The organism is Pacificibacter marinus (assembly GCF_018860665.1).
Classification (GTDB): domain Bacteria; phylum Pseudomonadota; class Alphaproteobacteria; order Rhodobacterales; family Rhodobacteraceae; genus Celeribacter; species Celeribacter marinus_A.
Genome location: NZ_JAHKPK010000039.1, coordinates 1 through 56,112 on the forward strand (window position 1 = coordinate 1; position 56,112 = coordinate 56,112).

Genomic DNA, 56,112 nt, shown 5'->3' on the forward strand with positions numbered 1-56,112 from the left:
AATGGCCGGCATCATATTCTTTGAAAATACGCTCAACGACAGCGGCCTGATCGGGATCAATGTCACGTTCACCCGTGACGGGGGTGCCTACCGAAACCCGGCAGCGATGGCAGAAGCGCAATGCAACGTACATCAAAACCCGGGACTTGAGTGTGTGAGGAGATCGAAGGACAGTAAGGGAAAATGATCGGAAAGATCCGGACCAGACAAAACAGTTTTACTGCAGGAGCCAATGAGCTCGATTTGTTGATCTGTCTTTGGTGCGCGCATCGCCATACCGGCCCGTGGCTGTATCAACCGCCGCAACGAGATGCCTGATACATGACCGCATCCGATCACACACTCAAACCGTTCAGAAATCTCTTGCGCCAATGGGGGCATCCATACATGCAGCAAATGCTATCAAAGGGGCGGCACAAAAGCGGGACAGGTCCAAATTCAAAGAAATGCCTCTGCTTCAGGTCGCCGTGTCGAGGCGCTTTTTGTCGGCTCTAGCGATATCGCGGTCTGTCCCACGATCAAATTCCACATAGAAGGTTGAGCCGACGCCGAGTTCGCTGACGTAATCGATGATGGCATTGTGGCGCTCGGCGATCTGTTTGCTAATATAGAGGCCAAGTCCGGTACCGCCGACCCTGCGCACGTCAGAGGAATCCACTTGGCTGAACTTGCCGAACACGCGATCCTTTGCGCCAGCCGGAATGCCCAACCCTTCATCCTGAATAGAAATGCGAACGCGAGTGCCAAGATTCTCTACGCGTGCTTTAACTGTGCTGCCGTGAGGGGAAAACTTCAAGGCATTAGACAATAGGTTACTTAAAACTTGGACCAGACGGTCACGGTCTCCTATGATCATACACGCCTCTGCGCAGGGCTCTAAGGTGACATGGATTCCGAGCTTACTTGCAATTCCTGAGGTTGAGTCCACTGTTTCGCTTAAGAGATCATTCGCATCGATGGGCATAAAATCGAACACAATTTCCTCGGATTCGATTTTTTGCATGCTAAGAAGGTCATCGATAAGGGCGGCGAGGCGTTGCCCGTTTCGGTTCGCGAGATTTATGATGGGTTTAAGAGGTTCGGGAAGCACTGCAAGTGCGTCGTTATTCACGAGTTCGAGCGCCCCGATGATCGATGTCAGTGGCGTGCGCAATTCATGACTGACGGTGGCCAAGAACTGTGCTTTGGCTTCTAAAGCAGCTTTCGCGCGCTCGCTTTCTTCTTTGATCAGCTTCATCTGCTCAAGCCGCTCTTTGTGGCTGAGGTAGAATTTCATCGAAATATCGATAATGAAGTAAAGCACGAAGATGATCGTGAAAAACTCCATCCAGATTTGAGATTTGAGCGAAGGAGCATAACGCACCAAGTCGAAAACCGCGATGAACAGAAACGCAAATCCATATATTGTTAGCCGCAACAATAGGATACCTAACAGTTGGCTATTGTACATCGCTGCGAAAACGGATGCAGAAAAGAGGAAAAAGAGCGGTGTGAAATGACCCGTTGATGACTGTTGTAGTGCCATGTTTACAATGAAAGCGCAGATCGCCAGCGCGCTTATGATTGTATTGAAGACGATACGTTTGAGAATCTGTCGGCCAATAATCGGGTCCTGACCATCCCAAGATTTTGATTTTCGCCCAAGGTGCACATCAAGAAATTCGGTGAGGGCTACAAACAAATAGGTCACGAAGACTGAGACAACATCGAAGTAAAACGCGGCCAATACAGCCGCCGCGAGAAAACTCGTCTGCCGTTTCCACACAAGTTCGCTGAGAAGGGATGCGTAATCCTTGATGTTTTGTTCACGACCTACGGAACTAAACCAGTTAGTCTGGGTCGATTTAAATGTCCTTAGTCCCTGCATTTTCACCCCCAGCGCTTTACGCCGTTTCACGCTATAGCTGAATGTGTTGATAGTTGAAGCGTGTTGGTTTCACGCTACCGCTGACATGTGTTGGATTCATTTTAAAGTTGAAATGTGTTTAAAATTGGTCATTTGCAAGGTCAGGCGTGACGTTTTTGGCTCCAATTGAAGGCAAGGGTGGGGGCACAGATACATATCACTTGAGAGAGCCCATGCCGCAAAACGTGTTGGACATGGACTGCATGGGCATGATGTGTCGAATGCAAGCGCTGGCGCTGTCAGGCGACTTTGGTGCGACCATTCTTTAGCGCAACATAATTTCCCGGGAGGTCTGGAAACGCAATGTTAGAATGTGGGATATCGTTGATCGGACCGAAAATGGGAGTACGAGCGAGAACCGCGTCACGCTGTTCCCAAACATTAGAGGTCAAAAGCTGGAGTGGCTTTGTGAGCCACGGATAGCTACGTGGGCCAATCGCCAAATCATAGCCAAGATAGCGGCGATAGAACGGGGTGTGCTCAACGCGTACCGCGGCAAGGGCTAAATCGACATTATAGGACATCGTGGCCAGAAATGGGATTCGCATAACTAAAAAATGCAATGGCACCCGCTGTTTGCGTGCTGCGGGATTGATCACAAATCGGGTCGGGTCAAGGGCCGTTTCGCCCGGTTTTAGATAATCCAAAATTTCCGGAAACGCTTCCATCGAGGGCGACGTGGGGGATGTCTGGGATATCACGTGCAGCCGCATCGCCGCCATAATTTCCCCATCCATTTCAACCGCGACGTGAACGCAGTTCTCGGTCTCGTCATAAGAGTCGGTCATGATGCCGCGCTCGTTTTCGTCTATCGCTTGCTCTGCGAGATAGCCTTTATAGCGCAGGCGATACACTTTTTCGAGGTCCTGACTTTTGGTCAAGATTTTGTAGCGAGAGCGTTTTAGCGCTTCTATTGCTTGATGTTTCATAGTCGGTCCTGACGCCTTTTCGTGACTACGATATTGCACGACACACAAGAAGGTCGCTGTGATCGCGGTAAACGGATTGTTGCCTAACGATTTCGAACCCATTTTGGGCGACAAGCGATGCGAACTCTGTTTCGGTATGGGTCCAATAGACGCCTTTTTTTTGAGCCTCTAGGATGCTTTTGTTTTGTTTGGCAATTTCGCGACCTTGCCAAAAGACGCGGAGTGCGCCGATCAGACCGAGCTCTTTTTTTACGCTTGCGAATAGATAGCTGCGCCAATCAGGCACGTTCATGTAGCGGCCGATATCGATGAGGTAGAGACATCCACCAGGGCGCAGCAACCTGCGGAGGTCGGCAAGCCGCTGTTCTGGCGCAGGCATGGCATATAATGCGTGAATGCAGATAACGAGATCTGCTGTGCCCGTGGCGTCAATGTCTTGAAGGGTGCGGTTGTCGTAGGTGATATTTTTGTAGGCGGCCAGTTTGGACTGCGCCGATCTGTTCATGTTGGTGTCGGGCTCTACAAAGTGTATCTCGCTATCGGGACAGGCGCGGGCCGCGATTTCGGTGTAGTTTCCTGTGCCGCCGCCGATGTCATAGATAATCTGAGGTGTCTCTATCGAGTCTAGAAAGGCTTCGAAACCTTGCAACAGTGCCTGATATTCGGGGTTGTGCTTGGACAGTAGGTCATAGGACGCGGAATAGGCGCTCCAATCGGCAGACACCGATCGATTGGCAGCTTTAGAGCGATATTTGGTTCGGGGAGATGACATCTCAGCTCCAGCTTGTGACGGCATGGGGGACTCCAGAATTTGGTCGGGAATGACCTGCTACATGACATGTTTGTTAAGTCGAACGTTACGCCGCAAATCTCGCATTACTAGTTATTTTGGAACAATGGAGATATTTTCTTATGATTGTTTCCAACCTTATACGCGGCGGGTCATCGATGTCAAAGCGCAATCTAAAGTTGTAATGCAAGTCGTAGGTTGAAAGGTTTCAGCTCGTATGAACCAAGCAGAGCAGCTTATTCGCCTCGCGAATGCTAGCGTTCGGTGTTGAAAAAATGTGTCGTGAAAAAGGCAAAAGCATCGAATTTCAATAAAAGATTTCACTGACTTGCCCAATTCTTGCCTCAATTTTAGGCAAAAAATAGCGAGAAATAGGGTGTGGTAGAGCTGAAAACTTGGGGTTGTGATGAGCTTATTGGTAACTTTTAATGATTCAACTGTGCGGTTTGCAGAGAATGATGATTCGGTGGTCTTAGATCTCGTTGCGCATTTCCTCGGGATCGCAGCGTATCACAATGATAACAATGCGCCGACTGCAATACCCGCGCTTGAGGTCATCTCTAAAACAGTGGACATTTAAAACTGTTTCAAGCGGCCATAGCTGCGGATGGGTTGGTATTGTCACGGCTGACAACATTTACTGAAATGAGTAGGGGGTCCTATTTCTCAGGCTTTAACCGAGAACAGGGAATGAGAGCAGTCACGGCGGTGTCAGTCTGGGATGCTTTCGGTTGCTGTGGCATCGTTGCCGACAGGGACGAATAATATGGAGCCCATACACCTCTCGATTTCGTAATTTTCGCTTTTTACGCCTTGGGAAAGAGTCGGGTAGTTTGCCCGTTGGCTCCGTTGGCGTGAGCGCAATCCGATCCACCAGACCACGCAGGGCGTCCTTCGTTTCCAGTATGTGATCGGTCTGTTGAAGTTGCGAGTTAAGACCGATGACCTTGTCGCGGTGGGGCTTCGCCAATTATGCAGCAGGTGCACATGCGCTTGGCGAACGTCTTGGCTTGCCGGTGAGTGTGCTGAGCAGCGAAGGCAACAGCCAGAAACAGTTCGCTGATCTGCGCGCGCAAATTGCACGGACCGGCGGGAATATGGTTGTGAACATTGATCCCAATGAGGGCCCCGTCATTGCCGTGCAAGGTATGCTGGCGAACAATGCCGCCATCGGCCGTTTTAAAGGTCTGCAAAAAGCTTTGGCTGAGAACCCCGGTGTGGAATTGCTGCAATGGGAGGCTGCGGATTGGGACACAAACCGCGCCTATGAGGTGACCAAGCAGTTGCTGGCGGCGCATCCTGATGTGGACGGTATTTGGTCTGCCAACGACAATATGGCAATTGGTGCTATCGCTGCGCTCAAAGAAACTGGAAATGCGGGTGCAGTGAAAGTATCGGGCACCGACGGTATTCCTGATGCGTTTGATGCGATCATTGATGGAACGCTGTCCTCGACAGAATTCATGGACTCTTGGTATCAATCCCAGCTTGGCCTGACCATGGCACTGGCTGAAAAAAATGGCGATCTGGATCCGTCGACCACGCCAGCTGAGCACTGTGCTTTCATGATTTCGGGCACTCAGGTGAACGCACGCCGATAATGTGGAAACCTTTGTCGAAGAAGTGTTCAACACGATGCCAGAATACGATCTAACAGACTATTATGCACAATGGGTTTTTGTTGCTGAATAACGCAGAGAGACAGTCACCTTTGAGCGGGCGTCGGTGACGGCGCCTGCTTGTATCGTCTTTCAGAATCCATCCGTATTTTAGGGTGCCTCAAACCCGTCACAACGCGGCAGGGCAAGCGTCATCGATGGGCTGCGCGCATAAATCGCAGTGCAAAACCAATACGTGCATTCATTTCAAAGACGAAGAAGCCATACAGGCCCTACACTCAAGTCTTCGTTGGATACGCCGCTCAGGCGTTGCCACCCAACTCGTTTCGCTCGCCTTGATTGCGACGATCTTTTTTATCGGCACGGCTGGAAAAAGCCTGACGATGTCCAATATCCACGCCGCCCCTTTTGGCATCGCGAATGTCGTGTTGTTCGCGGTTTTCGTGACGACCTTTGTGCAGTTTTTACAAGATCGCCCTCTCTTTGGGCGACATCTTTATGCCATTGGCGGAGACGAGGCCTTGGCCAAACAGTTGGGCGTAAATGTTGATCGGGTGAAGACCCTCGCGTTCACCCTTGCGGGCTGTTTGTATGGCATTGGTGCGTTGCTGTTGGTGACACGGATGGGGTCGGCCACGTCACCGGCAGAGCTCAATCTGTTGTTTCCAACCATCACCGCAGTTGTTGTCGGTGGGGTCGCCCTGACGGGTGGTGTTGGCGGCGCGAAAAATGCCTTTCTTGGCGCGCTTATTCTAGCGGTTTTGAACAACGGAATGGTTTTGATGGCGGTGAGCGGCAACAATTGTTACGTGCCTTCAATCGGCTGCCACTGACCGCCTGTATCAGGGGCGAATTGTGGGATATGGGCCACGGATACCAAGTTGTTCACGTCCTCGCCCAGTGTTTCGCGCCAGTCTTGCGCTTCGGTAAGGATCACGCCCGCACCGACCACTTCTCCGCCAGCTTGCCTTACCAATTCCAGCGCGGCCTTTAGGCTCGAACCTGATGCCACAACATCGTCGACGACAACAACGCGTTTTCCTTTGATCAAATGGATCGCAGCGCGGTCCAATAACAAACGTTGTTCACCTTTTGACGTGATCGAGGTGAGCTTGTATTCCAGCGCGTCCGAGAGATGCCGCTTTGGGGATTTTTGCAGCACGACATATTTATCTAGCCCCAATGCACGCGTGACCTCTATTGCGACTGGAATGCCAAGTGTCGCTGGTCCGACGATGATGTCAGGCTGCATTGGTTCTATTTGCTTGGCAAGGCAGCGGCCGATGTGTTCACCAAACTTTACCCCCAGATCAATAACCATCATCAAAGAGATCGCAAATTCAGGGTTGATCGGCACGATAGGGAGTTCAAGCGGATAGCCTTGAACGTCTACTTTCCATGTCTGAGGGGAATTTTTTTCAGTCATTGGGTCTTATCCTTCCAAGACATACGTGGCTCAACCAGTAATCCCACATCGCGCCAAGTTGTGCGCTTGCGTGACAAATCAAAGCCATAAAGGGTGAGTGAAAATGAAATTGCATGGGCGGTGCGAATGGCTTGCACCAACAGTGGTACTCCTCGTGCAAGCGCAAAGCGCAGTTTTTTCACGATGCTGACGTTATCAATTTCCATACCACGGGCACGTTGTGCATCGGCAATACGTTCAAATTCGTCGCGCAGCATCGGGATGATCCCGAAGGTGAGTGACAATACAAGCGTCACAATTGCGGGCAACCGCGCGGCCGAGCAGGCTGCCAAAATGGCGCCAGGACTGGATGTTTCCATCACAAAATAAAATAGCGCTGTGGTGGCAACCAAGCGCGATGCCATCTTGGCCGAAATCGTAAGGGCCTCTATTACTGACGTGCCCTGCAACAACAGATTTACCATCCAACTTGCAATGACCATCAATGTCAGCAGTCCGGCACCTTTCATGTAACTTTTCAGTTTAGGGACCTTGGTAACCCACAAACCGAGCAGGCATAGGATCGCAAAAGACACCCCTAGTTGCCAGTTTGGTGCAAACCAAGCGACTGTCATAAGGCCGAACGCAAAGGCCAGTTTTATAAAGAAATTCAGGTCATGTAGTCGGGTCATGATGTGGCTTCCTCTACGGCTTTATACGGCGCGGGCCAGTTCAGGGCACCAAATGCAGCGCTTTTCCAGCCTTCTCGACAGGTTCCGTCAAACGGGATGTGTCCATCGTCGACTATTGCAAGGCGTGTGGAGACGTCGTCAACCAGTTCCAGATCATGTGACACCAGCATCACAGCTCGGCCTGTTTGGGTCATTCGGTTCAGGAAGGTTTCAAGCAATGCGCGGCCTTCAAGATCGCGCGCCAGAAGCGGTTCATCAATGATGGCGATGATTGCGCCACTGGCGTCTGCGCAGGCTAACCCAAGCTGGCCTTGCTGACGGGCCGATAGTGCAAAGGGGTTAAGCGAACCCATGTGATCCAGCTGATAGCGTGCCAGAATGGTGTCACGGCTTTCGGTGTTATTTCCCATGGCGAGTGCGAAATCGACTTCTTCTTCAAGGGTCATGTGGAACAGGATTTGCCGCATGTTTTGAGGCACATAAGCGATTGATCGGGCGCGGCGGGCTGTGGTCCATTTTTCGGCGGCTTCGCCTTCTAGTGCGATGTTCCCTGATGAAATCGCCGACAAGCCAAGGATCGAGCGCATCAGCGTTGTCTTGCCTGCTCCATTGCGCCCGATAACGCCCAAAACCTCACCGCCGCACAGGGTGAGATCAAGCTCATCCAACACAGGGCAGCCAGATGCGCGTGTGAGTTTGGTGCGTAGCTTAGATATCGTGAGTAATTCCTGACCCGTTGCCTGAAGGGCAGAGTGGCGGGCAGGGCGGTGCGGTGCCAATAGACCCGCATCATTCCATAATGCAGTGTCATTTAGTGCAGTATGTAAGGGCTGAAGCTGCGATAAGGTTCCGTTTGAGATGATTGCCAGATGTTCGGTTATCGAGGCAAGGTGGATTGGGTCTTGTTCGGCGACAATGACAACATCAACCGTGTTGGCAGCATGTGCCAAAGCAGTACACAGCCGCTGACGCGCCGCAGGGTCAAGCCCTGTTGTCGGCTCATCCAGTACCAAGATCTTGGGCTCGGGTGCCAATGCCGCCGCTAAAACCACCATTCGTCGTTCTCCGCCAGAAAGTGTCAGAACACGACGTCCAGCCAATTCTGTTAGCTTCAGCCGCTCCATAAGGTCGCGCACACGAACACGGATTTCAGACCGTTCAACGCCGCGATTTTCAAGAGGAAAAGCGATGATATCTTCAACCGATAGATCCCAAAGTTGATCTTCTACCGTTTGGGCGACAAATCCGATTTGCGAAAATAAAGCGTCGCTTGATAGGGAAGACAACGGCGTGCCTGCCAGTGCTATCTGGCCTGCGTAATTTTTGTTGGGCATGATCTTGGGGATAATCCCAGCCAGCGCCATCATTAACGTGGTCTTACCTGATCCTGTAGCACCACAAATAAGCAAGTGGTGCGAGGATTTCAGTTCGAAGGTGACATCGGACAAAAGGGGCTCGGACGCACCGAACCCCAATGTCAGTTTTTGTGTGGAATAAAATGACATCTCTTCAGAAACGCTTGAAGCCGGACGGATGCGCAGCTGTCAGGATTTTCTGTGCAGAGACGATCAAAAGCGGCGTGCCGATGAGCATTGGAACAATGTCCGACAGGCCAAGATAACCAACGGCCCACCAGAAAGGGAAGATGCCCAGATACGCGAGGCTGGCAGAGACGGCAACGACCATGGCCAGACCGACAGCCAAGCAAACGACAGCGACGCGGATCAATGCGGCTTTGTCAAAGGTGGTCTTTTCGGGGTTGAACAAAAGACCCGGAACCATGCCCGTTAGGCCGACGGCAATACCATCGATGATCAAAGAGTGTGCGGGGATAAATGTACCGGCAAGAAGCGACCAGATGATCGTGCCAAGATAACCGCAGATGAAACCGCTTTTCCATCCTAATAGAATGCCGATCAGAGGGGGCAAAAAGGCAAAGATGCGCCATTGAATGACACCGGGCACAAGTTGAATCGGATTGGCATATGTCCACAGCACGCCTGTGGCGGCGGCGGCAACGATGGAAAGCACGAGAGGAAACAGGCTAGAGCCGTTTTCGTCGGGGAGTGTTGTATTTTGCATGTGTTTTGTCCTGTTGGTTGGGAGAGGCTATCGCCGTTAGGTAGATGAACTGAAAGTATGCCTGACCTCCTCCCCGTCGGTCGGGCGAGGTGGTTTAAATCGGGTCGGAGGGCGTTAGGGGATCAAGGCTGGTTGGTTCAACACGGGCTTCGCCGTCAACGATACTAAATTGTGGGATATGGCCCAAGCGCTTGACCAGATTTACGTCCTGGGCGAGCGCTTCGCGCCATTTATTGCCTTCGGTCAGGATGGTGCCCACGGCCAAAACCTTAGCGCCCGCACGGCGAACCAACCGCATAGCGCCCGCCATGCTTGCACCTGTGGCGATAACGTCATCCACAATGACCACACGACGCCCTTGCAGAGTCGATATTTGCCTGCGGTCCAGTAGAAGTCTTTGCGGCTCGTCTGTTGTGATTGATCGAACGGGTTCTTCTAGTGCATCGTCGAGGTGGAATTTCGGTGATTTTTGCAAAATGACGTATTTGTCCAGGCCAAGGTGGCGAGAGACATCCATCGCTACTGGGATGCCCAAAGTCGCACTGCCGACAACGACTTCTGGTTTGAGAGCCTCAAATCTGGCGGCTAGAGCTTTTCCCACACGGTCGCCAAAGGCCAGACCCATCTCAATGTCCATCAGCAGGGCGATGGCGCGCTGGTCATTCAGTTGAAGCATCGGCAGAGACGTTGTTTCGCCTGCGATATCAACTTCATAATATTCTGGCGAGATCAGTCGCAAGGGGACACCTGTAGAGCTTGCAAATATGGCTCCAGTTTCTGGCGTTAACACAACTGTTACAAACATGAAGAATCTTACAGAGCGTTGAATTTTTCTCTACACTCTGAGATGTAGGGACATCTCGCCCTCTTTCCTAAAAGGCCAATCCATGGATCGCGTATTTTTTACCAGATTTTTCAGATATATGGATGAAATTGCCCGCTTGGGATCCATCAGGCAAGCAAGCGAGGTATTGAACGTATCCGCCTCTGCAGTCGACAAGCAACTTCTCAAGGCGGAGCTGGATCTGGGCCTGAAACTGTTCGAGCGTCACCCTAGGGGTGTTCGCTTGACCTCGGCGGGCGAGTTGATTTTGTACCGCATGCGAGGCTGGCAAAAGGACCTTCAAACGGTTTCAGCGGAAATTGAGGAATTGAAAGGACTGCGCCGCGGAGAAGTTCGTATTGCAGTGCCGCAAGAAACAGTGACCAGCTTTCTACCGCAAGTGTTAAGTTCGTTTTTGCGTGAACACCCTAAAATCAATACCACGGTAAAAGTCGTAGACTCTGAACAGGTGCGTCAGATGGTGATCGACGGAGATATGGACCTTGGCCTGACGTTCAGTCCAAGGCCCTTGCCCGGTGTTTTGATACTACGCGAGCTGTCTTTTAAGATCTTCGCCTTGATGCCTGATACAAATGTTCAACGGAAAAGCGTTACGCTGGACCAGTTCTTTTCTCGGCCGATCCTGATGCCAGATGGGACAAGTCACCTTCGTGACATATTAGACATAGCAGCGGCACGCGCTGGCGTTGATTTTCAGCAGGCTCTGACCGCCAATAATTTGGAACTTCTTAGGCAACTTGTGCGCGAAGGCGTTGGACACAGTGCGGTCCTTACATGTGCCAATGCATTTTCAGGAGCGGGAGAGGGATTAACAACTTTGCCGATACGCGGTGCGGGCATATCTGATCTCGAGCTTTCACTGATCGCGCCTCGAGATAGGGCTACTGGACTTGCTGGGCTGCTGGCTACGCGCCATTTCGAGAGCTTTATAGATACGCTTTCGGTATGATTGCGGCGTTAAATGCGCCGATGACAACTCGCAGGGCTGACGTTGATCTGTGTAGCGAGCACTGGATTTGAGAAACGGCCGTTATTTTGTAGCAACCGAAGTATACGCTTATTGATTCGGCTCAAAATTTTTATGAGAGATTCTTCCTATTTTTTAGCATTTTGTGATATTTTAAGTAATATATTCGTCTGCTTTTGTACTTTTTTGCGAACAATAGTATTAAAGTTTGAAAGCACCCATCAAAATAAATTTGTTACCCTGTTGGAAATCAACCTTCAGGAGTATTCCATGCTAGAAAAATTTGAACGCTACCCTTTGACATTCGGCAAGACACCGATTGAACATTTGCCCCGCTTGACAGAAGCTCTGGGTGGTAAAGTTGAAATCTATGCCAAGCGCGAAGATTGTAACTCAGGTTTGGCTCAAGGTGGCAATAAGCTGCGTAAGCTTGAGTATATCGTACCAGATGCGATTGCGTCGGGCGCAGATACGCTCGTGTCCATTGGTGGCGTTCAATCAAATCACACGCGCATGGTCGCGGCGACGGCTGCAAAGCTCGGCATGAAATGTCGTTTGGTGCAAGAAGCTTGGGTGCCACATGAAGATGCGGTGTATGACCGTGTTGGCAATATTATGATGACCCGTTTGATGGGGGCAGATAGCCGTCTTGTTGATGACGGTTTTGATATTGGAATTCGCTCGAGTTATGAAAATGCGATTGAGGACGTCAAGAAAGAAGGCGGCAAACCTTATGGCATTCCTGCCGGCGCCTCTGTTCATCCACATGGCTGCCTTGGCTATGTTGGCTTTGCTGAGGAAGTGCGCGAGCAGGAGGCCGAGTTGGGTTTCAAATTTGACTACATCGTTGTCTGTGTCGTGACCGGATCGACGCAAGGTGGTATGATCGTGGGTTTCAAAAAGGACGGACGTGCGAACCGAGTGATCGGAATTGATGCCTCTGGCACAGTTGAACAAACACGGGCGCAAGTGAAAGAAATTGCTAATAAAACCTGCGCGTTGATTGACTGTGGTTATTCAATCGATGATGATGATATTCATATCAATCCTGATTACGCCTATCCAGCATATGGCGTCCCTAGCGCCGAGACCAATGACGCTATTCGTTTGGCGGCTCAAACAGAAGCGATGATCACAGATCCTGTCTATGAAGGTAAATCCATGCAAGGTATGATCGATTTGGTTAGAAAAGATTTCTTTCCTGAGGGATCAAAAGTGCTCTATGCGCATCTTGGTGGGCAACCTGCTCTCAACGGCTACAGCTACACATATCGAAATGGGTGACTCAATGGCCGTCATTATTATTGCGACGGTCATACATAAAGAGGTAGGCGCGTTTGGCGCGCTTACCAGTCAGCTGTGTCAATGGGTTATAAAAGGCAAAGCTCAGCTTATCTTTCATGCGAAGGAAGCTGAGGTGCAAAGCAAGCCAAAATCAAAACTGTGTCTTGAGTTTAAAAGTCTCAAAGACGCAGTTGCCTTTGGATCGAAGTTTGATGCGCAATACCCAACGTTTTCCCAACAGGTCTCTTTTGAGTTCTTTGATAAACGCAGCACATCTGAAATCGATCACCTTAGACTTTTGTTCTAAAGCCACTTGGCTTTTAGCCGTCCAATGGATGAAGCCTCAATGACACTTAGTTTGCGGCAACTTGCGCGCTTAAGAAGCTCGTTTAGCTCAAGGATAGACTCATGTCTCAATTAACCACTCATCTCAAAACCGTAGAACAACGCCTTTTGTGGCTGTCTCATTGGATGATCCACAATGCCAATCATATTCGTCCCAAGACGGAAGGGATTAAAGTAGGTGGGCATCAGGCCTCTTCGGCCTCGATGGTGTCGATTATGACGGCGCTCTACTTTTCTGTGCTGCGTCCTGAAGATCGGGTGGCTGTAAAACCTCATGCGTCGCCTATTTTCCATGCAATGCAATACCTTATGGGTAACATGACGCGCGAAAAAATGGAAAACTTTCGAGGTTTTGGTGGTGTCCAAAGTTATCCATCACGTACCAAAGATATTGACGACGTGGATTTCTCGACAGGCTCGGTTGGGCTGGGCGTTGCCATTACGTCTTTTGCCTCAATGATCCAAGACTATGTGCAGGCAAAGCAATGGGGTAAAGACATCCCGCTTGGCCGCATGATTGCGCTAATGGGCGATGCGGAACTGGACGAAGGCAATATCTACGAATGCCTGCAAGAGGGTTGGAAAAATGATCTGCGGAACACGTGGTGGGTGATCGATTATAACCGCCAATCCTTGGATGGCATCGTTCGTGAAGGCTTGTTTGAGCGCGCTGAAAAAGTGTTCGATGCTTTTGGTTGGGATGTCGTGCGGGTGAAATACGGGGCCTTGCAGCGGGCTGCTTTTGAAGAAGCAGGTGGTGACAAGCTACGCGATTGGATTGATGCCTGCCCAAATCAACTTTATTCTGCTTTGACTTTCATGGGAGGTGAGGTGTGGCGCAAGCACCTTATGGATGATCTGGGCGATCAAGGCGATGTATCTGCGCTGCTCGAGGCGCGCAGTGATGCAGAGCTCGCCGCGCTGATGGAAAACCTTGGTGGGAACTGCGTCGACACGATGGCTGAGACATTTGCTTCGATCGATCATGACCGCCCTGTGTGTTTTCTAGCCTATACGATCAAAGGTTGGGGCACGCCGATAGCAGGCCACAAAGACAATCATGGCGGTTTGATGAACAAAGCGCAGATGGATGAATGGCAGGTCCATATGGGGGTTGCAGCTGGTGAGGAATGGGATCCGCTGGCGACAGTCCCTAACAAAAAAGCGTTTCAAAATTATCTGCAAAACGTGCCGTTCTTTTCTGCTGGCCCACGCCGCTATTCCGAAGCGCCTTTGCCTGTGCCAAAGATTGAAATCGCCAGTGATCGCGAGATTTCAACGCAAATGGGGTTTGGTAAAATCCTTGATGCCCTGTCCAAAGGGGATAGCCCGTTGGCAGAGCGCATCGTGACCACATCTCCTGACGTGACAGGGACAACCAATCTTGGGCCTTGGGTGAACCGTCGCAAACTGTTTGCCCGCAAAGAACAGTCTGACACCTTTAAGGACCACAAAATTCCATCAACGGCAAAATGGGAGTTTACCCCAGAGGGGCAGCATATTGAACTTGGTATAGCTGAAATGAACCTGATGTTGTTGCTCGGGGCTGCAGGTCTGTCGCAATCGTTGTTCGGCAAGCGATTGATACCCATCGGCACTGTGTATGATCCGTTCGTGTCGCGCGGGTTGGATGCGTTGAACTACGCTTGTTATCAAGATGCTCGCTTTATGCTGGTCGGCACGCCATCTGGTGTCACGCTGGCCCCCGAAGGTGGAGCGCATCAATCCATCGCGTCGCCTTTGATTGGTATGTCCCAAGATGGGCTTGCGGCGTTTGAGCCTGCCTTTGTCGATGAGCTGTCGGTCATCATGGAATGGGCATTCGACTATATGCAACGCGACGGCGAAGGCGACCCTGATGAGCGCACATGGTTGCGTGATGAAACTGGGGGCTCAGTCTATCTGCGATTGACAACCAACCCGATAGAGCAACCCGGCCAGCGCGTGGATGACGATTTTCGCCAAGGGGCCATCGATGGCGCATATTGGCTGCGCAAACCCGGACCAAATTGTTCCATCGTGATTGCTTACCAAGGTGCAGTGGCCCCAGAAGCCATCGCGGCCGCTGGCATGATTGCTGAACATCGCCGTGATGTGGGGGTCTTGGCAGTCACATCTGCTGACCGTCTAAATGCGGGTTGGACGGCAGCACAGCGTGAACGCGCACGTGGAAATGACAAGGCCAACAGTCATATTGAAACGCTTATGAATGGCCTGCCAAACAGCTGCACGCTTGTCACTGTCATTGATGGACATCCTGCAACATTGTCGTGGTTAGGGTCGGTTGCTGGACACAAAACAATCCCGCATGGAGTCGAGCATTTTGGCCAGACAGGGACCATCGCTGACTTGTATCGACACTTCCGCATTGATCGCCACGCACTGGCTGAATCCGTGAATGAGCTAACCGTGGGCCATAAATCGCATTCCGCAGCTTGGAGGCCGCTTATGCCGTCTTAGACCGTTGACTTGCGTTGAGGAATAACTCGGTGCTTCAGTGTTCATCCTGAGGATATGGATATGCTGGGTCAAACGATCCAGAAACGCCTGTCAGCCGTTCGGTGTCAACAACATCGGTCCGTTCATCGAACGGCACGAAGCCCATCTCATCAATGTCCAGCAAGTTTTGGTTGGCGGGTTGCTTTTACAGAGCCTCGTTCATCTCCTTTGTTGATGGCGTGGATGCCCCCGACCAACCGGCATCGTAATGTGCCACTATGGTGTTTCAGAAAGCATCAACAAAGGGAGAGTATCCATGGCAGAAGTCGCCATGATCGGCATAGACCTTGCAAAGCGTGTGTTTCAACTTCACGGGGCTTGCGCCAATGGAACGGTTATTTTTCGCAAAAAACTGACACGCATTCAGCTTCTTGCGTTTATGAGCAAACAGCCGGAATGCACTGTTGCGATGGAGGCTTGTGCGACTGCGCATAGCTGGGGCCGTGAGTTTGAGAAGCTTGGACATACCGTGCGATTGATTGCGCCTAACTACGTGAAGCCTTTCGTCAAACGACAAAAGAACGATGTTGCAGACGCCGAAGCCATTGTTGAAGCGGCATCACGGCCAACCATGCGATTTGTAGAACTAAAGTCCGAAGCCCAGCAGGCGCGGGCCATGCTGTTTCGTACACGACAGATGTTTGTCGGTCAGCGCACCCAAACGATCAACGCGTCGTGCGATTAGCACGCCTCTTGCGTGACGCGCGGCCATCTAGCTGAGCACGGAGTTGTTGCGCCACAAGGTGCCATCCAGGTCAAACGCTTGGCCGACGCAGTTGAAGATGAGACCATTGGCTTGCCAGCGGGCGTTCGAGAACTCGCCAAAGTATACCTCGTCCAGATCGAAGATCTCAGTGCTAAGATTGCAGGTCTGGATCGACAGATGAAGGGCGCCGCCAAAGAAGCTGAAGCGGCACGTCGCGCCCAGACCATGCCGGGCGTGGGGCCAATCACGGCTTTGGCCATAGAAACCTTTGCGCCTGACCTGAACTGCTTTCGCCGAGGTCGGAATTTTGCCGCATGGCTGGGTTTGGTCCCCAAGCAGACCTCGACTGGCGGCAAACCTCGCCTTGGTAAGACCTCAAAGATGGGCCAACGCGATATTCGACGGCTGCTGATATCCGGTGCAATGGCCGTTCTGCAGGCCGTTAAGCGCTTTGGAAAGCCTCATAACGATTGGTTGATCTCCATGTTGGAACGCAAACCCCGTATGCCGGTCGCCGTTGCATTAGCGAATAAAATGGCGCGTGGCCTGTGGGCTATGGTGACAAAGCAAGAAGACTACCGAAACCCGGTAGCGATGTCATAAGCGCAATGCGACGTACATCAAAACCCGGGACTTGAGTGTGTGAGGAGATCGAAGGACAGTAAGGGAAAATGATCGGAAAGATCCGGATCAGACAAAACAGTTTTACTGCAGGAGCCAGTGAGCTCGATTTGTTGATCTGTCTTTGGTTCGCGCATCGCCATACCGGCCCGTGGCTGTATCAACCGCCGCAACGAGAGGCCTGATACATGACCGCATCCGATCACACACTCAAACCGTTCAGAAATCTCGTGCATCAATAGGGGCATCCATACATGCAGCAAATGCTATCAAAGGGGCGGCACAAAAGCGCGACAGGTCCAGTGTCGGTAATGACGATGATTTGCGCTCAGTTTGCGCAGGAAGAGACGGAGCTTTTGCCGGAATGTCAGAGGCCGCGATTTTTGTAGATCATACATACGTCACGGCGAAGGTTACGAAAGAAATGTCCGATTTGGCCGCAGAGTTCGGTATCGGCTTTGTTGACGCTCCGGTGTCTGGCGGGCAAGCAGGAGCTGAAAACGGCGCGCTTTCGATTATGTGTGGTGGAGATGCCGATACATATTCAACCATCGAACCTGTTATGGTGGCATACGCGAGCGTGAGCGCGTTGATCGCACCGTAGGTCATTTCTCAATCTATGCCCACGCTTGGCCTCCCAACTCCCTACAAAAAACAATAAAGTCGAAACCGGCTGCGCATGTCTCAGCTTGCTGTCATTTATCTTGACTTATATAATTTGATATTTGATATTATATCAAATATTGAAGAGGGAAGTGAGAGCCGAATGAGTAAGATCACAAAGATAGAACTGGTTGAATTCTCGTTTACGGTTGCGAATTCTGGGCCGTCCGAAGATGGCTATGATACGATCTACACCCCTGATGCAGACGGAAAGTCATCGTCACTTGCCGTGAGAATTGAAACGTCTGACGGGATTGCAGGGGAATACGTAGGAGGGGTGCCGCTAGCTGTTGGGCAGTCGGCCTATCTTGCCAAAAAGATAATAGGCAGGAACCCGTTTCACCGTTTGGACTTTTACGAAGAATTCAAGCGGGGACTTCGTAAATATGATAAAATGGGCGCAGGAATTATTGACATAGCACTTTGGGATTGGGCCGGTAAGCGGTTAGATACATCTGTTGCGACGCTACTCGGTGCGAGCCGTAGACACCTTCCTGCTTATGCTAGTACCTACCACGGCGATCCGAATGGCGGTTTAACAACGCCACAAGACTACGCCGATTTTGCACAGCATTGTGTGAGGCTCGGTTATGGCGCTTTCAAAATGCATGGCTGGACAGACGGTAATGTGAAACGAGAAGTTGATGCAATTCTTCTTTTGCGTGATCAAGTGGGTCCGGATATCCAGCTCATGCTTGATCCTGCCTGTCAGTTGCGCACACTTAGCGATGCTTTGCGAGTTGGTAAAGCCTGTGATGAGGCTGATTTCCTTTGGTGGGAAGATCCGTTCCGTGACGGTGGCATATCTCAATCTGCACAAAAGATTCTGCGCGAACGAGTGCGCACGCCAATTTTGGTTGGTGAGCATATGCGCGGGCTGGAATCCAAGGCTGATCTGGCGGTGTCCGGGGCGAGCGATTTTGTCCGCGTCAATCCAAACTACGATATGGGCATTACCGGCGCGATGAAAACTGCGCATATGGCCGAGGCTCTTGGGATGGACATCGAAGTCCACGGGGCGGGGCCGGCACAACGTCATTGCATGGCCGCAATTCGCAATACCAATTACTACGAACTGGCGCTTGTTGGTCCAAAATCAGGGTCATCTTTCCCGCCAATATATGCCTGCGACTATTCGGATGCACTTGAATCTGTCGGGGCTGATGGAACTTTTCCTGTTCCATCAGGGGTCGGTATTGGCGTTCAATATGACTGGGATCTTATTCGTGGAAATGCGACCAATACGATTGTGTTTCAATGACAAAATTTGTTTTCTCTTGCGGCGAAATGCCATTCTGTATGGGGTGGAAAACGCCGCACATCTTTATAAGTGCGGCAGAAATTCGGGGACAATAGATGGCTGAAGTTGAACTGCAAAAAGTTACGAAAATGTTTGGCGCGTTACAGGTCATTCATGGCGTAGACCTTACAATTTCTTCGGGTGAATTTGTCGTGTTTGTTGGCCCGTCAGGGTCCGGAAAATCAACATTGCTACGCATGGTTTCAGGGCTGGAAACTGTTTCTGATGGGGATGTTCTGATCGATGGCGAAGACATGACATTTGCTGAACCGTCCGAACGGGGCATCGCGATGGTGTTCCAGTCTTATGCACTTTATCCGCATATGAACGTCTACAATAATATGGCGTTCAACCTGCGCCTGTCTCGATACTCTAAGGCCGAGGCTAAGAAGCTTGTTCATGATGCCGCGCGCATTTTGCGGATCGAAGACTTGCTGGATCGCTCGCCTGCCGAGTTGTCTGGGGGGCAACGACAACGGGTTGCAATTGGCCGAGCGATTGTGCGCAAGCCAAAGGTTTTCCTATTCGATGAGCCACTTTCGAACCTTGATGCGGCGCTTCGCGTTCAAATGCGGCTTGAGATCGAACGCCTCCATCGAGAGTTGGATGCGACGATGATTTATGTCACGCACGATCAAGTGGAAGCTATGACAATGGCTGATCGAATTGTTGTTCTCGACAAGGGCTCCATTCAGCAGGTGGGTACACCGATGGAGTTGTACAAACGACCGAAAAACCTTTTCGTCGCGGGATTTATTGGGTCACCTAAAATGAATTTTTTCGATGCCAAAGTCTCCAGCGACGGGTCCGAAAATGTACATCTTGTTGCTAATTCGAAAACCACATTCAAATTACCTAATTTAAGGCTGAATGCGAATGATGATCTGACGGTTGGTGTGCGCCCCGAAGAGATTTCCGTCTATACTTCGATTGCGGAGGTGCCTGACACCCATATCGCGATGACCGCAAGAGTGGATGCGGTAGAACGACTTGGCAACATAAACTACGGCTATTTCAATGTCGGCGCGGAGGAACTCGTGATTGCACAAATCATGGGGCACACCGATTTGGATCATGGTCAACAGATCGTCTTTGGCGTGCCCAAAGCCGAGCTGCACGTTTTCGATTCTGCGGGACAATCATTGACCGCTGGATAGGGAGGAACGACCGCCAGTTTTTTGACTGGCAGCAACACTAGGGAGGACTAAATGACACGATTACCTGAGACCATATTCGGATGTTTCGGTGCGCTATCTATGTCGCTTTTTGCATCCGCTTCGCAGGCGCAGACACAAATCACTGTTTGGAGCGACACTGCACGAATTTCTACGTTCGAAGCCTATGATGCCGCGCATCCTGACATCGATCTTGAACTGCTAACGGTCGATAAAGATGAACTGGTGACCAAACTGCAGCTGGCTATGCGGGCCAAAGCGGATGTGCCTGACGTCATTTTTATGTCGTCGTCAAATCATCCCGCGCAGCTTTCGACACGGCGTACTGATTATCTCGCTGATATTAGCGATGTTGTGAGCCAAGACATATTCGATGGCTTTTTACCAAACGCCAATTCTGTGTGTTCGCTTAACGGTGGGATATTGTGCTTGCGTAACGATGTGGCTCATTTGGTTATGTGGTACGATAAACCACTGATGGACGAGCTAGGTGTTGAAATGCCTGAGACTTGGGAAGAATTCGAACAGCTTGGTGCGGATTTGACGGCACGAGGCGAAGGATACTTTCTTGGGTCGGGTGTGCAACCTGACATCGTCATCGGTATGCTGGGTGCATCTGGTTGCGAGATCGGTTTTCCGGTAGACGGTGCAGAAAATACGCTCCGAATCGATCTGTCGACAGAACCCTGTTTGCGGATGGCTGGACTGATTGATCGCATGCTTGAAAATGGTAGCCTGTTAAGATTCGGAACATCTGAACCAGGCCTAATTACGCAAGCAAGCGCTGGTAAAATTGTCATGAGCATCGGCCCGACTTGGTTTGGCGAATATGTCATGAAGCCGAACTATAAAATCCCAGAAGGTCACCTGACTGCAGCAATGCCGTTGCGCTGGGCAGACGAAGATAAGCCAGTTGCATGGAGCTGGGGCGGTGGTAATTTTGGGTATTGGAAAGAGACTAAGTATCCGGAAATCGCGTCTGACATCATCACTTGGGCCACGACACAAGAAGATCACCTGATCAATGCCGTGACTATGCCCGCATATGAGCAACCGTCGATTGCATGGGGCGAGCGTGTTAATAACGATCCATATTATGCGACGAATGATGTGTATGACACGATGCTGGCTGCCGCAGCGTATTCCAGCCCGCATTTTGCATCGCTTGGATATGATATGCGGTCTGCATTTGGTAAAACCATCAGTGCATCACTGTCCACGGATGGCAAATTGGTAGATCTCTTGTCGGTTTATGAAAAAGAACTAACCAACGCCGCACGTTTGGCGGGCTATAAGGTAGAGTAATCACTTGGCTCGGGCATGTTCATGGATGTGCCCGAATAACCCATAACCAGACCGAGGGTATACGTGTGAATAAGACTAGCCAAGCGGGAACCATTCAAGTCCCAAAAGATCGAATGAAAAGGCGTCGTCGTCAACAACGTCGTGGCTTGGTTGCGTCATACCTGTTCGTGTTGCCGTACCTCTGCCTGCTTTTAATGTTCGGTGTGATCCCTGTGATTTACGCATTCGGCATGAGCTTTTTTGACACAATTTCTGGCGTATTCTGGGGCATAACGAACTACAAGATGGCATTCCAAGATTACCGACTGGAAGAAGCCATCTACAATATTATCGGTTTTGTTGCGCTTTGGGTGTCCGTCACCATTATCGTTGTGACTGGCCTATCTCTGATGCTGGACATCCTAAGCCGCAGAGTGGCGACCACTATTCGCACCATTTATTTCTTGCCTGGAGCGATCACATCATCGGCTATTGTTGTTCTTTGGTTGTTTCTGGTCGACCCGTTGGTCAGCCCATTTCAAGCTGTTTTTCATATGTTCGGCTGGGAAGCCCGTCAGCATGTTGTCAATGGCCTTGGTATGGTCAGTCTATTTGCAATCATGTCATTTTTTGCCCACTCTGGTGGATGGATCATCGTGATGGGCGGCGCGCTGTCGGGGCTGTCGCGTGAAGTAATGGAAGCATCGCGTGTGGATGGCGCTAACCTTTGGCAGCAAGCAGTCTATGTGAAACTTCCAATGATTTGGAAATCAGTCGCACTGATGGGCATTTTGACCCTCGCGGGCGGCTTGCAGATTTTCGTTGAACCACAATTGATGGGCATGGCTGGCCCGCAATATGCGCGATCGGATTGGTCCGTCAATCAGCTCGCCTTCCAGTATGCGTTTAGTATGGGGGATTTTGGCATCTCGGCGGCTCTTAGTACGATGTTGATCACCGTCTCGGTTACGATTGCGCTAATTCTGATTTTCGCAACCAAATTCTATCAAGTTAAATAAGAGGGGCGATTTGAAATGAGCAAAAAACGCAAGGGATCATTCAGTGTCAGCCGGTTCGCCGTCTACTCTATGCTTGGTTTTGGATTGATCTTTTACGGGGTGCCGTTGCTTTGGCTCTTTGTTGCCGGCACTCGTTCACAAGTCTCCCTGTTTTCAGACCCCGTGTTTACGATTGGGACTTGGGCGCAGGCAAAGGAAACGTGGCACGATCTGACATCATACAATGACTTTCAAATTTTAAATTGGGCCAAAAATTCGGTGATCTATTCGCTGGGCGGTGTAAGCTTGTCGCTTGCGACGGCTATTCCTGCTGGCTACGCCCTTGCTGTGACTGAATTTCCTGGACGTAAATCTATTCTGGTCTTGACGCTTATTGCGATGATCACGCCGAGCCAAGCGATTGTGTTGCCGATCTTTCTTGAGCTTTTGGCGCTGGGCCTCAACAACACTTATCTTGGCCTGATCTTGGCGACAGGCTTTTTCCCGTTCGGGATTTATCTATCCTATGTGTTCTTTTCCAGTTCACTTCCTAAAGGTGTGATGGATTCTGCAAGGGTGGACGGATGCAATAGGTTTCAACTGTTTATCCATATCGCGTTGCCTCTGGCCAAACCGGTTATCGCACTGGTTGCTTTCTTCAGCTTCCTGGCGAACTGGAGTAACTATTTTTTGGCTTTCGTTCTGCTGTCCAGCGAAAAACTTTTCAATCTGCCTCTGGGGTTGACCGCATTGATCAATTCCTCTGGTGCATTGGAAAATCAGGCGGCGAATGATATTCCGATCCGGATGCCAGAAGCCATTCAGGCCGCGATTGTTGTGGTCGCACCGGTTCTGGTCGTGTTCTTGATGGCACAACGTTATGTCAGAACGGGGATGCTTGCAGGGGCCGAAAAAGGCTAGGCTATGTTTCTGCCAAGGAGGGACGTATTATCGTCAAGTGAAAATGCATTGGGATGATGTAATCCCAGTTACGGAGTAAATTTTAATTATGGACAGCGAAACCCATACTGGAGACGCGCTCGGGGAAACCACTTATTCGCGGGTGCGCAAGGCGCTGTTGGCGGATATTGTTAATGGTCACTTCGAACCCGGCGCGCGGTTGAAAATCGCCGAGTTGAGTAAACGATACGGTCTCAGCCAGATGCCTATACGAGAAGCTTTGCAACAGCTACAAGGTGAGGGGCTTGTGGTCATAATGCCTCATAAAGGGGCGAGTGTAAGGGCTTTAGATCATCGGTTTCTGACTGACGTTTATGAAATTCGAATTGCATTAAGCGGTATTTACTACCGCGACGCGGTGGCCTTTGCAGATGCCGAATTTGATGCAAAACTCGAAGAAATTCAAAAAGGTTTTGATGTTGCGATGGAACGTGAAAACGTTAGTGATTGCAACGAATGCAATCGTCAATTCCATTTTGAAATTGAATCACGTTGCTTGAACGAGGAAGCGGTGCGTGCAGGGATGAGGTACAAGCGGCTGACGGGTTCGCTGCGTGATCTTTTCGGTTTCCAGATTGAACGGTTGCGCGACATTTCGGGCGAACATTGGGCGATCATCAATGCGATTAAAGCCCGAGATACCGAAGCGGCGATTGCCGCAGGGCGCAAGCATATCGCACTTGCCCAAGCCAGCATGGAACAGAATTTTGACTAAAAAAATGCATTCACCTCGCCGCATCGGGGAAACAGGCCTAACGGTTTCGCCTTTGGGGTTTGGAACGGCCCCATTGGGAGGGCTGTTTGAAGCAAGCAGCGACGATGCCGCAGGATGTGCAATAGATGCTGCCATTGATGGTGGCATTACACACTTTGATACTGCTCCGAGTTACGGATTTGGACTGGCTGAAGAGCGGTTAGGGACGGCATTGAAGGTGAAACACGCCCTTGAAAAAACTCATGTCGTATCCAGTAAAGTTGGCCGTATTCTTGTGAATGATACTAATGAAACCCCGCGGAAAAACTGGGCTGAAGATAGCGGTCGCCGCGCTCGGTATGACGTCAGCCGCGACGGAATTCTGCGATCAGTTGAAGATAGTCTTGAGCGAACAAAGTTGGAAAGGTTGGATATTTTATTCCTTCATGATCCCGACAAGCAGGCAGAAGACGACACGACATTGACAAAAATTCTAACTGAGGCCTATGGCGCAATGGATGAGCTGCGAGCGCAAGGCATGATTTCGGCCATCGGTATTGGAGTGAACTCTGCTACCCCATGTTTTCGCGCGCTTGAGGTCGGCGCGTGGGATTGTTTTATGTTGGCAGGCTCGCATTCGGTTCTGACGCAAGAAGACGACGGGTTGCTGGATAAGTGCTTGAAACATAAGATTTCAGTTATGATTGCGGCACCGTTTTTGTCTGGTGTTTTGGCGGGAGGGGATCACTGGCGATATAAACCTGTACCCGAAGACATCCATACGCGCGTGTCAGTTTTACGAAAACTGTGTCGACAGTACGGGGTTGCTATTGAGTCCGCGGCGCTTCAGTTTCCGTTGTTTCATCCAGCCGTCTGCAATGTGGTTGTAGGCATGCGTACTGCGAGTGAAGTTGCGCAGAATCTGGCGGCTCTCAACTCAGAAATTCCAGCAGATCTATGGGCATCACTGAATGCGGAAGGATTTATCTCCGACGGCCATTTTGAATATACCCCGTCCTGTGTGGCATGATTATTGATGCGCATCAGCATTTTTGGAAGGTATCGCGTGGGGACTATAGCTTTCCGCGCCAAGATGATCTGCTCTTGTACCGTGATTTTCTGCCGCAGGATCTGGTCGCCCATTTGCACGATGCAGGTGTTGCCGCGACAATAGTCGTTCAGGCAACTGAAACCATTACTGAAACAGAGTTTCTGTTGAGATTGGCTCAAAGGTCGCCGTTTATTGTCGGAGTGATTGGATGGTGCGATCTACGCGATGGCGTTAAAGCGAATGCCCAGTTTCAATCCTTGTTGGCACAGGGCCCTCTTGTTGGCATTCGCCCCATGCTGCAGGCCCATAATGATGCGAGTTGGCTATTAAGCGATGATGCCCGTCCAGGACTTAACGCGATGGTTGCGATGGGGCTCTCCTTTGATGCCCTTGTCGATGTCCGACACCTAGACGTTATTGATCGGCTGGCAACAATAATCCCGAACTTGCGCATCATCGTGAATCATTTGGCAAAGCCTTGGCGGAATGTAGACCAATTCGACGATTGGCAAAATGGGATGCGACGTTTGTCCCGTCATTCCAATTGCTGGGTAAAACTATCTGGAGTTCCGGCGATGGATGTCGATCCTGAAAATGGCATCACTGCGAAATCCTTGATCGATTTTGCGGTAAAAATGTTTGGCACCGAACGGTTGGTATGGGGGAGTGATTGGCCGGTGTCCAATCGACAGGGAGTATATCGCGATAGTTTACAGATCATTCATGACCACGTGGATACCGGTGCGCGGCGCGCGGTTTTCAGCGGCAATGCGAAGAACGCCTACAAGTTGAAGCTGTAGCATCAAAATCAAGCTTTCAGCGGATGACGGAGTAATTTGTAACTGAAAGGATAGTGACAATGTCAAACAACCTGATCCGTATCGGATCCGCCGTCGGAATTCGCCCTGAGCACGTGGAACCCTATCGTAAACTTCACCAGAATGTCTGGCCAGAGGTTAAGCAATCGTTGGCGGAACGAAATATCCAAAATTATTCGATCTTTTATCTCGAACAGTTGAACGTGATGTTTTCCTATTCAGAATATACAGGAACGGATCGTGATGCCGACAATCGCAAACAACAAGAGGACCCGCGTGTTCAAGAGTGGCTGCAAACGTGTCGCCAATATCAAACACCCTTGTTAAATGGGCGCAATATGGGAAAGGTTTGGCAGCCTTTACCTATGTTTTTTCATCAAGATTGACTGCTAATCTCGTTAAGATGGATGGTGATGGATACGAGCGGTCACAGCATCGCAGTATAGAAATTGGATTTAAGAACGGTGGTCATGACTAGAGCGCGGTCTAAGGATGTGCAGAAAAAAAATCAGTGATTTAGCGTTCTTTAGGCCGGCTTCGCCATGTTTTTGAAAGGCATCGTGCCACTGATAGAAGCTAGATTTCCCACCCCTGAAATATCGGCATGCGTTACGGGCATTACGGCTTGATCTCGCCCCGTGAACGTTGCGGTCTCTCAACTGTTCAACGTCGAAAGACCCACGCCAAATCTGATGAAACTTGGGGGCGTGTTTGGCCACTTGTAACCGCCATCAGCACAGCATCACGCCGGAACGTGTCTGTGTATCTTGTTGCCATTCCATATTTCCTTCATAGCAAACATTGCCCGAAAGAGACCGGAACTAAACCACGACAAGACCCGTTTTAGTGTTCTTCACTCGTGGGCGCCAAGTGGATTCTACAATCTTATACGAGTCGATGGCCAAATCACCCACAAACATCGACGCCCCACTAGACACCCAATCCCCCCTCTGATACTCCCCAGCAATCTTGTGGCCATAGATTCGTTCTGTGGCCTCTCGATATTTGAATTTGGGCACCTACGGGGGCCTACACACAGACCGATCAGGGAAACCTGAACATAAGGTCACAAAGCAAACGGAAGACAGAAACTATGGCACTAAAGTCGTACAAACCAACGACGCCTGGCCAGCGCGGGCTGGTTCTGATCGACCGTTCGGAGCTTTGGAAAGGACGTCCAGTTAAATCTCTCACTGAGGGTTTGACGAAAAAGGGCGGCCGGAACAACACCGGACGGATCACGATGCGTCGCATCGGCGGGGGCGCAAAGCGTCTTTACCGCATCGTCGATTTCAAGCGTAATAAATTTGATGTTCCAGCGACTGTAGAACGGATCGAATATGACCCGAACCGCACCGCGTTCATCGCACTGATCAAATACGAAGACGGCGAGCAAGCTTACATCATCGCTCCTCAGCGTCTTGCAGTTGGTGACAAAGTCATCGCATCTGCTAAAGCTGACGTGAAGCCTGGTAACGCTATGCCGTTCTCCGGTCTCCCCATCGGTACCATCGTACACAACGTTGAGATGAAACAGGGCAAAGGCGGCCAGATCGCTCGTGCTGCTGGTACATACGCTCAATTCGTTGGCCGTGACGGTGGCTACGCTCAGATTCGCCTTTCTTCTGGTGAGTTGCGCATGGTTCGTCAAGAATGCATGGCAACGGTTGGCGCAGTTTCCAACCCTGACAATTCGAACCAAAACCTTGGTAAAGCCGGCCGTAACCGCCACAAGGGCATCCGCCCATCCGTACGTGGTGTTGTTATGAACCCGATCGATCACCCTCACGGTGGTGGTGAAGGTCGTACATCTGGTGGTCGTCACCCAGTGACACCATGGGGTAAGCCGACTAAAGGCGCGAAAACGCGTAAAAACAAAGGGACAGATAAACTTATTATCCGCTCCCGTCATGCTCGGAAGAAGGGTCGCTAGAATATGGCACGTTCTGTCTGGAAAGGCCCATTTGTGGACGCGTACGTCCTCAAGAAAGCCGAGAAAGCTCGTGAGTCCGGTCGTAACGAGGTCATCAAGATCTGGTCACGCCGCTCAACAATTTTGCCTCAGTTCGTTGGTCTCACCTTTGGTGTGTACAACGGCCGTAAGCACATTCCTGTAAACGTCACAGAAGACATGATTGGTCAAAAGTTTGGTGAGTATTCACCAACTCGCACCTACTACGGTCACGCTGCAGACAAAAAAGCGAAACGGAAATAAGTCATGGGTAAGGTATCAAATCCCCGCCGCGTGGCCGACAACGAAGCAATGGCGAAAACGCGCATGCTCCGTACGTCTCCGCAAAAGCTCAACCTCGTTGCTCAGATGATCCGCGGTAAGAAAGTCGACAAGGCCCTCACAGACCTGACGTTTTCTAACAAGCGTATTGCAGCAGATGTGAAGAAATGTCTTCAGTCCGCGATTGCCAATGCTGAAAACAACCACAATCTTGACGTCGATGAACTCATCGTTGCTGAAGCTTGGGTTGGCAAAAACTTGACGATGAAACGTGGTCGCCCACGTGCGCGTGGTCGTTTTGGCAAAATCTTGAAGCCATTCGCTGAAATCACCATCAAGGTGCGCCAAGTTGAGGAGCAAAGCTAATGGGTCATAAAGTCAATCCAATCGGCATGCGTTTGCAAATCAACCGCACTTGGGACAGCCGCTGGTACGCAGAATCCAAAGATTTCGGTAATCTTCTTCTTGAAGATATCAAAATCCGCGAATTCGTTAAAGAAGAGTGCAAGCAAGCTGGTATCTCTCGCGTGATCATCGAACGTCCACACAAAAAATGCCGTGTGACAGTTCACACTGCACGTCCTGGTGTGATCATCGGTAAAAAAGGCGCAGACATCGAAACACTTCGCAAGAAGATCGCTTCCATGACTGCTTCTGAATTGCACCTCAACATCGTTGAAGTTCGCAAGCCAGATCTTGACGCCGCTCTTGTTGCTGAGTCTATCGCTCAACAGCTGGAACGTCGTGTGTCTTTCCGCCGCGCTATGAAGCGTTCGGTTCAGAACACAATGCGTCAGGGTGCTCTTGGTATCCGTGTAAACGTTGCTGGCCGTCTTGGCGGCGCGGAAATCGCGCGTACTGAATGGTACCGCGAAGGTCGCGTTCCGTTGCACACTTTGCGTGCGGACATCGATTACGCAGCTTTCGAAGCTATGACTGCTTACGGCATCATCGGCATCAAAGTTTGGATCTTCAAAGGCGAGATCATGGAACACGATCCTCAGGCTCGTGACCGTCGTCTCGAAGAAGCCCAACAAGGTCCGGCGCCCCGTGGCGACCGCGGCCGTCGCTAAGGAGATCTGATAAATGCTTCAGCCAAAGCGTACGAAATTTCGCAAGATGCACAAAGGCAGCATCAAAGGTCTCGCCAAAGGCGGGTCTGATCTGAATTTTGGTACATACGGTCTTAAAGCCGTTGAACCAGAACGTGTTACAGCACGTCAGATCGAAGCTGCTCGTCGTGCAATGACACGCCACATGAAACGCCAAGGCCGCGTTTGGATCCGCATCTTCCCAGATGTACCGGTCACATCCAAACCGACCGAAGTGCGTATGGGTAAAGGTAAAGGCTCTGTTGATTACTGGGCATGCAAGGTCAAACCTGGCCGCGTTATGTTCGAAATCGACGGCGTTGGTGAAGACGTTGCGCGTGAGGCCCTGCGCCTTGCTGCAATGAAATTGCCTGTCAAAACCCGCACCGTGGTGCGCGAAGACTGGTAAAGGTCGACGGGTGCCCTCGGGCACTCTTCGCTACCAAGTCTAACAGTATAAAAAGCCCCGCTTCGTAGCGGGGCTTTTTGCTTTCGGGTCTCTTTGTCAAATCTGATACAACCTGACCGAAAAGTAGAGCCGCGTAGTTTGTTCTGAATTGTATTTGAATGTAGGGAGGTAAACACGCCAAACATCCGCGATGTTTTACGTGTTTTAAACTTTATGCGTTTTCCAGTTTACATGTTTTAAAGGTGTGCCTGACGCTTAACCGCCCACCAAGCAAGCAGTCCATTGACTGCCTGCGCTTTCGCTAAGGGATTTCCCCGCCAAGGCTTGATCCCGCGCGCAACACAGGCCATATCCGCTCTGACACGTAACAGGAGCACACAGATGCGCGCGCAGATTGCAGATATTCTCGATCGGTCTTTGACCCAAAATATCATCATGGGCGTGATCTTATTCAATGCTGTGATTTTGGGGTTGGAAACCTCCGATGCCGCCATGGCACGAGCAGGGGGGCTGATCCATGCACTCGACATCGCTTGCCTGACAATTTTCGTGATCGAGATCGCCGCCAAAATCTATGCCCGCCGTTTGGCTTTTTTCAAATCGGGCTGGGGTCTGTTCGATTTGGCCATCGTTGGCATTTCGCTTTTGCCTTTTGCCCAAGGTCTGGCCGTGCTGCGTGCCCTGCGCATCTTTCGACTGCTGCGGGTCATATCGGTCGTGCCGTCGTTGCGCCGCGTGGTCGAGGCTTTCATCATGGCGCTGCCCGGTATGGCGTCAGTGTTTTTCCTGACAGGGATCATTTTCTATATCGGGTCCGTGATGGCGACCAAACTTTACGGTGACACCTTTCCCGAATGGTTCGGTACTTTAAGCCGTTCGCTCTATTCCCTGTTCCAAATCATGACGCTGGAAAGCTGGTCCATGGGCATCGTGCGCCCTGTGATGGATGTGCACCCGCAAGCATGGATGTTTTTTATCCCCTTCATCTTGGTCACAGCCTTTGCGGTGATGAACCTCGTTGTCGGTCTGATCGTCAACTCCATGCAAGACGCCCACGCCGAAGAAGCCAACGCCACAACACAAGAACACCGTGATGAACTGATGGCGCGTCTGGAGCGGATTGAGCGGGCACTGAGCGGTTCAAATCAAGACAGGTCGTCTTAGGACCAAATCAGAGCAGCGCCAAGGGTCGTTGCGAGCGTCAGACCGATCACAAACGAGATACGCTTCGAGCCGAAAAGAGCTTCGCCGTACAGTGCGACCATGCCATGAACGAGCCCCGCCAGAAGCAAGATAGGAACCCACGCCGCGATATTTGAGCCTTTGAAGGCAAGGCCAACAAGGGTAGCAAGTGATAATCCGAAGAAAATGGTTATGAACGTCCAACGCCAAAGGGGGTGCCTCGGGTCTTCTTTCTTGCCGTAGATCAAATGAGCAAGAAGATGGACAATGAATTCAAGAATAAAATCCATTTTGCTCTCTAACTTGGGCGCGGATCGTTACTCACGACCACTTATAATTAAAGCTCACCGAAATGCGGTGATCTTCTGACATATTCATCGGCACTTCATGGCGCAGCCAGCTTTCCCAGAGCAATACATCACCGACCTCTGGTTTGACGTAGACGAAGTTTTTCATTTCTTTGCGCGCGTCTTTGGTGCGGGGTGGGGCGGCCATCATCATGGCGTGGCGGGGGTCTTCGAGTTTCAGGGCAGAGGCACCTTCGGGCATTGCGACGTAAGTGGTGCCAGAGATCACAGAATGCGGGTGGATATGCGCCGAATGCGCGCCGCCTTCGGGCAGGATGTTGATCCAGATGTCTTCCAGTACCAGCTTGCGGTCATCCAGATCGAACTGCAAATCGGCGGCAAAAGCGGCGACATGTTGATCCAGACTGTCGGTGATGTCTTTGAAAATCGGAAAGCGCCACGCAAGGTCTGTCAGGGAGGCATAGCTGGTGTAGCCAGCAAAATCATTGGCCTCACACCAGTCTTGGCCCGCCTCGTCATCCTCGGCAATCGAAAGGCAAGAATTTTCCAACTCGTCTGCATCCACAGGCGTGCCAAATTCGGACAGGGCAGCGCGATAAAGCCGGGTGACGAAAAGGGATGAGATGTCGGGCATGATGTGATCCTCAAAATTGGGAATGCCAAAGGCATTTTCTCACATCGCATGTGTGTGAAAAAAGTGCAATCATGGGGTGAAAACTTGCGGTAGGTCACTATATTAGAATCATTCTAACTTATGCCTCCCCAAAGGCGACTCGAAAGGACGTAACGCTATGAACAACGACACGACATTGAAAAACCTCAATACGGCGCTTCAAATGGAACTGACTGCGGCGCATCAGTATCAGCTTCATGCTCATGTACTCGATGATTGGGGATTGGACAAACTGGCCGAAAAGATGCGTGAAGAGTTCGCAGAAGAGACCGAACATTCGAATCTGTTCCTTGAGCGTATGTTCGAGCTTGGCGGCGCGCCTGAAATGGCCTTTGCCTCAACACCAAAGATCGCGACCTCTTTGAAAGATATGTTCAACATGGACTTGGTTGATGAACGCGCCGCAACGGATTTTTATACGAAGGCCGCAAAATCGGCTTACGAAGCTGGCGATTTGAAGTCTAAGGCGCTTTTTGAGTCTATTGCGATTGACGAAGTTGGCCACCAAAGCTGGCTAGAACTGCAGATCAGCTTGCTTGATCGTATTGGCGAGCAAAACTATGCGTCCAAATATGTGTCAGCAGCCGGGTCTGACCAAGAGTGATCCGCCAAGTGATCGAAACAGCAAAACCTCTCCCGCACTGTTCACGCATTTCACAGCAAAGTGAGTGCAGGGCGGGGGAGGTTTTGCTATACTGAACAGATGAAACAATTAGCTCCTATTCTGCTCAGCCTTGTCTTTATACCTGTTCAGCAGCTGTGGGCCGACGCCCCTGTGGTTGAAGCTGCGAGTGCCTCTGCGCAAAATGGCGCTTGGCGTTTTGATGTGACCCTGTCCCACCCTGATACTGGATGGGATCACTACGCTGATGGATGGCGCGTGCTTGATATGCAGGGTGAGGAACTGGGCTTGCGTGTTTTGACCCACCCCCATGAGCATGAACAGCCGTTCACGCGGTCGCTGTCTGGTGTGATGATTGCTGAGGGGGTGACGCAGGTTCAAATCCAAGCCCGCGACACTCAAAGCGGCTGGGCCGAAGAGACCTATGTTGTGATCTTGCCGGATTGATCACAGCTCGGCAGAAAGCCCGATCTTTCCCTTGCTATGACGTTGCATCCCCCCTATAGAAGCACATCGCTCGAACCCCGTTAGGGGATTCGTGTGTTTTGACATTACCCACCAGACCCTGGGTGACCCTAACGGGGGCCCACTGGTGCTTAGGAAAAGGATAAGGCTATGAACGCCGACGAACTGCGCGCCAAAACGCCAGACCAGCTTCGCGAAGAGCTGGCAAACAACAAAAAAGAGTCTTTCAACCTGCGCTTTCAACAAGCAACTGGTCAGCTCGAAAACACCGTTCAAATCCGTAAAGCGCGCCGTGCAGCTGCACGTGTGAAAACGATTTTGAACGAAAAAGCCGCAGCTGCGGCTGAGTAAGAGGAGCTGAGACTATGCCAAAACGTATCCTTTCTGGTGTTGTGACATCTAACCAAAACGAGCAAACAATCACTGTTTCCGTTGAGCGTCGCTTCAAACACCCAGTTCTGAAAAAGACCATTCGTAAGTCCAAAAAATACCGGGCGCACGATGAGACAAACCAATTCAACGTAGGCGATACGGTCCGTATTCAGGAATGTGCACCTAAGTCGAAAACCAAGCGTTGGGAAGCTCTCGTATAAGCGATCGATTTTAACGCAAGTTGAAATCGGTTGTGCGGGACTAACTCAGCATAATCGAAACCCTGGGGATCCACGCCGCTGCAGGCAGCCCCAAAGGTCGGGAGAAACCACATGATCCAGATGCAGACCAATCTGGATGTAGCTGACAACAGCGGCGCTCGCCGTGTTCAGTGCATCAAGGTTCTCGGCGGTTCACACCGTCGTTACGCGTCAGTGGGTGACATCATCGTAGTATCGGTGAAAGAAGCCATTCCACGCGGCCGTGTGAAAAAAGGGGACGTGCGTAAAGCCGTCGTCGTTCGCACAGCAAAACAAGTTCGTCGTGAAGACGGCACAGCAATCAAATTTGACAGCAACGCTGCTGTGATTTTGAACAACAGCAACGAGCCAGTGGGTACACGTATCTTTGGCCCAGTTGTTCGCGAATTGCGTGCGAAAAACTTTATGAAGATCATCTCACTCGCGCCGGAGGTGCTGTAATGGCTGCTAAACTCCGCAAAGGTGACAAGGTCATCGTTCTCGCTGGTAAAGACAAAGGCAAACAGGGCGAAATCGCTTCTGTGAACCCGTCTAAAGGCAAAGCTGTGATTGAAGGCATCAACGTGTCTTTGCGTCACACAAAAGCGTCCCAAGGCGACCAAGGCGGCAAGAAACCGGTATCCATGCCGATTGATTTGTCAAACCTTGCGATCCTCGACGCAAACGGCAAAGCGACACGTGTTGGCTTCCGCATGGAAGACGACAAAAAAGTGCGCTTCGCTAAGTCCACAGGAGACGTGATCTGATGCTTGATACTGCAAATTACACACCACGTCTTAAGACTGTGTATGCGGATGCCGTTCGCCCCGCTCTGAAAGAAGAGTTCGGCTACAAGAACGACATGCAAATTCCACGTTTGGACAAAATCGTTCTCAACATCGGTTGTGGCGCTGCAGCTGTTCGTGATTCCAAAAAAGCAAAATCTGCTCAGGAAGATCTGACACTCATCGCTGGTCAAAAGGCTTTGACAACGATCGCTAAGAAATCCATCGCTGGTTTCCGCGTTCGTGAAGACATGCCTCTTGGCGCGAAGGTTACTCTTCGTGGCGAAAAGATGTACGAATTCCTCGATCGTCTGATCACGATTGCTATGCCACGTATCCGCGACTTCCGCGGTATTTCTGGCAAATCCTTTGATGGCCGCGGCAACTATGCCATGGGTATCAAAGAGCACATCGTTTTCCCAGAAATCAACTTTGATAAAGTTGACGAAAACTGGGGTATGGACATCGTAATCGCAACCACTGCGAAAACTGACGCAGAAGCTAAGGCCTTGTTGAAAGCTTTCAACATGCCTTTCAACAGCTGATCGCGAGGAGTTAGAGAACATGGCTAAGAAATCCATGATCGCACGTGAGCGCAAACGCGAAAAATTGGTGGCAAAATATGCTACCAAACGCGCCGCTCTCAAAGAGATCATTTATGACCAAGAGAAGCCCATGGAAGAGCGTTTTCGCGCAACCATGAAGCTTGCTGAATTGCCGCGCAACAGCTCGGCTGTCCGTCTTCACAACCGTTGTCAGTTGACCGGTCGTCCTCACGCTTACTACCGTAAGCTCAAGGTCAGCCGTATCATGCTGCGGGAACTTGGCTCTTTCGGCCAAATCCCCGGTCTCGTGAAATCAAGCTGGTAAGGAGAGCATAATATGAACGATCCTATCGGCGATATGCTCACACGTATCCGTAACTCTCAAATGCGCGGTAAATCCGTAGTCTCTACACCAGCGTCTAAGCTGCGTGCATGGGTCTTGGACGTGCTTGCAGACGAAGGCTACATCCGTGGCTACGAAAAAGGCACAAACGAAGTTGGTCACCCAACGCTCGAAATCAGCCTGAAATACTTCGAAGGCACTCCTGTTATTCGCGAAGTGAAACGGGTTTCAAAACCTGGTCGTCGCGTATACCTCGGTGTCAAAGACATCCCAACTGTCCGTCAGGGCCTGGGCTTGTCGATTGTCTCTACACCTAAAGGTGTGATGTCTGATGCAAACGCTCGTGCCAACAATGTTGGCGGCGAAGTGCTTTGCACAGTCTTCTAAGGAGGGTCTGATGTCTCGTATTGGTAAAAAACCGGTCGAGCTGCCCAGCGGCGTTACTGCCTCTGTTTCAGGTCAGACCATCGAAGTGAAGGGGCCAAAAGCCACTCACGCATTCACTGCAACCGACGATGTGACAATCACAGTCGACGGCAACGTGATCACAGTGACACCACGTGGTAAATCCAAACGTGCGCGTCAACAGTGGGGCATGTCCCGCACTGTTATTGCAAACTTGGTAACAGGTGTTTCTACAGGCTTCAAAAAAGAGCTTGAGATCAACGGTGTTGGTTACCGTGCAACTATGCAAGGTAACGTGCTCAAACTCGCTTTGGGTTATTCACATGACGTCCTCTTCGAAGTTCCTGCTGGCGTAACCGTCACAGCTCCGAAGCAGACTGAAATCGTTGTTGAAGGTACAGACGCACAACTCGTTGGCCAAGTCGCGGCAAATATTCGCGAATGGCGGAAACCAGAGCCCTACAAAGGCAAAGGTATCAAATACAAAGACGAGTATATCTTCCGCAAAGAAGGTAAGAAGAAGTAAGGACGTAGATCATGGCAAACAGCAAAAGAGACCTGTTCTTGAAGCGCCGCCTGCGCGTCCGGAACAAACTTCGCAAGATGGCAAACGGACGTGCGCGTCTGTCTATCCATCGTTCGAACAAGAACATCAGCGTTCAGTTGATCGACGACGTAAAAGGCGTGACAATCGCGTCTGCTTCTACACTCGAGAAAGATCTCGGCGTAGTTGGCAAAAACAACGTCGAAGCAGCGGCAAAAGTCGGTGTAGCGATTGCAGAGCGTGCGAAAAAAGCTGGTGTGGAAGTATGTTACTTCGACCGTGGCGGTTTTCTCTTTCACGGTAAAGTTAAGGCCTTGGCCGAAGCTGCACGTGAAGGTGGCTTGAAGTTCTAAAAACTTGTGGGGGGCGCTTAATCTTAGGGTTGGCGCCCCCCCGATGATCCAGGGAAAACGTGGGGCTTCGCGTCTCACGTTTTTCACTTGGATTGATAACATTGGCGCCTCGCGCCACCTATGTAAAGGAATGCCCAATGGCAGATAACAACCGCGGGAATAACCGTCGCGATCGCGATGAGAACCCCGAATTCGCAGATCGTCTTGTCGCGATCAACCGTGTGTCTAAAACAGTTAAAGGTGGTAAGCGTTTTGGCTTTGCTGCTCTTGTTGTTGTTGGCGACCAAAAAGGCCGCGTAGGCTTCGGTAAAGGTAAAGCGAAAGAGGTCCCTGAGGCCATCCGCAAAGCCACCGAGCAAGCGAAACGCCAAATGATCCGTGTGCCTTTGAAAGAAGGCCGTACATTGCACCACGACGTCGAAGGACGTCACGGCGCCGGTAAAGTTGTGATGCGGACTGCACCACAAGGTACTGGTATCATCGCCGGTGGTCCAATGCGTGCTGTGTTCGAAATGTTGGGTGTTCAGGATGTTGTGTCCAAATCCATCGGTTCTTCGAACCCATACAACATGATCCGTGCAACCGTAGAAGGCCTCAAAAAAGAGTCTTCACCACGGTCCGTCGCTCAGCGTCGCGGCAAAAAAGTGGCTGACATCTTGAAAAAAGATGAAGCACCTGCAGCTGCACCTGCTGAAACAGCAGAAGCGTAAGGAATAGACATCATGGCTAAAACAATCGTTGTAAAACAGATCGGTTCACCGATCCGTCGCCCACAAGATCAACGTGCTACGTTGGTTGGCCTTGGCCTCAACAAAATGCACAAAACACGTGAACTCGAGGATACTCCTGCGGTTCGCGGTATGGTGCGCAAGATTTCCCACATGGTTGAAATCATCGAAGAGCGCGACAACTAAGTCGATCTTTTTGATCCAAAATCTTTGAAAACGCCCTGCTGGAAACAGCGGGGCGTTTTTTTGATCTCGGTGAAATGCCGTCATGCGTAATGGTTGACATAACACATGTGCCCCATTGGGAGTCCCAATAGTTTTTTGCAGAAGTGATCTGCCAAACTATGAGGGGGAATTCAGATAACAAGACTCCGGTATCCATTCAGCCAAAACCGCACTGGCATTGTGCCCCCTGTGATAGATATCGCAGGGGGCACAAAGAAAGTCTTAACCAATGATCTGCTTGGTCTTAACTTGGTGCCGCGCTGGACAACGCATTCTGGAATTTCTGCGTTTTTAGGGAACTGCGGATGCGCCAGTCCAGAAGTCGATTGATCATTTCATTTTTCTTTTCCGCGCAGTCAGGATCATTCCAACGATTGTTGCGCTCGCCCGGATCAGTTTCTAAATCGAAAAGCTGCCCTTCGTCATAGTCAACGAAATGGACCAACTTCCAGTCATCAACCATGACCATGGACACAAACTCCGTCTCGGTCAGAATCGCGTCGCGGGCGTGTTCGGCGAAGACGCAGTTGCGGCGTGGCGGTGGCGTGGCTTCAAAATAAGGCCGTAGTGATTGTGCTTCCATCCATTCTGGGGGCGTCACACCACAGGTCTCTAAGATCGTCGGCCCGAGGTCCATCAAGGACACGAGGTCGGTTACCCTTTGCCCCGCTGGAATGTTTGGCCCCCAGAAAATCGCAGGTACATGCACAGATTGTTCGTACATGTTCCATTTCTGGGAATGGCCGTGATCATTCAAGCTATCGCCGTGATCGGAGGTAAACACGATCACAGTATTGTCCAGCACACCGCGGCGCTCTAGCGCGTCAATTACCAAGCCGACCTGTTCATCAATCATCGAGACATTGGCATAGTAATGCCTGCGCTGACGCTGCATTTGTTCCTCTGTCGGATCTTTGAGGTGCACGACAGCATCGTGATTGCCCTCAAAATGATTTTGCCGCAGGGCTTTGTAAGGCTCTGGCTGACTATCCAAGTCATAGTCGCGGATTGGCTCAGGCATCTGGCGACCATCATAGCGATCCAGATGGCGCTGCGTTGGGTCATAGGGCGGGTGAGGCCCCGGAATGCCGATCTGTAGGAAAAACGGGTCATCGCCAGAGTAACGATCCAACCACATGCAGGCAGTTTGGGGCACAAACACGTCAGGGTGCAGGTCTTCTGGCAGTTCCCAGACGAAAGCGCCGAGTTGTTCGTGATAATCATCGCGGCGTTTGTAGGTCTGGCGGCTTGGTTTTTCAAAGCCACGGGTCCAAATCGCTTTGTCCCAATTGTCCAAATAAAACGGCAGATTCGGGTGGGCCCGATCCTTGTTTTCTGTCACGTGACGCTCATGAAACCCGAACGCCCCCTCGACGGGCCAAGTGTGCATTTTGCCGACATTGACGCATCGATACCCTGCTTTATTCAGGTCACTCACCCAGCTGTAGTTCCATGTTTCATCATTGCGGAACACACCGTTTGTGTGCGGGAACGTCCCTGTAAACAAGGAGGCGCGTGAAGGGCTGCACGACGGTGAGGTCACGTAGGTGCGATCAAAGCTTGTCCCTTCTTTCACCAGACGGTCCAAATTCGGTGTGTCTACATGCGAAAAACCCAGTTCAGCGATTGTATCGTACCGCTGCTGGTCGGTCATAATGAAAACGATATTTGGGGTTTGGCTCATAGTCATTTGTCCTCTTGCGACACTGTTCAGCCAGTGCCTGTCGTTCTGATTAGAAATTAAAAATTGCCGACGATGTGCACCGGATCGACGGTTGCAACAGTTTGTGCGAAATTTGCCAAGACCAGTTCGCTTTTCAACGCCTGATAGGCTGGATCATCCCATTTGTTATCGAATTCATCGGGGTCCGTTTCATGGTCATATAGCTCGCCAATGTCTTGCCCATGAAAGACGGTCAACTTGTAGCGCCCGTCGAAATACATGGTTGCGAACACCCCCTTATGGGCCGCAGGCAATGCATTATAGTATTCGCAATAGACGGCGTCTTTGTGTACGTCCGGCTCTGCTTTGCCTTTAAGGATATGGAACAGGCTGCGCCCTTGCATTGCCAAGGGCACGTCGATGCCCGCAAAGTCCAAAATCGTTGGCGCCAAGTCGACCAATTCGACCAAGGCTTTGCTGCGTATCTTTTGTGACAGGTGCGCGGGGCAAGACATGATCAAGGGCACATGCACCAGTTCCTCGTAAAAATGCCCGCCTTTCAAAATCAACCCGTGATCGCCAAGCATTTCGCCGTGGTCACTGTGGAAAATGATGATCGTGTTGTCACGTTGGCCTGTTTTATCCAAATGATCGATCAACCGGCCAACTTGCACATCGATCAGATCAACCATCGCATAGTAGTCAGAGACATAGTTTTGTATGTCGCGGTCCGTCATCGTCTTGCAGCTTGGTCCCAGCCCGCTTTGGCCACCATTCTCATAATCATCGCGTTGAATCAGTGGTTTATTGTCAAGCTCGCCTTCGCGCCATTTTGGAAGGGGCATATCCTCGGCAGGGTATTTCGCTTTGTATTCTGCGGGGGGATCAAACGGGTGATGCGGATCGAAGATGTTGATGCTGAGCATCCAAGGCGTGTCTTCGTGCGCGTCCATAAATCCGATGGCTTCATTCGCACACCAAGTGGTTTGGTGAAACTGTGGATCGATACCGCCGTTTTTGCCGTGGTAATCCGTTTCCCAAGATACCCCCTGCGATCTCAGCCACTTTTGATAGGCGTTGTCGTCACCCCATCCGTCTCGTGGTCCGTGGCACCATTTAACCATATCGTAGCCGTGATGCTTGGGCAGGACTTCCGTTCTGCCATCTGCAGCAGAGAGATGAAGTTTCCCAATCAACCCGCATGTATAGCCATTCTCAGACAGAATATGCGGAACAAGAATTTCATCATCTGGGAATTGGTCATTGCCATTGCGCGTGGTCCGCGTCGTACGCGGGTAGCGCCCCGTTAAGAAACTTGCACGGCTGGGTGTGCAGACGGGACTTTGGCAATAGGTGCGGTCAAACGAGACCCCTTCGGCCATCAATCTGTCCAAGTTGGGGGTATGAATATGTGTGTTGCCAAGGCCCCGAATCGTATCAAAGCGCTGCTGATCGGTGCAAATCCACAAAAAATTAGGTTTATTTTGGTCGCTCATGAGTTGGATACCTTGAAGAACTCTTAGGTGAGGGCGAAAGCCGTTTAGATTTTAGATATTTTTGGCGATCTCTACCGCCCTCAGCATTTTGGAACGTCGTAAAATGTCGTTGGCTCGGTCATGAACGCGCCAGGGAGGACGCATTGAGACCGAGCCAACAACGGCGACAGTGCTTATTTAAGCACGCCCAAGTCGGTCAAAATGCCTTTGTTCACGACATCCAATTCTTGCATACGCGCAAGGTAGGTCTCGGAGTCGTTGTAGTTGATCATGATCTTTCTTTTTTCCAAAGCTGCGACCAGCTCTGGATCTTGCAAAGCCGCATCGATCGCGCCTGACAAGATCGCTTGGATATCATCTGGCGTTCCTTTTGGTGCGATAACGCCTACAAAGAGTTGGCTAGACGTATAGCCAAGATCGTTCAGTGATGGAATTTCAGCGAAATAATCTGGCTTGATTTCCATAACGTCTACAATCGGCACGAGCGTGCCCGCTTCGTATTCGCCAATGATGGTGTGAGACGGCATGATGCCTGCTTCGATTTCACCACCTAAGACCGCTTTTTTGGTATCTGCGCTGCTTTTGTAAGTGATCTCGTTGAGATCAACATCTGCTGAAAGTTCGAGGTTCAGCAGCGGAAGGTGCTGAACGTTGTAGACACCATCGACGCCGATGCGCACTTGACCAGGGTTTTCTTTGGCATGTGCCAAGAGTTCTTCTAAGTTGGCAAATGGAGAGTCAGCAGGCAACACAATGTAATGTGCCGCATCGAACACATTCGCAATCAGTTCGAAATCTTCATAGCCGGAATAGGTTGTTCGACCTAAGTGCGGCATGATTGTAAGAGGTGCGACCGAGGCTTGACCAATGGTGTAACCATCTGGTTCTGCATTGAAAACTGCAGATACAGCAATCGTTTGGGTTGCGCCTGGCTGGTTCTTCAAGACGAAGGTCGCATCATTCGGCAGGTTTTTTTCCACATAGGGGTAAATTGTCCGCACAATGGAATCCAAGCCACCACCAGCGCCATCAGGAATGATCCAGGTGATGGGTTTTTCTGGGTAGCCTTCGGCGGCTGCCATAGATGTGCCTGTTGCCAAGACGATCGTGGCACATGCCAATGTCGTCGCAGCGGTCTTTGTTAGAAACGTAAGCATTTGGTTATTCTCCCTTAAAGTTTTGGTAGCGAAGCATGCTCAGTGTTCCATCACGGAAAATCTGAGTATGTTTTTCTTGGATATGGGTGTTTTCGCCGAAGTCTTTTCGGCTGAACGGTATCTCCTCCTTGGTCTTCTCATCCTTCGGCTAAACACGTGTATCCACATGTGTTTAGCTGGGTTGATGTCTCCTCTTTTTGAAATCGGCATAGACGCTGGCCGCTAGGGCCGCGACGATCATGAGCACCAGCGCAATGGCGTAAACGCTGGAAAAGAACACTTCATAATTCCCGTTCGACAGTGTCAGCGAGCGACGGAAATTTTCTTCAATAATCGGTGCAAGAACGTATGCAATGATCACAGACGACACTGGATAATTTAGTCTCTTGAGGATGTAGAAGAGAATACCGATGCCAAGAGCCAACCAGAGATCAAAGAATGCACCCTTAGAGGCGTAGATGCCGATGAGGCACAAAACGAGCACGATCGAAATCAGAAATGAATTCGGAACAACGAGGACGCGTGAGAACATCGGTGTGAGCAAACGCCCGATAAGGTACATCGCGATTGTCGTCAGGATGAACCCGTAGAAAATCCCGTAAACCAAATCCCGCTCAGCAGTAAATACATTCGGCCCAGGTTGAATGCCGTGCATGATAAACGCGCCCATAATGATCGCGATCGCTGCCGATCCCGGAATGCCCAAGGCAAGAAACGGGACGAGAGCGCCGCCTGCGGATGCGTTGTTTGACGATTCCGGTGCTGCGATGCCTTCTGGGCTGCCCTTTCCAAAGGCCTCAGGGTTTTTGGATGTCTTGCTCACGACAGCATAGGCAAACCAACAGGATGCGCCGCCGCCTATGCCCGGAAGAATGCCCGTACCAGCCCCAATCAGGGAGCCAATCGTTGTCGATTTAGCAATGCCTTTGACTTCCTTCCACGTCAATCCGGTCTTTAACGTACTGCGGTCCGCAACATATTTGTTATTCAACCCCTTACTGATCATCATGAACAGCTCGGAAATTGCAAACATGCCAACAAGGAAAGCGACCAGATTTACGCCGTCCATCAATTCAGGTTGATTAAAGGTTGCTCGGCTGACACCGGTCAATGAGTCTATGCCCACAGTGCCAGCGATCAGACCAAGAACAACGGCGATCGAGCTTTTGATTTTGTCTGTTCCACTGAGTAAACCCACCGCCATAAGGCCAATAACGCCCAACAGGAAGTATTCTGGGCTGCCGAAATTCAATGCGAATTTGGCCAATGGCACAGAAACGAAAATCAGTACAAGCCCACCAAAAATTCCGCCGATACTCGACGACACAAGTGAATAGCTCAACGCTTTGCCGGGCGAGTCATTCTGCGCCATTGGATAGCCATCAAGAACAGTTGCCGCAGCTTGCGGTGTGCCCGGTACGCCAAGTAAAATAGCGGATATCGATCCGCCGTATTCGCCAGCTTGATATGTCGCGAGCAACATTAGAATGCCGGCAAGAGGCGGAAGCGTGAAGGTCACAGGCAACAAGAGCGCAACGGCAATAACCGTGCCCAGCCCAGGCAGTGCGCCAAATACCATCCCCACGACAGTTCCCAAAAGGATACATAGGAGATTGGTGAGGGTGAACAGATTGGTGAGGTCGTTAAAAAGTATTTCCATGTCTGTGTCCCCTTAAAACGTGAGGGCAAGAATTTGCCCGAACAAACCGTAGAGAAACCCAGTTGTGAAAACTGAAGTTGTGATCCCCACGAGTAAGCTGTTTTTGAAACCGAATTCGATCCTGTAGAGCGTCATTAAGATGGTCAAAAGGACGAAGACATTGAGGTAAAAGTATCCCAAAAACTGCCAGCTTGCTAAAAACGCGACCATGAGCGCGATCGTAATAAGGATATACCCAGCGTTATGAGTGGTAATTTTCTCAATGTTATTGGGGCTGTTGTCGCGGAAATTTTTGACCAAGGTCATAACGCTTAAAATCACGAGCAGTCCGGCAAGGATGTTCGGGAAGTAAGCGGGGCCGACCCCCGAGGATGAGAAAATCAACGCTTGGGATGCGCTTTGGTTCAAATTTACAGCATAGCCAATCCCGCCTATTATAAGAATAATAGACATGATGCTGTTCAAGCCTTTCCAAGTCATGCCATCACCCGCCTAGACGCGTTTGGTACTTTTAAGTGTATCATAGTGCCCTCCCTATTTAGGCAAATCCGCGCGTTTTCTAGCCTCCACGAAGCGGCGCGGTGTGGTGCTTTGGTACGAGTCGATCTGTGGTGCTCTCCTCATGAGCAAGCTCACAAAGTTCGGCGCGTACCTTTAATAATGCCTCTTTGTAGTCTTTTACTTGGTCACTTGGCCGATCAGCCGGTTCGGCCAAGGCCAGCAAATGCAAAAACTTTCCATTTGAATCCTCAACGACCGTTGCGCAGCGGCGTATTCCAACGTGATTGGCTTGAGGATCTGCGACAAAAACTTCTGGACGCATTAGGTCCAAGGCATTGCGTACCGCGGCTTTTGGAAGCCAACAGGTGGATTCGCCCACTGCGCGGACAGTGCCCCAAAAACCGTCGACAAAAAACTGCGCTTGCACATCGTCCCAATCCAATCGGCTTAGGTACATTTGTGACAGTACGTCCAACTCGTATAGCGAACGGCGAAAACCTACGCTTGCGCGGATGACCACGTCAGGGTCCGGATAATCCGTTTTTGAGTGCCACAAAAGTTCATGCCCAGCGACAACGATAACTTCCGCTGAAACGCCTAACTGTTTGGACAAATCTCTCATCGTGGTGTCGAGTTTGGCCAAATAGGACTGAGACATCGGAACGTTTCGCTCCAACCGGAAATTGCGCACACAATATTTTTCGCTCGTACGAAACAGATATCCCAAATCTGACAAAGACTTGACGATCCTGTTCAGTGTCGCTGGCGACAAGCCGCAATGCCGGGCGATATCGGTTTGTTTGACCGGCCCAGGCCCCGCAGCCATGACGTATTCCAAAACTTGTAGTATGCGTTCAGTTGGGTTCATATTCATTTCATATTTGAAATTATAAATTCCATTATTGGAAAGTTTATTGATAATCGTGTATTTTATAGATTCTGTCAAGCAAGCGTATTCCCCCTCCCAAAAAAGGCAGGCTTTAAGATCAGTAATGGACAGAGGCAGAAGCTGTTGAGCGACTTTCCTGCCGTGAACGCGCGACGTTTTTGAAATGGCATTGTTGACGGATATATGTCTGATGTGACTGCAGTGGGCGCGCGTCGTTCCAATGCACGGGGTTGAACGCTCGCCAAACGGCGCTTAGAATATCGTTTGCATAAAGCCTCTTTTGCGAGGCATTCACAGGAATTTGGACGAGAAAATTCAATGACCAATACGTCGGCCAAGCCCTGCTGCAGTCCCAAATCTTTGTCAGATTCGTTGACATCGGCGTCGTCCTATCATCGCCAAGCCCTTGACGTTCGACCTGCCGATAGTGCGACGCAGCGGGAGCTGATGTTGGAATTGGTCCCCGTGGCTGGTGGATTTTTCGACATGGGAACGCGGCGCTCTCGGTTCCCACAGGATTTTGACGCACCCCGCCGAAAGGTAAAACTATCACCTTTCGGTATTGGGGCGACGACGGTCACGAATATACAATTCGCACGCTTTGTTGAGGCAACAGGGTATAAAACTGTTGCTGAACAGGAGGGCTGGTCCTTTGTGTTCCATTTGCTGTTGCGTGATCCTGATAGCTATAAAGAATCACCGCCCGGCTTGCCTTGGTGGCGTCGGGTCGATGGCGCGTATTGGAAGTCACCGGAAGGGGCTGGCTCCGATGTGTCAACTCGGCTGGATCATCCCGTTGTCCATATTTCATGGTTTGACGCTTTGGCATATTGCACTTGGGCTGGTTTGCGCTTTCCAACAGAAGCGGAATGGGAAAAAGCGGCGCGCGGTGGTTTGGCCCGTCAAAAATTCCCTTGGGGAAATCAAATGATGCCAGCAGGCAAGCATATGATGAACACGTGGCAAGGCGATTTTCCACAGACCAATAGCCAAGAAGATGGATATTTAGGGACGGCACCGGCAAAAAGTTTTGAACCGAACGGGTATGGCTTGTACAATATGACAGGTAACGTTTGGGAATGGGTTCAGGATTTCTTTCACCATGCGCCACCAAGCTCCGAGACATTATTCGATCCCACTGGACCGAAAACGGGGGAGGGGCGCGTCCAGCGCGGCGGATCCTTTTTGTGTCATGTCAGTTATTGTGATCGGTATCATGTGCATTCTCGAACTCAGAACGATCCTGACAGTTCCACCTCTCATGGTGGATTTCGTGTTGCGGCAAGTCCGAGCTGAGGTGATGGCGCGCCTTTTAAAATCATGCGTTTCGAACCGTGACAGGGCCGCATCGTCAACGTGATCGCGACAGGCCCGTGACAGGCCGTGGTGAAGAAAAAGGCCAATCCAAAGCCAAATCTACGCGCTAGAGTCCTGACCCAAGGCCTTTGCGGATGGCCTTGGGTGATAAATCGAACCATTTTTTACAGGCCCGCGAGAGTGCGGATTGCTCGGGAAATCCAAGCAGCGACGAGAGTTGAGTCAGAGACGCGTTTGTTTCCGTGAGATATTTTAGGGCCAATTCTTTCCGAATTGTATCTTTGATGTCCTGAAAGCTGATGTTTTCGGCATGAAGCCGTCTGTGCAAAGTTCTTGGATGAATGGCGAGGATGCGCGCGACATCTTCGCGATTGGCTTGCTGCGTTCCTATCAAAGGACGCAGCGCCACGCGCACGCGGTTTGCATAGCTTTGCATTGGAACCGGAAAGTTACGCTCAAGATGTTCTTTGAGCATTTGGTTCACATGAGGATCTGCATCTTCAACGGGGGTATTCCACCCTGCGACATCGAAATGAAGCGCGGCATAGAGTTGGTTCTCCAACACTGGGATGCCAAAGAATTGCCGATGGCGTGCCGCCAATGTGCCCAAGCTGTGTGGTACAGAAACGGCCACGACGCTCTTGCCAAACGGATTCTGCATCTTTCCAATTTGGAAACTCATGCCAAGGAATAATTCAAGAACCTGACGCTGAATTGGTGCTGCAACCCCATCGACAGAGATGTTGATCGAAATGGAGTCGGGTATAATGTTGCCTGGATCTTGCACTTCGATCCGCAGCGCAGTGCCCTGAATAAACGTGAATCGTGAAATGATATCACAGGCTTGGGCTGGGGTGCTGGCAGTCTTTAATACGAGCCCAAGAATGCCTAAAACACTGACGTCTTGATGTCGCGCGATGCGCAAGCCGAGATCGCCACATTGTGTCGCAATGCTGCTTGCTTCCAATAGGCCGCAGACAGCCACCATGGGTAAGAGCGCATCGTCATCGCTTAACAATGCTTCGTTAAGTTCGAACTGCTTTAGTAAGCGAGACGGCGAAACGCCCAATTCCTGCATGACATCTTGATACCCTCTGAGGGCGGCGGCGCGAATTACGTGGTTCATGTCCTAAAAAGACATTTTTTTGTCCTTAAATGTCAAGACGATTCAGCTGTTGAGGCGTAACTGAACCGATCAGTGCAGTTTGGCTTTCGGGAATCACACCCAATGTATTGCCTCTTCAAGAAAGGCTCAAAATGAAACGGTTACATGTTGCGATACAGATATTCGTGATTGCTTTTACCTTGGCAGTCCCCAATCTGAGTGACGCGCAGACGCCCATCGTCAAGATTGAAGCAGTTGAGGCGTCGGATGGCGGCTTTAAGCGTACCTTCTTTGGAAATGTCGTCGCGCGGGAAACTGTAGATTTAGCGTTTCAGGTTCAGGGGCAGATTGTCGAATTTCCGTTGGAAGAAGGTGCGGATGTGCCCAAAGGCGGACTGGTTGCCAGCCTTGATCTTGTTCCGTTCGAGCTGTCCCTTGAAGAGGCTCGCCTGAACAGCGATCAGGCAATGCGCACATTGGAACGGTATCGCCAACTGGAAGGAAGTGCGGTGAGCCAAACAGCCGTGCAAGATGCAGAAACTGATGTCAAGTTGGCGAACGTCGCCATGCGTAATGCGGAACGCGCGCTAGAACAGGCCACGTTGCACGCGCCCTTTGATGCACTGGTCGCGTCTCGTCTGGTGCCGAATTTTTCCACTACGGGTGCTGGAACACCGGTTGTGCGGTTACACGATATGTCCGACTTGCGGATTGAAATCGAAGTGTCCGAGACATTGTTCCAACAGGCTGGACGGAACCCGAACGTAGAGATTTACGCCGAATTTACGGGACACCTGAACCAGTACCCCCTTGAAATAAGAGAAGTGAACGCCGAAACCGCATCAGTTGGCCAAACGTATTCAATAACCCTTGGCATGGCGCCTCGGGATGATCTGACAGTCTGGCCGGGATCGTCAGCCAAGGTCACAGCGATTTCATTGGCTGATGAGGCCCGCATAACTGTGCCTGCGTCTGCCATTACCATAGGGAACGACGGCGGCACCTCTGTCATGGTCTTTACGCCGACGGGCGAAAGAGAGGGGCACGTTACAACGACGGCGGTTGAAATAGCTGCCACAGAGAATGGCGAGATCGAGATCGTGACTGGGCTTGAGGTCGGTGAGGAAATCGTCACCGTCGGCGCATCCATGCTGACAGATGGCCAAGACGTTCGTCGCTTCACCGGTTTCGGGGATTAAGAACATCATGGATATTGCGCGTTACTCTATCAACAACCCGATTTTCACTTGGATCGTGATCCTGATGTGCCTGCTGGGGGGCACTTGGGGGTTTTCCTCACTCGGTCGGTTGGAAGATCCGGCATTTACAATCAAAGTGGCGATTGTGGTGACACAATACCCCGGAGCGTCAGCCGAAGAAGTTGCGACAGAAGTATCAGAGCCGATCGAATCCGCGATTCAAAAAATGGGTGAGGTCAAGTTGATTGAAACCATGAACCAGCCGGGCTTGTCATGGGTTACTGTTGAAATGGAAGATCACTACGACGGGAGTGAACTGCCGTCGATCTGGACAAAATTGCGCAATAGGGTGGGCGAAGCCGCGTTGCCCAGCGGGGCGACCACGCCTTTTATCAACGACAGTTTTGGAGATGTTTACGGGCTCTATTATGCTATTACAGCGCCTGGGTTCAGTGACCGCGAAATAAATGATCTTGCGGATTATTTACGGCGAGAGGTGCTATCCGTTGATGGTGTGGCCGATGCGGTAATTTCAGGGCAACCAAATGAACGCATTTATGTGGAGCCGAATTTAGCGCTGTCTACTTCGCTTGGTATTCCGCCTGCGACGATACAGGCTGCGCTTGCGAATGCGGATGAAATTGTCGATGGCGGGTCTATTCAAGACGAGGAAGGCCGAACACTTATTCAACGCCCCGACGGGTCAGATAGCGTTTCCGCCATTGCGGCGCTTGCGGTTGGGGTTAGCGGGCAGGTCGTAAACTTGTCGGATTTCGCCAATGTGTATCGCGGACGCGAAGATACCCCAGACCTCATCCTGCGTCACAACGGAGTAGAAGCTTTCAGTCTTGGCGTTGCCGGACTTTCGACGGAAAACATCGTTGAAGTTGGTCATGCCGTTGACGCAAAACTGGAACAGCTCAAGCAATCTATTCCTGTTGGCATTACGATTTCACCAATTTACCAGCAACATGTCGTCGTTGAAGACGCCTCAAATACCTTTTTGGTAAACCTCGCCATGTCGGTGGCGATTGTGATTGTCGTTCTGGCAATTTTCATGGGCTGGCGCGCGTCAATGGTTGTGGGGGCAACGCTGCTGCTTACAGTTGTCGGCACCTTGTTTTTTATGGCGCTTGGATCGATTGAAATGGAACGTATTTCGCTCGGCGCGTTGATCATCGCGATGGGGATGCTGGTCGATAACGCGATTGTTGTGGCTGAAGGCATGCAAATCAATATGCAGCGCGGTCAAACGTCTCGTGAAGCCTCGACAGAGGCTGCCAGCAAAACGCAAATTCCATTGCTGGGGGCCACTGTGATCGGCATCATGGCCTTTGCGGGGATCGGGCTTAGTCCTGATGCTACCGGCGAATTTCTGTTTTCTCTCTTCGCTGTGATCGGCATTTCGTTGATGCTGTCTTGGGTTTTGGCGATCACTGTGACTCCTTTGTTGGGCCACTACTTTTTCCGCCAAGGCGAAGAAGGAGCAAGTGCTGGCTATGACGGTTTCATTTTTCGTGGTTATGCCAGCGTCCTGCGCGCCAGCCTTAAATTGCGTTGGTTGGTTCTTGTTACGCTGATCGGCACAACGGTGGTTTGTTATGCGCTGTTTGGCCAAATCAAACAGCAGTTTTTTCCTGACAGCAACACACCGCTATACTTTGTGAACTACAAGCTGCCTCAAGGCGCGGGGATCGATCAGACATCTAATGACATGCAAACACTTGAAAATTGGTTGGTTGAGCGTGACGATGTGGTTGCCGTTACGTCCTATTCGGGCATGGGCGCCTCGCGCTTTATGCTGACCTACGAAAGCGAAGACCCGAACCCAAGCTATGGCCATCTTATCGTGCGCGTCAGTTCTCTGGATGTCATTCAGGATGAAATGGATGACTTAGAGGCCTATGCGCTAGAGGCCGTGCCGCAGGGGGAATTTCGTGTCAAACGTTTGGCTTTTGGTCCCGGAGGAGGGGCCCCGATTGAGGTGCGCTTCTCCGGTGCTGATCCAGAAGTGCTGCGGGATTTGTCAGACGAGGCCGTCGCACGTCTGCGCGCCGCGTCCGCCAATATCATTTCTCCACGCTATGACTGGCGCGAGAAAGAATTGGTGCTGCGCCCGATCTATGCCGAAGACCGCGCTCAGGAGGCCGGCATTTCACGCTCAGATATCACCAGCATGTTGCAGTTCGCGACAGAGGGGACCACGTCGGGTGTCTTTCGCGAGGGTGATCGTCAAATCCCCATAATCCTGCGCACCGCGCGGGACGCAGATTTGTCGTTGATGGATCACAGCATCTATTCCGAAAGCGACGGCGAACTGGTGCCGATGGCGCAGGTGATCGATGGTTTCAGGTTTGAGGCACAGGATACATTGGTGTTTCGACGCGACCGTGCGAATGTCATCACTGTCGGTGCGGATATTCCGCGCGGCATGACTGCAACCGAAGTCTTGGCCGAAGTGCGCGCGACCATCGAAGACATGGAAATCCCGAATGGGTATTCTATGGAATGGGGCGGTGAGTTCGAAAGCTCAACCGACGCGCAGGCCTCCTTGGGAACGCAGCTTCCGATGAGTATGATCATTATGGTGCTGATCACGGTGCTTTTGTTCAACGCTTTGCGTCAGCCTATCATCATCTGGTTGTTGGTGCCTATGTCAGTCAACGGTGTCAGTCTAGCGTTGTTGGGCACGGGATTGCCATTCACCTTCACCGCGCTGCTTGGCTTATTGTCGCTGTCTGGCATGTTGATCAAAAACGGAATTGTACTGGTGGAAGAGATCGACCTCATCAGAAAGGCGGACCCTGATATGCCACTGGAAGAAGCTATTGTTTCGGCGTCAACATCACGTTTGCGACCTGTTTTTCTGGCGGCAGCAACGACGATCTTGGGGATGTTACCACTGCTTTGGGATGCATTCTTTCAGTCCATGGCAGCGACGATTATGGGCGGGTTGGCCTTTGCCTCTGTTCTGACAATGATCGCGGCGCCGGTTTTGTATTACGTGTTCTTTAAATCGTCGAAAGGGCGAGGAGATGACACCGCAGCGGTTGCTGCATAGCCGTACGTGTCGCTACACCGCAAGCGTGATGAAAGTCCAAGGTTCTTCGTCACGTCTTGCGGGACTTGTCAAATACAAGCCGGAAATAGCTGTCGTGCGTGGCCTGATCTGTGGCGTCGCAATCTCATGCGTTGACCTTAAAGATTGGCCCGTGATCGTAAGATATTGCAAAACTCCAAGGCGGCCTCGCTTTGTGTTTCCTTTCGCCGCGTCACCAGTCCAAAACCGGTGAGCCGGATGTCCGGTTCAACGGCAAGGGTCGTGAAAAGACCGGCTTTTATATGTGCATCCACAACTGCCTCGGGCAGCAGCGCGACGGCGTCAGAGACCTGTACAAGGTTTAGGATGAGCAAGACCGAGGAACATTCTATCGTGTCCGTCAGCCGGTCCAGTCCAGCGTCATGCAGCGCGGCGTCCAGCACGTGACGTGAAGGATTTGACAAAGGCTGTAAGACCCAAGAACATTCAGCCAGATCGGACAGTTGCATCCTACCTGCGCGTTGAAGAGGATGCCCCATCCGTGCGACGACGACCAGCCGTTCTTCGGCCAGCAGTTCGAATGTAAACATATGACGATGCCGCTCTGTGCTAAACCGCCCCACTGCAAGATCCAGCCCACCTGCTTCAAGCTGGTCAAGAATGTCATCGCTGGTTTCACCATGCAAGGACACCATAAGCTGCGGGCGTTTGCGTTTGATTTCTGCCACGGACCGCGCCACAAAGTCTGGGGCGGCGCCTGTTATCGCGCCCACTGAAAGGGTGCCATATCCACCCGCACGACGGGCTTGGAATTCATCGGAAAACTTGTGCAGCCGTGACAGTTGCGCCCGTACATTTGTGATGACAAATGCCCCCAGTGGTGTCGGTTCCATACCGCGCGGTTTGCGCTCGAAAAGAGCAGCTTCAAAAATATCTTCGACGTCGCGTAGCATCTTGGACGCGGTGGATTGCGTCATGTTCAACGCGTCTGCGGCCCGATGTGTGGTGCCGTGATCGGCCAAGGCCACAATCAGCGACATATGCCGCACTTTCAGGTTGGCTGTTATATCCCGTTTCACGCTTTATCGACCTTTCGCAATGATCGTCTTTCGCGATTGCAGAGACGTATTTATTCATTGGACGTTATCACGCGGGCCGATACTGTCAACGGTGAGGAGAAGGTTGGGAGACCTGTAAACACCGTTAGAACAATAGGATAAGCCGTGCAGTTTGCGCGCCCTGTTGGTGTGCTGTTCACCCGAGTTATGCGTCCTTCAGTACAGTTTTACGGCCGTTCGTGCCGTAGGTGCGAAAGGACCGTTAGGTATCGTAAAAGAGGAGGATTAAAATGCATTTTATCAAAACTATCGTAGCTGTTGGGGGCCTGATGGCTATGACAGGTGCCGCATGGGCACAAGAGTATCCTGAACGTCCCATTCAGATGATCGTGCCTTGGGGCGCGGGTGGTGGCACCGATGCGGTGGGCCGTTTGCTGGGCGCTGAAATTCAAAAGGAACTTGGTGTTCCGGTTAACGTCGTGAACCGCACTGGCGGATCGGGTGTTGTGGGGCATAGCGCCATCGCCAACGCTGACCCAGATGGCTACACCATCGGTATCATGACCATTGAAGTCGATATGATGCATTGGCAGGGTTTGACTGATCTGACCTACGAAGATTTTGATGTTTTGGCCATCGTCAACTCCGATCCGGGTGGGGTCATGGTGTCTGCAGATGCGGGCTATGACAGCGTCGAAGCGTTGCTGGAAAAAATCAAAAGCGAACCTGCTGGCACGTTCAAAGCCTCCGGCACAGGGCAGGGCGGCATTTGGCATGTCGGGCTTGCGGGCTGGTTGCTGTCTGAAGGTCTGGCGCCTGATCATGTGACATTCGTGCCCAGCCAAGGGGCCGCACCAGGGTTGACGGACATGGTTGCAGGCGGCGTCGATATTGTGCCGTCATCACTGGCCGAAGGTCGGTCCATGATTGATGCAAAGCGCGTTGTGCCATTGGCAACGATGTCTCCTGATCGTCAAGATGCCTTTCCTGACGTTCCGACATTGGCAGAAACCACCGGTTCTGATTGGAATGTCGCGGTTTGGCGGTCTGTTGCCGCCCCTGCGGGCTTGCCAGAAGACGTAAAAGTCAAATTGATGGACGCGATTGAGACGGCGTATCATTCAGACGCTTATCAGGACTTTATGAAAGATCGTGGATTTGGTCTGCGCTGGGCCAAAGGCGACGATGCGACAGCTATCGTGGCGGCAGATGATGCTGTTTTTGGTGAGGTCATGACAAAAGCAGGCCTCGCGGCTCAATAAATGGCCGCCCAATAACGGGCTTCGCCAGACATCAAAGCCGTCGCCGTAAAATCGGCGACGGCACATCATATAGCGACCAACGACAGGACACAGGATGCGCGTCACCGATCTGACATTGGGGTTACTAACCCTGCTAGGAGGGATAGCGATTTATCTCTCGGCGATAAATTTTCATGCGATCCCCGGGCAGGACTACGGCGCAGGCACGATGCCGCGCGCTATCGCTTTTGTGACAGGTCTTGTGGGGATATTCATGATCACCAAAGCTGCCATTGCGGGCGAACGCTTGCCGGGGTTGCAACTTGCAGAATGGACCCGCAGTGGTGGGGCTGTGCTGCGTATGTTTGCTGTCTTGGGGCTGATTGTGACCTATATCGTCGTCTCGCCGTTGCTTGGCTTTTTGCCTACAGCCTTTTGCGTGATGCTGGTGGCGATGCTGATCCTTGGGGTGCGCATTCCAACCGCGATTATTGTGTCAGCTCTAACGTCTGTTACCATCCAACAAAGCTTTGGCAAACTTTTGCTCGTCCCGCTGCCGCGCAGTGATTTCTTGAACGTCTTTTGGTGAAAATTTCATGTCAATTGTGATTGAAGCTGCGAACCTTGTGTTCCAACCCTACGTCCTGCTGGTGATCTTTGGCGCTGCCGCCTTTGGTATGTTTGTCGGTGCCATTCCGGGTCTGACCGCAACCATGGCCACGGCGCTATTGGTGCCGGTGACCTTTTTCATGGATCCTGTGCCTGCCATTGCCACTATCGTAACGGCCACGGCTATGGCGATTTTTGCCGGCGATATACCCGGAACTTTGCTGCGTATGCCCGGCACGCCAGCCAGCGCTGCCTATGTGCAAGACGCCTATGCTATGACCCAACAAGGCCGCCCCGAAGCAGCTCTTGGCGCCTCATTGGTGTTTTCGTCAATCGGCGGCATCTTTGGCACCCTTGTGCTGATCACGGCCTCGCCTGTCTTGGCTGAAATCGCGTTGAAATTCTCATCGTTTGAATATTTTTGGCTGGTGGTTCTGGGCCTGTCCTGTGCTGTGTTCATCTCGCCCGGGTCCCCTGCACGCGGGCTTATCGCGCTGTTCATCGGGTTGTTTGCGGCCACGGTTGGTTTGGACAACCCAGCAGCTGTGCCGCGCTACACCTTTGGGTCCGTCGAGATGATGGGCGGGGTGCAGTTCATTCCCGCTATGATCGGCCTGTTTGCTGTATCCGAAGTCATCCGCGCCTTTATCAAGCGCGCCAGTGATGTGCGTCCGCCTTCGACCTCGGGCAAAAGCATCTTTCGCCAGCAAGCAACCAATCTTGTGACCTATCCTGTGCAGGCGTTGCGCGGCAGTGTTTTAGGCACCGCCATTGGCGCGCTGCCCGGCGCTGGGGCTGATATCGCGGCTTGGATTTCATACGCCATTAGTAAGAAATTTTCAAAAACCCCTGAGAAATTTGGCAAAGGTCATGTCGAAGGCTTGGTCGAGGCGGGGGCCTCTAACAACGGTGCCATGAGCGGTGCGTGGATTCCGGCGCTTGTCTTTGGCATCCCCGGCGATTCCATCACTGCCATCGTGATCGGTGTCCTGTATATCAAAGGCATCAATCCGGGGCCGATGGTCTTCATCACCCAGCCGGAAATGATCTATGCGGTGTTCATCGTATTCTTGCTGGCCAATGTGATCATGCTGCCGTTGGGCTGGATCGCGATCAAGGGCGCGCGCCACGTTTTGTCTATTCCGCAAAAGGTGCTGATGCCTGTGATTTTGATGTTCTGCATGGTTGGATCATTTGCCATCAACAATTCTGTCTTTGGGATCGGCTTGATGTTGTTCTTTGGTGTCATTGGGTTCTTGATGGAAGAAAATGATATCCCCATCGCACCTGCGATTTTGGGGTTGGTCTTAGGACCGATGTTGGAACAGAATTTCGTCACATCAATGATCAAATCTGACGGCAGTTTTCTTGCCTTTTTTGAACGCCCGATTGCCGCAGGGCTTGGTCTGTTTTCCATCGCGATCTGGACGATCCCGTTGGTTCTGTGGCTGTTGCACCGTCGCAGTGCCAGACAAAGCCTGTCCTGAGAACGATTTCAGATAGGTTGCGACCAAAACCAAAGACATACAGCCCGATTCATTTTTGGTTTCGGGTTGTATGCCATCGCAGGACATGTGGATGTCTCTCATAAGAATGGCGGGCATCGCGATGTTGAAATGAGGAGCGTTTGATGCTGCTGCAACGCAAAATTGTTTCAGTCTTCTTTGGCGCGTTGCCTTAGGCGTTTGAAAACATCCTCTGTGCTTGCTTCGCCTTCAAGAAGCTGCCAGCGCTCAAGCAAAGGTCGGCCGGAATTGCGACAATGCAAGGCCATCGCAGCGCGCGCGGCTTTGGCGTCATGTGCGGCCAGTGCGTTCACGATGGCCATATGTTCGTCGCGCGAAAATCGTGCAATGTCATCAGGGCTTTGTCGGTTGTTCAATCGCGTCCATTCTGGATAGCGCTGGCGCACGCGCCAAAAGTCTTTGACGACCGACACAAAGACTGTATTGCCAGTCGAGCGCGCAACGGTCAGGTGAAATTCGCTGTCGAAAGCTTCAATTTGGTCAAGGCTGGCGGTCGC

62 protein-coding genes and 1 pseudogene (1 of these 63 only partly in view) are annotated in these 56,112 nt (G+C 51.3%); 43 read left to right on the forward strand and 20 right to left on the reverse strand.

Annotated features, from left to right (window positions below; translation table 11 throughout):
- The coding region (locus KO497_RS11540; protein ID WP_215944126.1) for a hypothetical protein at positions 1-187 on the forward strand (187 nt) is incomplete at its 5' end.
- A gap of 270 nt (positions 188-457) precedes the next feature.
- Here KO497_RS11540 and KO497_RS11545 read toward each other — a convergent pair.
- The 3 genes from KO497_RS11545 to KO497_RS11555 form a co-directional block, all read right to left on the reverse strand.
- On the reverse strand, positions 458-1,897 hold the full coding sequence (locus KO497_RS11545) for a sensor histidine kinase (protein WP_354668115.1): 1,440 nt from the start codon (positions 1,895-1,897) through the stop codon (positions 458-460).
- A 248-nt stretch (positions 1,898-2,145) separates the two neighbouring features.
- Entirely contained in the window at positions 2,146-2,835 is a 690-nt protein-coding gene (locus tag KO497_RS11550; protein ID WP_215944127.1) for an N-acyl amino acid synthase FeeM domain-containing protein, read from the reverse strand.
- Between the two features lie 25 nt (positions 2,836-2,860).
- On the reverse strand, positions 2,861-3,607 hold the full coding sequence (locus KO497_RS11555; protein WP_252729643.1) for a class I SAM-dependent methyltransferase: 747 nt from the start codon (positions 3,605-3,607) through the stop codon (positions 2,861-2,863).
- A gap of 959 nt (positions 3,608-4,566) precedes the next feature.
- Here KO497_RS11555 and KO497_RS11560 point away from each other — a divergent pair.
- Both KO497_RS11560 and KO497_RS11565 read left to right on the forward strand, forming a co-directional pair.
- Positions 4,567-5,226, forward strand: coding sequence for a sugar ABC transporter substrate-binding protein (locus KO497_RS11560; RefSeq protein ID WP_215944129.1), 660 nt, complete (start codon positions 4,567-4,569; stop codon positions 5,224-5,226).
- 401 nt (positions 5,227-5,627) lie between these two features.
- Positions 5,628-6,077, forward strand: a complete 450-nt coding sequence (locus KO497_RS11565) for an ABC transporter permease (RefSeq protein ID WP_215944130.1) — start codon at positions 5,628-5,630, stop codon at positions 6,075-6,077.
- Here the strand turns inward: KO497_RS11565 and KO497_RS11570 are convergent.
- The 5 genes from KO497_RS11570 to KO497_RS11590 form a co-directional block, all read right to left on the reverse strand.
- A complete protein-coding gene (locus KO497_RS11570; protein ID WP_215944131.1) occupies positions 6,050-6,670 on the reverse strand; it encodes a phosphoribosyltransferase family protein in 621 nt (206 codons plus the stop codon). The two genes, KO497_RS11565 and KO497_RS11570, sit on opposite strands and share 28 nt — an antisense overlap.
- Positions 6,667-7,341, reverse strand: a complete 675-nt coding sequence (locus KO497_RS11575; protein WP_215944132.1) for an energy-coupling factor transporter transmembrane component T family protein — start codon at positions 7,339-7,341, stop codon at positions 6,667-6,669. The genes KO497_RS11570 and KO497_RS11575 overlap by 4 nt, the downstream gene beginning before the upstream one ends.
- Complete coding sequence (locus tag KO497_RS11580; protein ID WP_215944133.1) at positions 7,338-8,846, reverse strand: ABC transporter ATP-binding protein; 1,509 nt, start codon at positions 8,844-8,846, stop codon at positions 7,338-7,340. Before KO497_RS11580 ends, KO497_RS11575 begins: the two co-directional genes overlap by 4 nt.
- Positions 8,847-8,850: 4 nt before the next feature.
- Entirely contained in the window at positions 8,851-9,423 is a 573-nt protein-coding gene (locus KO497_RS11585) for an aminotriazole resistance protein (protein WP_215944134.1), read from the reverse strand.
- 94 nt (positions 9,424-9,517) lie between these two features.
- Complete coding sequence (locus tag KO497_RS11590; protein WP_252729644.1) at positions 9,518-10,228, reverse strand: phosphoribosyltransferase family protein; 711 nt, start codon at positions 10,226-10,228, stop codon at positions 9,518-9,520.
- Between the two features lie 82 nt (positions 10,229-10,310).
- Between KO497_RS11590 and KO497_RS11595 the strand changes: the two genes are divergently transcribed.
- A complete protein-coding gene (locus KO497_RS11595; protein WP_215944135.1) occupies positions 10,311-11,216 on the forward strand; it encodes a LysR family transcriptional regulator in 906 nt (301 codons plus the stop codon).
- An 8-nt stretch (positions 11,217-11,224) separates the two neighbouring features.
- On the opposite strand, the gene KO497_RS19470 is transcribed toward KO497_RS11595, so the two are convergent.
- Positions 11,225-11,341 carry an AsnC family transcriptional regulator gene (locus KO497_RS19470; RefSeq protein WP_215944136.1) on the reverse strand — a complete coding sequence of 39 codons (117 nt, stop codon included), beginning with the start codon at positions 11,339-11,341 and terminating at the stop codon, positions 11,225-11,227.
- A 163-nt stretch (positions 11,342-11,504) separates the two neighbouring features.
- Here KO497_RS19470 and KO497_RS11605 point away from each other — a divergent pair, with 163 nt between their 5' ends.
- From KO497_RS11605 to KO497_RS11700, 20 genes and pseudogenes are all read left to right on the forward strand, one after another.
- Positions 11,505-12,518 carry a 1-aminocyclopropane-1-carboxylate deaminase gene (locus tag KO497_RS11605; protein ID WP_215944137.1) on the forward strand — a complete coding sequence of 338 codons (1,014 nt, stop codon included), beginning with the start codon at positions 11,505-11,507 and terminating at the stop codon, positions 12,516-12,518.
- A 4-nt stretch (positions 12,519-12,522) separates the two neighbouring features.
- Positions 12,523-12,825 carry a hypothetical protein gene (locus KO497_RS11610; protein WP_215944138.1) on the forward strand — a complete coding sequence of 101 codons (303 nt, stop codon included), beginning with the start codon at positions 12,523-12,525 and terminating at the stop codon, positions 12,823-12,825.
- Between the two features lie 101 nt (positions 12,826-12,926).
- A complete protein-coding gene (locus KO497_RS11615) occupies positions 12,927-15,323 on the forward strand; it encodes a transketolase (protein WP_215944139.1) in 2,397 nt (798 codons plus the stop codon).
- 295 nt (positions 15,324-15,618) lie between these two features.
- Positions 15,619-16,671, forward strand: a pseudogene (locus KO497_RS11620) (IS110 family transposase).
- A 169-nt stretch (positions 16,672-16,840) separates the two neighbouring features.
- Positions 16,841-17,293 carry an NAD(P)-binding domain-containing protein gene (locus tag KO497_RS11625; RefSeq protein ID WP_436799289.1) on the forward strand — a complete coding sequence of 151 codons (453 nt, stop codon included), beginning with the start codon at positions 16,841-16,843 and terminating at the stop codon, positions 17,291-17,293.
- A gap of 162 nt (positions 17,294-17,455) precedes the next feature.
- A complete protein-coding gene (locus KO497_RS11630; RefSeq protein ID WP_215944140.1) occupies positions 17,456-18,613 on the forward strand; it encodes an enolase C-terminal domain-like protein in 1,158 nt (385 codons plus the stop codon).
- A gap of 95 nt (positions 18,614-18,708) precedes the next feature.
- Positions 18,709-19,809, forward strand: a complete 1,101-nt coding sequence (locus KO497_RS11635) for an ABC transporter ATP-binding protein (RefSeq protein WP_215944141.1) — start codon at positions 18,709-18,711, stop codon at positions 19,807-19,809.
- Between the two features lie 51 nt (positions 19,810-19,860).
- A complete protein-coding gene (locus KO497_RS11640) occupies positions 19,861-21,132 on the forward strand; it encodes an ABC transporter substrate-binding protein (protein WP_215944142.1) in 1,272 nt (423 codons plus the stop codon).
- Between the two features lie 65 nt (positions 21,133-21,197).
- On the forward strand, positions 21,198-22,130 hold the full coding sequence (locus KO497_RS11645; protein ID WP_215944143.1) for a carbohydrate ABC transporter permease: 933 nt from the start codon (positions 21,198-21,200) through the stop codon (positions 22,128-22,130).
- A gap of 15 nt (positions 22,131-22,145) precedes the next feature.
- On the forward strand, positions 22,146-23,030 hold the full coding sequence (locus tag KO497_RS11650; RefSeq protein WP_215944144.1) for a carbohydrate ABC transporter permease: 885 nt from the start codon (positions 22,146-22,148) through the stop codon (positions 23,028-23,030).
- Between the two features lie 88 nt (positions 23,031-23,118).
- Positions 23,119-23,784: a GntR family transcriptional regulator gene (locus KO497_RS11655; protein WP_215944145.1), complete on the forward strand. Its 666-nt coding sequence runs from the start codon at positions 23,119-23,121 to the stop codon at positions 23,782-23,784.
- Positions 23,777-24,793 carry an aldo/keto reductase gene (locus tag KO497_RS11660; RefSeq protein ID WP_215944146.1) on the forward strand — a complete coding sequence of 339 codons (1,017 nt, stop codon included), beginning with the start codon at positions 23,777-23,779 and terminating at the stop codon, positions 24,791-24,793. The genes KO497_RS11655 and KO497_RS11660 overlap by 8 nt, the downstream gene beginning before the upstream one ends.
- On the forward strand, positions 24,790-25,614 hold the full coding sequence (locus tag KO497_RS11665) for an amidohydrolase family protein (protein ID WP_215944147.1): 825 nt from the start codon (positions 24,790-24,792) through the stop codon (positions 25,612-25,614). The genes KO497_RS11660 and KO497_RS11665 overlap by 4 nt, the downstream gene beginning before the upstream one ends.
- A 59-nt stretch (positions 25,615-25,673) precedes the next feature.
- On the forward strand, positions 25,674-26,018 hold the full coding sequence (locus KO497_RS11670; protein WP_215944148.1) for an L-rhamnose mutarotase: 345 nt from the start codon (positions 25,674-25,676) through the stop codon (positions 26,016-26,018).
- Positions 26,019-26,725: 707 nt separating this feature from the next.
- A complete protein-coding gene (rplB, locus tag KO497_RS11675; RefSeq protein WP_215944149.1) occupies positions 26,726-27,565 on the forward strand; it encodes a 50S ribosomal protein L2 in 840 nt (279 codons plus the stop codon).
- Positions 27,566-27,568: 3 nt separating this feature from the next.
- Complete coding sequence (gene rpsS / locus KO497_RS11680; protein ID WP_009574008.1) at positions 27,569-27,847, forward strand: 30S ribosomal protein S19; 279 nt, start codon at positions 27,569-27,571, stop codon at positions 27,845-27,847.
- Positions 27,848-27,850: 3 nt separating this feature from the next.
- Entirely contained in the window at positions 27,851-28,231 is a 381-nt protein-coding gene (gene rplV / locus KO497_RS11685) for a 50S ribosomal protein L22 (RefSeq protein ID WP_215944150.1), read from the forward strand.
- Positions 28,231-28,938, forward strand: coding sequence for a 30S ribosomal protein S3 (rpsC, locus tag KO497_RS11690; RefSeq protein ID WP_215944151.1), 708 nt, complete (start codon positions 28,231-28,233; stop codon positions 28,936-28,938). Before rplV ends, rpsC begins: the two co-directional genes overlap by 1 nt.
- A gap of 13 nt (positions 28,939-28,951) precedes the next feature.
- Positions 28,952-29,365, forward strand: coding sequence for a 50S ribosomal protein L16 (rplP, locus tag KO497_RS11695; RefSeq protein ID WP_215944152.1), 414 nt, complete (start codon positions 28,952-28,954; stop codon positions 29,363-29,365).
- A 381-nt stretch (positions 29,366-29,746) separates the two neighbouring features.
- Complete coding sequence (locus KO497_RS11700; protein ID WP_215944153.1) at positions 29,747-30,529, forward strand: ion transporter; 783 nt, start codon at positions 29,747-29,749, stop codon at positions 30,527-30,529.
- Here KO497_RS11700 and KO497_RS11705 read toward each other — a convergent pair.
- Together KO497_RS11705 and KO497_RS11710 are read right to left on the reverse strand one after the other, a co-directional pair.
- Positions 30,526-30,837: a hypothetical protein gene (locus tag KO497_RS11705; RefSeq protein WP_215944154.1), complete on the reverse strand. Its 312-nt coding sequence runs from the start codon at positions 30,835-30,837 to the stop codon at positions 30,526-30,528. The genes KO497_RS11700 and KO497_RS11705 overlap by 4 nt on opposite strands.
- 31 nt (positions 30,838-30,868) lie before the next feature.
- Positions 30,869-31,489 (reverse strand): TIGR02466 family protein, encoded by a 621-nt coding sequence (locus KO497_RS11710; RefSeq protein ID WP_215944155.1) that lies wholly within the window; start codon positions 31,487-31,489, stop codon positions 30,869-30,871.
- 157 nt (positions 31,490-31,646) lie between these two features.
- On the opposite strand from KO497_RS11710, the gene KO497_RS11715 reads away from it, so the two are divergent.
- The 13 genes from KO497_RS11715 to rpmD all read left to right on the forward strand — a co-directional run bounded on the left by KO497_RS11715 (position 31,647) and on the right by rpmD (position 37,115).
- A complete protein-coding gene (locus KO497_RS11715) occupies positions 31,647-32,132 on the forward strand; it encodes a bacterioferritin (RefSeq protein ID WP_215944156.1) in 486 nt (161 codons plus the stop codon).
- Between the two features lie 99 nt (positions 32,133-32,231).
- On the forward strand, positions 32,232-32,597 hold the full coding sequence (locus KO497_RS11720) for a hypothetical protein (protein ID WP_215944157.1): 366 nt from the start codon (positions 32,232-32,234) through the stop codon (positions 32,595-32,597).
- A 168-nt stretch (positions 32,598-32,765) separates the two neighbouring features.
- Positions 32,766-32,966 carry a 50S ribosomal protein L29 gene (rpmC, locus tag KO497_RS11725; RefSeq protein ID WP_215944158.1) on the forward strand — a complete coding sequence of 67 codons (201 nt, stop codon included), beginning with the start codon at positions 32,766-32,768 and terminating at the stop codon, positions 32,964-32,966.
- Between the two features lie 14 nt (positions 32,967-32,980).
- The gene (rpsQ, locus tag KO497_RS11730) at positions 32,981-33,208 is read left to right on the forward strand and encodes a 30S ribosomal protein S17 (RefSeq protein ID WP_215944159.1); all 228 of its coding nucleotides are present in this window, start codon (positions 32,981-32,983) and stop codon (positions 33,206-33,208) included.
- A gap of 111 nt (positions 33,209-33,319) precedes the next feature.
- A complete protein-coding gene (gene rplN, locus KO497_RS11735; RefSeq protein WP_215944160.1) occupies positions 33,320-33,688 on the forward strand; it encodes a 50S ribosomal protein L14 in 369 nt (122 codons plus the stop codon).
- Positions 33,688-33,993, forward strand: a complete 306-nt coding sequence (gene rplX / locus KO497_RS11740; protein WP_215944161.1) for a 50S ribosomal protein L24 — start codon at positions 33,688-33,690, stop codon at positions 33,991-33,993. The genes rplN and rplX overlap by 1 nt, the downstream gene beginning before the upstream one ends.
- The gene (gene rplE / locus KO497_RS11745) at positions 33,993-34,556 is read left to right on the forward strand and encodes a 50S ribosomal protein L5 (RefSeq protein WP_215944162.1); all 564 of its coding nucleotides are present in this window, start codon (positions 33,993-33,995) and stop codon (positions 34,554-34,556) included. Before rplX ends, rplE begins: the two co-directional genes overlap by 1 nt.
- 19 nt (positions 34,557-34,575) lie before the next feature.
- Positions 34,576-34,881, forward strand: coding sequence for a 30S ribosomal protein S14 (gene rpsN / locus KO497_RS11750; protein ID WP_215944163.1), 306 nt, complete (start codon positions 34,576-34,578; stop codon positions 34,879-34,881).
- A 12-nt stretch (positions 34,882-34,893) separates the two neighbouring features.
- Positions 34,894-35,286 (forward strand): 30S ribosomal protein S8, encoded by a 393-nt coding sequence (rpsH, locus tag KO497_RS11755; RefSeq protein ID WP_215944164.1) that lies wholly within the window; start codon positions 34,894-34,896, stop codon positions 35,284-35,286.
- Positions 35,287-35,296: 10 nt separating this feature from the next.
- Positions 35,297-35,830, forward strand: a complete 534-nt coding sequence (rplF, locus tag KO497_RS11760; RefSeq protein WP_215944165.1) for a 50S ribosomal protein L6 — start codon at positions 35,297-35,299, stop codon at positions 35,828-35,830.
- 11 nt (positions 35,831-35,841) lie between these two features.
- Positions 35,842-36,201 carry a 50S ribosomal protein L18 gene (gene rplR / locus KO497_RS11765; RefSeq protein WP_215944166.1) on the forward strand — a complete coding sequence of 120 codons (360 nt, stop codon included), beginning with the start codon at positions 35,842-35,844 and terminating at the stop codon, positions 36,199-36,201.
- Between the two features lie 137 nt (positions 36,202-36,338).
- A complete protein-coding gene (gene rpsE, locus KO497_RS11770) occupies positions 36,339-36,911 on the forward strand; it encodes a 30S ribosomal protein S5 (protein WP_215944167.1) in 573 nt (190 codons plus the stop codon).
- Positions 36,912-36,923: 12 nt separating this feature from the next.
- On the forward strand, positions 36,924-37,115 hold the full coding sequence (rpmD, locus tag KO497_RS11775) for a 50S ribosomal protein L30 (protein WP_123794188.1): 192 nt from the start codon (positions 36,924-36,926) through the stop codon (positions 37,113-37,115).
- Between the two features lie 283 nt (positions 37,116-37,398).
- Here rpmD and KO497_RS11780 read toward each other — a convergent pair whose 3' ends face one another.
- The 6 genes from KO497_RS11780 to KO497_RS11805 form a co-directional block, all read right to left on the reverse strand.
- On the reverse strand, positions 37,399-38,838 hold the full coding sequence (locus KO497_RS11780; protein ID WP_215944168.1) for a sulfatase family protein: 1,440 nt from the start codon (positions 38,836-38,838) through the stop codon (positions 37,399-37,401).
- 56 nt (positions 38,839-38,894) lie between these two features.
- Complete coding sequence (locus KO497_RS11785; protein ID WP_215944169.1) at positions 38,895-40,313, reverse strand: sulfatase family protein; 1,419 nt, start codon at positions 40,311-40,313, stop codon at positions 38,895-38,897.
- A 173-nt stretch (positions 40,314-40,486) separates the two neighbouring features.
- On the reverse strand, positions 40,487-41,470 hold the full coding sequence (locus KO497_RS11790; RefSeq protein ID WP_215944170.1) for a Bug family tripartite tricarboxylate transporter substrate binding protein: 984 nt from the start codon (positions 41,468-41,470) through the stop codon (positions 40,487-40,489).
- A 172-nt stretch (positions 41,471-41,642) separates the two neighbouring features.
- Positions 41,643-43,130: a tripartite tricarboxylate transporter permease gene (locus tag KO497_RS11795; RefSeq protein ID WP_215944171.1), complete on the reverse strand. Its 1,488-nt coding sequence runs from the start codon at positions 43,128-43,130 to the stop codon at positions 41,643-41,645.
- A gap of 12 nt (positions 43,131-43,142) precedes the next feature.
- Complete coding sequence (locus tag KO497_RS11800; protein WP_215944172.1) at positions 43,143-43,583, reverse strand: tripartite tricarboxylate transporter TctB family protein; 441 nt, start codon at positions 43,581-43,583, stop codon at positions 43,143-43,145.
- A 106-nt stretch (positions 43,584-43,689) separates the two neighbouring features.
- Positions 43,690-44,499 carry a MarR family transcriptional regulator gene (locus tag KO497_RS11805; protein WP_215944173.1) on the reverse strand — a complete coding sequence of 270 codons (810 nt, stop codon included), beginning with the start codon at positions 44,497-44,499 and terminating at the stop codon, positions 43,690-43,692.
- Positions 44,500-44,838: 339 nt separating this feature from the next.
- On the opposite strand from KO497_RS11805, the gene KO497_RS11810 reads away from it, so the two are divergent.
- Positions 44,839-45,816 carry a formylglycine-generating enzyme family protein gene (locus KO497_RS11810; RefSeq protein WP_215944174.1) on the forward strand — a complete coding sequence of 326 codons (978 nt, stop codon included), beginning with the start codon at positions 44,839-44,841 and terminating at the stop codon, positions 45,814-45,816.
- Between the two features lie 127 nt (positions 45,817-45,943).
- Here KO497_RS11810 and KO497_RS11815 read toward each other — a convergent pair whose 3' ends face one another.
- A complete protein-coding gene (locus KO497_RS11815; RefSeq protein ID WP_215944175.1) occupies positions 45,944-46,963 on the reverse strand; it encodes an AraC family transcriptional regulator in 1,020 nt (339 codons plus the stop codon).
- A gap of 131 nt (positions 46,964-47,094) precedes the next feature.
- On the opposite strand from KO497_RS11815, the gene KO497_RS11820 reads away from it, so the two are divergent.
- Both KO497_RS11820 and KO497_RS11825 read left to right on the forward strand, forming a co-directional pair.
- Complete coding sequence (locus KO497_RS11820; protein ID WP_215944176.1) at positions 47,095-48,141, forward strand: efflux RND transporter periplasmic adaptor subunit; 1,047 nt, start codon at positions 47,095-47,097, stop codon at positions 48,139-48,141.
- A 7-nt stretch (positions 48,142-48,148) separates the two neighbouring features.
- Positions 48,149-51,202 carry an efflux RND transporter permease subunit gene (locus KO497_RS11825; RefSeq protein ID WP_215944199.1) on the forward strand — a complete coding sequence of 1,018 codons (3,054 nt, stop codon included), beginning with the start codon at positions 48,149-48,151 and terminating at the stop codon, positions 51,200-51,202.
- A gap of 137 nt (positions 51,203-51,339) precedes the next feature.
- On the opposite strand, the gene KO497_RS11830 is transcribed toward KO497_RS11825, so the two are convergent.
- On the reverse strand, positions 51,340-52,260 hold the full coding sequence (locus tag KO497_RS11830) for a LysR family transcriptional regulator (RefSeq protein ID WP_354668116.1): 921 nt from the start codon (positions 52,258-52,260) through the stop codon (positions 51,340-51,342).
- A gap of 269 nt (positions 52,261-52,529) precedes the next feature.
- Between KO497_RS11830 and KO497_RS11835 the strand changes: the two genes are divergently transcribed.
- The 3 genes from KO497_RS11835 to KO497_RS11845 all read left to right on the forward strand — a co-directional run bounded on the left by KO497_RS11835 (position 52,530) and on the right by KO497_RS11845 (position 55,576).
- Positions 52,530-53,501, forward strand: coding sequence for a Bug family tripartite tricarboxylate transporter substrate binding protein (locus KO497_RS11835; RefSeq protein WP_215944177.1), 972 nt, complete (start codon positions 52,530-52,532; stop codon positions 53,499-53,501).
- 94 nt (positions 53,502-53,595) lie between these two features.
- Positions 53,596-54,069, forward strand: a complete 474-nt coding sequence (locus KO497_RS11840; RefSeq protein ID WP_215944178.1) for a tripartite tricarboxylate transporter TctB family protein — start codon at positions 53,596-53,598, stop codon at positions 54,067-54,069.
- 7 nt (positions 54,070-54,076) lie between these two features.
- Positions 54,077-55,576, forward strand: coding sequence for a tripartite tricarboxylate transporter permease (locus KO497_RS11845; RefSeq protein WP_215944179.1), 1,500 nt, complete (start codon positions 54,077-54,079; stop codon positions 55,574-55,576).
- Between the two features lie 167 nt (positions 55,577-55,743).
- Here KO497_RS11845 and KO497_RS11850 read toward each other — a convergent pair whose 3' ends face one another.
- A protein-coding gene (locus KO497_RS11850) for a FadR/GntR family transcriptional regulator (protein WP_215944180.1) crosses the window boundary here: on the reverse strand, positions 55,744-56,112 show its 3' end. The gene runs 387 nt beyond the window's last position; only the last 369 of its 756 coding nucleotides appear in the window; its start codon lies beyond the right edge, outside the window — the gene reads right to left on this strand; it ends in the stop codon at positions 55,744-55,746.

Excerpts from the sequence above, each read along its gene's own strand:
- KO497_RS11565 (WP_215944130.1), top strand. The coding sequence starts at position 5,628 with ATGTCCAATATCCACGCCGCCCCTTTTGGCATCGCGAATGTCGTGTTG.
- KO497_RS11800 (WP_215944172.1), bottom strand. The coding sequence starts at position 43,583 with ATGTCTATTATTCTTATAATAGGCGGGATTGGCTATGCTGTAAATTTG.
- KO497_RS11840 (WP_215944178.1), top strand. The coding sequence starts at position 53,596 with ATGCGCGTCACCGATCTGACATTGGGGTTACTAACCCTGCTAGGAGGG.
- KO497_RS11705 (WP_215944154.1), bottom strand. The coding sequence starts at position 30,837 with ATGGATTTTATTCTTGAATTCATTGTCCATCTTCTTGCTCATTTGATC.
- KO497_RS11640 (WP_215944142.1), top strand. The coding sequence starts at position 19,861 with ATGACACGATTACCTGAGACCATATTCGGATGTTTCGGTGCGCTATCT.
- KO497_RS11605 (WP_215944137.1), top strand. The coding sequence starts at position 11,505 with ATGCTAGAAAAATTTGAACGCTACCCTTTGACATTCGGCAAGACACCG.
- rplR (WP_215944166.1), top strand. The coding sequence starts at position 35,842 with ATGGCAAACAGCAAAAGAGACCTGTTCTTGAAGCGCCGCCTGCGCGTC.
- KO497_RS11635 (WP_215944141.1), top strand. The coding sequence starts at position 18,709 with ATGGCTGAAGTTGAACTGCAAAAAGTTACGAAAATGTTTGGCGCGTTA.
- rpsH (WP_215944164.1), top strand. The coding sequence starts at position 34,894 with ATGAACGATCCTATCGGCGATATGCTCACACGTATCCGTAACTCTCAA.
- rplP (WP_215944152.1), top strand. The coding sequence starts at position 28,952 with ATGCTTCAGCCAAAGCGTACGAAATTTCGCAAGATGCACAAAGGCAGC.
- KO497_RS11780 (WP_215944168.1), bottom strand. The coding sequence starts at position 38,838 with ATGAGCCAAACCCCAAATATCGTTTTCATTATGACCGACCAGCAGCGG.
- KO497_RS11845 (WP_215944179.1), top strand. The coding sequence starts at position 54,077 with ATGTCAATTGTGATTGAAGCTGCGAACCTTGTGTTCCAACCCTACGTC.
- KO497_RS11795 (WP_215944171.1), bottom strand. The coding sequence starts at position 43,130 with ATGGAAATACTTTTTAACGACCTCACCAATCTGTTCACCCTCACCAAT.
- KO497_RS11700 (WP_215944153.1), top strand. The coding sequence starts at position 29,747 with ATGCGCGCGCAGATTGCAGATATTCTCGATCGGTCTTTGACCCAAAAT.
- KO497_RS11555 (WP_252729643.1), bottom strand. The coding sequence starts at position 3,607 with ATGTCATCTCCCCGAACCAAATATCGCTCTAAAGCTGCCAATCGATCG.
- rpsS (WP_009574008.1), top strand. The coding sequence starts at position 27,569 with ATGGCACGTTCTGTCTGGAAAGGCCCATTTGTGGACGCGTACGTCCTC.
- KO497_RS11665 (WP_215944147.1), top strand. The coding sequence starts at position 24,790 with ATGATTATTGATGCGCATCAGCATTTTTGGAAGGTATCGCGTGGGGAC.
- KO497_RS11630 (WP_215944140.1), top strand. The coding sequence starts at position 17,456 with ATGAGTAAGATCACAAAGATAGAACTGGTTGAATTCTCGTTTACGGTT.
- KO497_RS11580 (WP_215944133.1), bottom strand. The coding sequence starts at position 8,846 with ATGTCATTTTATTCCACACAAAAACTGACATTGGGGTTCGGTGCGTCC.
- KO497_RS11570 (WP_215944131.1), bottom strand. The coding sequence starts at position 6,670 with ATGACTGAAAAAAATTCCCCTCAGACATGGAAAGTAGACGTTCAAGGC.
- KO497_RS11650 (WP_215944144.1), top strand. The coding sequence starts at position 22,146 with ATGAGCAAAAAACGCAAGGGATCATTCAGTGTCAGCCGGTTCGCCGTC.
- rpsQ (WP_215944159.1), top strand. The coding sequence starts at position 32,981 with ATGCCAAAACGTATCCTTTCTGGTGTTGTGACATCTAACCAAAACGAG.
- KO497_RS11720 (WP_215944157.1), top strand. The coding sequence starts at position 32,232 with ATGAAACAATTAGCTCCTATTCTGCTCAGCCTTGTCTTTATACCTGTT.
- rpsC (WP_215944151.1), top strand. The coding sequence starts at position 28,231 with ATGGGTCATAAAGTCAATCCAATCGGCATGCGTTTGCAAATCAACCGC.
- rpsE (WP_215944167.1), top strand. The coding sequence starts at position 36,339 with ATGGCAGATAACAACCGCGGGAATAACCGTCGCGATCGCGATGAGAAC.
- KO497_RS11550 (WP_215944127.1), bottom strand. The coding sequence starts at position 2,835 with ATGAAACATCAAGCAATAGAAGCGCTAAAACGCTCTCGCTACAAAATC.
- KO497_RS11815 (WP_215944175.1), bottom strand. The coding sequence starts at position 46,963 with ATGAACCACGTAATTCGCGCCGCCGCCCTCAGAGGGTATCAAGATGTC.
- rpmC (WP_215944158.1), top strand. The coding sequence starts at position 32,766 with ATGAACGCCGACGAACTGCGCGCCAAAACGCCAGACCAGCTTCGCGAA.
- KO497_RS11655 (WP_215944145.1), top strand. The coding sequence starts at position 23,119 with ATGGACAGCGAAACCCATACTGGAGACGCGCTCGGGGAAACCACTTAT.
- KO497_RS11590 (WP_252729644.1), bottom strand. The coding sequence starts at position 10,228 with ATGTTTGTAACAGTTGTGTTAACGCCAGAAACTGGAGCCATATTTGCA.
- rpmD (WP_123794188.1), top strand. The coding sequence starts at position 36,924 with ATGGCTAAAACAATCGTTGTAAAACAGATCGGTTCACCGATCCGTCGC.
- KO497_RS11710 (WP_215944155.1), bottom strand. The coding sequence starts at position 31,489 with ATGCCCGACATCTCATCCCTTTTCGTCACCCGGCTTTATCGCGCTGCC.
- KO497_RS11825 (WP_215944199.1), top strand. The coding sequence starts at position 48,149 with ATGGATATTGCGCGTTACTCTATCAACAACCCGATTTTCACTTGGATC.
- KO497_RS11835 (WP_215944177.1), top strand. The coding sequence starts at position 52,530 with ATGCATTTTATCAAAACTATCGTAGCTGTTGGGGGCCTGATGGCTATG.
- KO497_RS11670 (WP_215944148.1), top strand. The coding sequence starts at position 25,674 with ATGTCAAACAACCTGATCCGTATCGGATCCGCCGTCGGAATTCGCCCT.
- KO497_RS11560 (WP_215944129.1), top strand. The coding sequence starts at position 4,567 with ATGACCTTGTCGCGGTGGGGCTTCGCCAATTATGCAGCAGGTGCACAT.
- rplN (WP_215944160.1), top strand. The coding sequence starts at position 33,320 with ATGATCCAGATGCAGACCAATCTGGATGTAGCTGACAACAGCGGCGCT.
- KO497_RS11595 (WP_215944135.1), top strand. The coding sequence starts at position 10,311 with ATGGATCGCGTATTTTTTACCAGATTTTTCAGATATATGGATGAAATT.
- KO497_RS11810 (WP_215944174.1), top strand. The coding sequence starts at position 44,839 with ATGACCAATACGTCGGCCAAGCCCTGCTGCAGTCCCAAATCTTTGTCA.
- KO497_RS11820 (WP_215944176.1), top strand. The coding sequence starts at position 47,095 with ATGAAACGGTTACATGTTGCGATACAGATATTCGTGATTGCTTTTACC.
- rpsN (WP_215944163.1), top strand. The coding sequence starts at position 34,576 with ATGGCTAAGAAATCCATGATCGCACGTGAGCGCAAACGCGAAAAATTG.
- KO497_RS11585 (WP_215944134.1), bottom strand. The coding sequence starts at position 9,423 with ATGCAAAATACAACACTCCCCGACGAAAACGGCTCTAGCCTGTTTCCT.
- KO497_RS11715 (WP_215944156.1), top strand. The coding sequence starts at position 31,647 with ATGAACAACGACACGACATTGAAAAACCTCAATACGGCGCTTCAAATG.
- KO497_RS11610 (WP_215944138.1), top strand. The coding sequence starts at position 12,523 with ATGGCCGTCATTATTATTGCGACGGTCATACATAAAGAGGTAGGCGCG.
- rplX (WP_215944161.1), top strand. The coding sequence starts at position 33,688 with ATGGCTGCTAAACTCCGCAAAGGTGACAAGGTCATCGTTCTCGCTGGT.
- rplF (WP_215944165.1), top strand. The coding sequence starts at position 35,297 with ATGTCTCGTATTGGTAAAAAACCGGTCGAGCTGCCCAGCGGCGTTACT.
- rplE (WP_215944162.1), top strand. The coding sequence starts at position 33,993 with ATGCTTGATACTGCAAATTACACACCACGTCTTAAGACTGTGTATGCG.
- KO497_RS11615 (WP_215944139.1), top strand. The coding sequence starts at position 12,927 with ATGTCTCAATTAACCACTCATCTCAAAACCGTAGAACAACGCCTTTTG.
- KO497_RS11575 (WP_215944132.1), bottom strand. The coding sequence starts at position 7,341 with ATGACCCGACTACATGACCTGAATTTCTTTATAAAACTGGCCTTTGCG.
- KO497_RS11785 (WP_215944169.1), bottom strand. The coding sequence starts at position 40,313 with ATGAGCGACCAAAATAAACCTAATTTTTTGTGGATTTGCACCGATCAG.
- KO497_RS11805 (WP_215944173.1), bottom strand. The coding sequence starts at position 44,499 with ATGAACCCAACTGAACGCATACTACAAGTTTTGGAATACGTCATGGCT.
- rplB (WP_215944149.1), top strand. The coding sequence starts at position 26,726 with ATGGCACTAAAGTCGTACAAACCAACGACGCCTGGCCAGCGCGGGCTG.
- rplV (WP_215944150.1), top strand. The coding sequence starts at position 27,851 with ATGGGTAAGGTATCAAATCCCCGCCGCGTGGCCGACAACGAAGCAATG.
- KO497_RS11790 (WP_215944170.1), bottom strand. The coding sequence starts at position 41,470 with ATGCTTACGTTTCTAACAAAGACCGCTGCGACGACATTGGCATGTGCC.